General features: G+C 42.1%; 41 protein-coding genes and 1 riboswitch (1 of these 42 cut by a window edge). Of the genes, 21 read left to right on the top strand and 20 right to left on the bottom strand.

Annotated elements, in window-relative coordinates:
- Window positions 1-345: 345 nt before the first annotated feature.
- Window positions 346-918 (top strand): hypothetical protein, encoded by a 573-nt coding sequence (locus PSI23_RS06895; RefSeq protein WP_273554384.1) that lies wholly within the window; start codon window positions 346-348, stop codon window positions 916-918.
- Between the two features lie 194 nt (window positions 919-1,112).
- Here PSI23_RS06895 and PSI23_RS06890 read toward each other — a convergent pair whose 3' ends face one another.
- Entirely contained in the window at window positions 1,113-1,694 is a 582-nt protein-coding gene (locus tag PSI23_RS06890) for a hypothetical protein (protein WP_273554383.1), read from the bottom strand.
- 283 nt (window positions 1,695-1,977) lie between these two features.
- Window positions 1,978-3,246, bottom strand: a complete 1,269-nt coding sequence (gene bioA / locus PSI23_RS06885) for an adenosylmethionine--8-amino-7-oxononanoate transaminase (protein ID WP_273554382.1) — start codon at window positions 3,244-3,246, stop codon at window positions 1,978-1,980.
- 95 nt (window positions 3,247-3,341) lie between these two features.
- Here bioA and bioB point away from each other — a divergent pair, with 95 nt between their 5' ends.
- The 5 genes from bioB to uvrB all read left to right on the top strand — a co-directional run bounded on the left by bioB (window position 3,342) and on the right by uvrB (window position 9,655).
- Window positions 3,342-4,382, top strand: a complete 1,041-nt coding sequence (gene bioB, locus PSI23_RS06880) for a biotin synthase BioB (protein WP_273554381.1) — start codon at window positions 3,342-3,344, stop codon at window positions 4,380-4,382.
- Window positions 4,382-5,533 carry an 8-amino-7-oxononanoate synthase gene (gene bioF, locus PSI23_RS06875; RefSeq protein WP_273554391.1) on the top strand — a complete coding sequence of 384 codons (1,152 nt, stop codon included), beginning with the start codon at window positions 4,382-4,384 and terminating at the stop codon, window positions 5,531-5,533. Before bioB ends, bioF begins: the two co-directional genes overlap by 1 nt.
- Window positions 5,517-6,290 (top strand): malonyl-ACP O-methyltransferase BioC, encoded by a 774-nt coding sequence (bioC, locus tag PSI23_RS06870; RefSeq protein ID WP_273554380.1) that lies wholly within the window; start codon window positions 5,517-5,519, stop codon window positions 6,288-6,290. Before bioF ends, bioC begins: the two co-directional genes overlap by 17 nt.
- On the top strand, window positions 6,280-6,963 hold the full coding sequence (bioD, locus tag PSI23_RS06865; protein ID WP_273554379.1) for a dethiobiotin synthase: 684 nt from the start codon (window positions 6,280-6,282) through the stop codon (window positions 6,961-6,963). Before bioC ends, bioD begins: the two co-directional genes overlap by 11 nt.
- Before the next feature lie 664 nt (window positions 6,964-7,627).
- Window positions 7,628-9,655, top strand: a complete 2,028-nt coding sequence (gene uvrB / locus PSI23_RS06860) for an excinuclease ABC subunit UvrB (RefSeq protein WP_273554378.1) — start codon at window positions 7,628-7,630, stop codon at window positions 9,653-9,655.
- Between the two features lie 11 nt (window positions 9,656-9,666).
- Here uvrB and yvcK read toward each other — a convergent pair whose 3' ends face one another.
- Entirely contained in the window at window positions 9,667-10,575 is a 909-nt protein-coding gene (gene yvcK, locus PSI23_RS06855) for a uridine diphosphate-N-acetylglucosamine-binding protein YvcK (RefSeq protein WP_273554377.1), read from the bottom strand.
- 290 nt (window positions 10,576-10,865) lie between these two features.
- Window positions 10,866-11,022, top strand: a riboswitch (molybdenum cofactor riboswitch).
- Between yvcK and moaA the strand changes: the two genes are divergently transcribed.
- The 5 genes from moaA to PSI23_RS06830 all read left to right on the top strand — a co-directional run bounded on the left by moaA (window position 11,012) and on the right by PSI23_RS06830 (window position 14,148).
- Window positions 11,012-11,992, top strand: coding sequence for a GTP 3',8-cyclase MoaA (gene moaA, locus PSI23_RS06850; RefSeq protein WP_273554376.1), 981 nt, complete (start codon window positions 11,012-11,014; stop codon window positions 11,990-11,992). It overlaps the preceding riboswitch by 11 nt.
- A gap of 48 nt (window positions 11,993-12,040) precedes the next feature.
- Window positions 12,041-12,520, top strand: a complete 480-nt coding sequence (gene moaC / locus PSI23_RS06845; RefSeq protein WP_273554375.1) for a cyclic pyranopterin monophosphate synthase MoaC — start codon at window positions 12,041-12,043, stop codon at window positions 12,518-12,520.
- A complete protein-coding gene (gene moaD / locus PSI23_RS06840; protein WP_273554374.1) occupies window positions 12,517-12,762 on the top strand; it encodes a molybdopterin synthase sulfur carrier subunit in 246 nt (81 codons plus the stop codon). Before moaC ends, moaD begins: the two co-directional genes overlap by 4 nt.
- Before the next feature lies 1 nt (window position 12,763).
- Window positions 12,764-13,216 carry a molybdopterin synthase catalytic subunit MoaE gene (gene moaE, locus PSI23_RS06835; protein ID WP_273554373.1) on the top strand — a complete coding sequence of 151 codons (453 nt, stop codon included), beginning with the start codon at window positions 12,764-12,766 and terminating at the stop codon, window positions 13,214-13,216.
- Window positions 13,217-13,437: 221 nt separating this feature from the next.
- Window positions 13,438-14,148 carry a Bax inhibitor-1/YccA family protein gene (locus PSI23_RS06830; RefSeq protein ID WP_273554372.1) on the top strand — a complete coding sequence of 237 codons (711 nt, stop codon included), beginning with the start codon at window positions 13,438-13,440 and terminating at the stop codon, window positions 14,146-14,148.
- 170 nt (window positions 14,149-14,318) lie between these two features.
- On the opposite strand, the gene PSI23_RS06825 is transcribed toward PSI23_RS06830, so the two are convergent.
- From PSI23_RS06825 to PSI23_RS06805, 5 genes are all read right to left on the bottom strand, one after another.
- Window positions 14,319-15,425: an ABC transporter permease gene (locus tag PSI23_RS06825; RefSeq protein ID WP_273554371.1), complete on the bottom strand. Its 1,107-nt coding sequence runs from the start codon at window positions 15,423-15,425 to the stop codon at window positions 14,319-14,321.
- A 12-nt stretch (window positions 15,426-15,437) separates the two neighbouring features.
- Window positions 15,438-16,613 carry an ABC transporter permease gene (locus tag PSI23_RS06820; protein WP_273554370.1) on the bottom strand — a complete coding sequence of 392 codons (1,176 nt, stop codon included), beginning with the start codon at window positions 16,611-16,613 and terminating at the stop codon, window positions 15,438-15,440.
- On the bottom strand, window positions 16,610-18,346 hold the full coding sequence (locus tag PSI23_RS06815) for an ATP-binding cassette domain-containing protein (RefSeq protein ID WP_273554369.1): 1,737 nt from the start codon (window positions 18,344-18,346) through the stop codon (window positions 16,610-16,612). The genes PSI23_RS06820 and PSI23_RS06815 overlap by 4 nt, the downstream gene beginning before the upstream one ends.
- Window positions 18,347-18,355: 9 nt before the next feature.
- Window positions 18,356-19,396 (bottom strand): secretion protein HlyD, encoded by a 1,041-nt coding sequence (gene hlyD, locus PSI23_RS06810; protein WP_273554368.1) that lies wholly within the window; start codon window positions 19,394-19,396, stop codon window positions 18,356-18,358.
- A gap of 148 nt (window positions 19,397-19,544) precedes the next feature.
- Window positions 19,545-20,237: a transcriptional regulator gene (locus PSI23_RS06805; protein WP_273554367.1), complete on the bottom strand. Its 693-nt coding sequence runs from the start codon at window positions 20,235-20,237 to the stop codon at window positions 19,545-19,547.
- A gap of 383 nt (window positions 20,238-20,620) precedes the next feature.
- On the opposite strand from PSI23_RS06805, the gene rhlE reads away from it, so the two are divergent.
- From rhlE to PSI23_RS06790, 3 genes are all read left to right on the top strand, one after another.
- Window positions 20,621-22,114 (top strand): ATP-dependent RNA helicase RhlE, encoded by a 1,494-nt coding sequence (rhlE, locus tag PSI23_RS06800; protein WP_273554366.1) that lies wholly within the window; start codon window positions 20,621-20,623, stop codon window positions 22,112-22,114.
- A gap of 3 nt (window positions 22,115-22,117) precedes the next feature.
- A complete protein-coding gene (gene dusC, locus PSI23_RS06795; protein ID WP_273554365.1) occupies window positions 22,118-23,101 on the top strand; it encodes a tRNA dihydrouridine(16) synthase DusC in 984 nt (327 codons plus the stop codon).
- Between the two features lie 452 nt (window positions 23,102-23,553).
- Complete coding sequence (locus PSI23_RS06790; RefSeq protein WP_273554364.1) at window positions 23,554-23,805, top strand: GlsB/YeaQ/YmgE family stress response membrane protein; 252 nt, start codon at window positions 23,554-23,556, stop codon at window positions 23,803-23,805.
- A 123-nt stretch (window positions 23,806-23,928) separates the two neighbouring features.
- Here PSI23_RS06790 and sseA read toward each other — a convergent pair whose 3' ends face one another.
- Both sseA and PSI23_RS06780 read right to left on the bottom strand, forming a co-directional pair.
- Complete coding sequence (sseA, locus tag PSI23_RS06785; protein WP_273554363.1) at window positions 23,929-24,768, bottom strand: 3-mercaptopyruvate sulfurtransferase; 840 nt, start codon at window positions 24,766-24,768, stop codon at window positions 23,929-23,931.
- Window positions 24,769-24,807: 39 nt separating this feature from the next.
- Complete coding sequence (locus PSI23_RS06780; RefSeq protein ID WP_273554362.1) at window positions 24,808-24,963, bottom strand: hypothetical protein; 156 nt, start codon at window positions 24,961-24,963, stop codon at window positions 24,808-24,810.
- Window positions 24,964-25,251: 288 nt separating this feature from the next.
- On the opposite strand from PSI23_RS06780, the gene dinG reads away from it, so the two are divergent.
- The gene (gene dinG / locus PSI23_RS06775) at window positions 25,252-27,387 is read left to right on the top strand and encodes an ATP-dependent DNA helicase DinG (RefSeq protein ID WP_273554361.1); all 2,136 of its coding nucleotides are present in this window, start codon (window positions 25,252-25,254) and stop codon (window positions 27,385-27,387) included.
- Window positions 27,388-27,441: 54 nt separating this feature from the next.
- Here dinG and PSI23_RS06770 read toward each other — a convergent pair whose 3' ends face one another.
- The 3 genes from PSI23_RS06770 to rhtA form a co-directional block, all read right to left on the bottom strand.
- Window positions 27,442-27,663 (bottom strand): alkylphosphonate utilization protein, encoded by a 222-nt coding sequence (locus PSI23_RS06770; protein WP_198690487.1) that lies wholly within the window; start codon window positions 27,661-27,663, stop codon window positions 27,442-27,444.
- Between the two features lie 190 nt (window positions 27,664-27,853).
- A complete protein-coding gene (gene dps / locus PSI23_RS06765; protein WP_273554360.1) occupies window positions 27,854-28,360 on the bottom strand; it encodes a DNA starvation/stationary phase protection protein Dps in 507 nt (168 codons plus the stop codon).
- Between the two features lie 210 nt (window positions 28,361-28,570).
- Window positions 28,571-29,461 carry a threonine/homoserine exporter RhtA gene (gene rhtA / locus PSI23_RS06760; RefSeq protein ID WP_273554359.1) on the bottom strand — a complete coding sequence of 297 codons (891 nt, stop codon included), beginning with the start codon at window positions 29,459-29,461 and terminating at the stop codon, window positions 28,571-28,573.
- A 175-nt stretch (window positions 29,462-29,636) separates the two neighbouring features.
- Between rhtA and PSI23_RS06755 the strand changes: the two genes are divergently transcribed.
- Window positions 29,637-30,218, top strand: a complete 582-nt coding sequence (locus tag PSI23_RS06755; protein ID WP_273554390.1) for an LOG family protein — start codon at window positions 29,637-29,639, stop codon at window positions 30,216-30,218.
- Window positions 30,219-30,255: 37 nt separating this feature from the next.
- Window positions 30,256-30,720: a GNAT family N-acetyltransferase gene (locus PSI23_RS06750; protein WP_273554358.1), complete on the top strand. Its 465-nt coding sequence runs from the start codon at window positions 30,256-30,258 to the stop codon at window positions 30,718-30,720.
- Window positions 30,721-30,742: 22 nt separating this feature from the next.
- On the opposite strand, the gene PSI23_RS06745 is transcribed toward PSI23_RS06750, so the two are convergent.
- Window positions 30,743-31,741 (bottom strand): Gfo/Idh/MocA family protein, encoded by a 999-nt coding sequence (locus PSI23_RS06745; RefSeq protein WP_273554357.1) that lies wholly within the window; start codon window positions 31,739-31,741, stop codon window positions 30,743-30,745.
- 176 nt (window positions 31,742-31,917) lie between these two features.
- On the opposite strand from PSI23_RS06745, the gene PSI23_RS06740 reads away from it, so the two are divergent.
- Window positions 31,918-33,513 carry an ABC-F family ATPase gene (locus tag PSI23_RS06740; RefSeq protein WP_273554356.1) on the top strand — a complete coding sequence of 532 codons (1,596 nt, stop codon included), beginning with the start codon at window positions 31,918-31,920 and terminating at the stop codon, window positions 33,511-33,513.
- Window positions 33,514-33,621: 108 nt separating this feature from the next.
- On the opposite strand, the gene moeB is transcribed toward PSI23_RS06740, so the two are convergent.
- Both moeB and moeA read right to left on the bottom strand, forming a co-directional pair.
- Window positions 33,622-34,377, bottom strand: coding sequence for a molybdopterin-synthase adenylyltransferase MoeB (gene moeB / locus PSI23_RS06735; protein ID WP_273554355.1), 756 nt, complete (start codon window positions 34,375-34,377; stop codon window positions 33,622-33,624).
- 11 nt (window positions 34,378-34,388) lie between these two features.
- A complete protein-coding gene (moeA, locus tag PSI23_RS06730; protein ID WP_273554354.1) occupies window positions 34,389-35,645 on the bottom strand; it encodes a molybdopterin molybdotransferase MoeA in 1,257 nt (418 codons plus the stop codon).
- Between the two features lie 231 nt (window positions 35,646-35,876).
- Between moeA and PSI23_RS06725 the strand changes: the two genes are divergently transcribed.
- The 3 genes from PSI23_RS06725 to yeiB all read left to right on the top strand — a co-directional run bounded on the left by PSI23_RS06725 (window position 35,877) and on the right by yeiB (window position 39,158).
- Complete coding sequence (locus PSI23_RS06725; RefSeq protein WP_273554353.1) at window positions 35,877-37,061, top strand: YbfB/YjiJ family MFS transporter; 1,185 nt, start codon at window positions 35,877-35,879, stop codon at window positions 37,059-37,061.
- 213 nt (window positions 37,062-37,274) lie between these two features.
- Window positions 37,275-37,943, top strand: coding sequence for a GTP cyclohydrolase I FolE (folE, locus tag PSI23_RS06720; protein ID WP_273554352.1), 669 nt, complete (start codon window positions 37,275-37,277; stop codon window positions 37,941-37,943).
- A 45-nt stretch (window positions 37,944-37,988) separates the two neighbouring features.
- Window positions 37,989-39,158 (top strand): DUF418 domain-containing protein YeiB, encoded by a 1,170-nt coding sequence (yeiB, locus tag PSI23_RS06715; RefSeq protein ID WP_273554351.1) that lies wholly within the window; start codon window positions 37,989-37,991, stop codon window positions 39,156-39,158.
- A gap of 127 nt (window positions 39,159-39,285) precedes the next feature.
- On the opposite strand, the gene sanA is transcribed toward yeiB, so the two are convergent.
- The 4 genes from sanA to PSI23_RS06695 all read right to left on the bottom strand — a co-directional run.
- Window positions 39,286-40,008 carry an outer membrane permeability protein SanA gene (gene sanA / locus PSI23_RS06710; RefSeq protein WP_273554350.1) on the bottom strand — a complete coding sequence of 241 codons (723 nt, stop codon included), beginning with the start codon at window positions 40,006-40,008 and terminating at the stop codon, window positions 39,286-39,288.
- A 631-nt stretch (window positions 40,009-40,639) separates the two neighbouring features.
- A complete protein-coding gene (locus PSI23_RS06705; RefSeq protein WP_273554349.1) occupies window positions 40,640-42,337 on the bottom strand; it encodes an NAD-dependent malic enzyme in 1,698 nt (565 codons plus the stop codon).
- Window positions 42,338-42,564: 227 nt separating this feature from the next.
- Window positions 42,565-43,449 carry a cytidine deaminase gene (gene cdd / locus PSI23_RS06700; RefSeq protein WP_273554348.1) on the bottom strand — a complete coding sequence of 295 codons (885 nt, stop codon included), beginning with the start codon at window positions 43,447-43,449 and terminating at the stop codon, window positions 42,565-42,567.
- 229 nt (window positions 43,450-43,678) lie between these two features.
- A protein-coding gene (locus PSI23_RS06695; RefSeq protein ID WP_273554347.1) for a CidB/LrgB family autolysis modulator crosses the window boundary here: on the bottom strand, window positions 43,679-43,746 show its end. Its footprint extends 628 nt past the window's final position; the window shows 68 of its 696 coding nt (coding positions 629-696); its start codon lies off the right edge, out of view; it ends in the stop codon at window positions 43,679-43,681.

Here is a 43,746-nt window from a genome sequence, read left to right as displayed (position 1 = left end):
AATCAATAGAATGCAAATGTCAGATTGCGATGCGCCTGTTAGGGCGCGGCTGGTAAGAGAGCCTTATAGGCGCAGATGAAAAACCCCCGGCTATGCCGGGGGATACTTATTTTTAATGGGATATTTATTAAAATATTAAATGAAATATATTTTCTATAAACCTTTTTTCTCTTCTGAAAACGCCATTTGTTATTTTTAATTTTCTAATGAATTTAAAATGATCCACTGATAAGTATTAGTCATCACCTGATAATAAATTTATATTACTGCACTACAGTTTCCGTGATACATTTCACTAATTAATTTGAATATGAATGAGATATAAAAATAAAAGAGGAATTAATTATGAAAAATAAAGAGTTATCTCTTCCCAGTCAGGAGGAAATGCAAAAGGCTTTTGAAAAATCTTATGAATTATATAAAAAGGAAAAATCTCACTATGAAATTGTTTCGAAAGAAAAACCGGAGCTAGCACATTTGTTTGTGAAACATCCAAAAATGATTTCATTATGTGGTTATGGAAATGGTTTTTCTGAATATATCAGCAGTTATTTTAATATTAACACATACCACCAATATGGTAATTATCCTTTTATCCAGATATCCTCTAATTCAACTACAATTGGATACCAACCTAATTATGGGCAACAAGCTATTTTCAATGGATATATACAGGGTGGTTACGATATGCCAGAAGTTCATTTTGAAAACCTTTTCCTTGCTGGTGTATTACAGAATATTCAGTCAGTCATAAATGCACCTCTTAATTTTCAACTATTCATTAACCCAGAGAATGTTATCTTGCGTTTCTTTGAGGGATATATTTATTTAGGGGATTTATCTTCTATCTATCAACATAATTTTCAGGCTCCTATGCCTATTGTATTTTCAGGGGCGGGTTCTTTTAATTACGTATAATCAAATCTGAAATTTTACTTATAAATATAAGTTTGATTTTTTATCATAAAATTAGCACCAAATCAGTAAAAGAGTTCCCGGTCACATAGCTTGCTATGTGACCGGGAACAACGATTTTGCTACAAAATATAACTATAATTTATAATTTGGTTATTATATAAAATAATTACTTGGTTCTAAAATAATAATTTAATTTATTGATATGGGATCAAGTTAAAAGTTCCAATACCAGATAGAACAATAGGATATGTAATTAATATGTGATTTTGTTGTACGGAATATAAATCACCCAAATAAACGTTTCCTTTGAGAAGACGTAAGATGATATTTCTTGGATAAATATAAAGTTGAATGTTTAATGGTGTATTTACAATGGAGTGAGGATATTTTACTATTCCGCCAAGGTGAATGTTATTAAAATTCAAGAGTGGAGTGTTATATCCGCCTTGAATATAGCCATTGAAGTTAGTTTTTCTTCCTACATTGGGTGCATGCCCAATGGTAGTGGAGTGAGATGATATTTGGATAAAGGGAAAGCTGCCATATTGGTGATATGTGTTAATGTTAAAATACCCACTAACGAACTCTGTTTGATTCAAAACAGGGATGGTTAATGAGTCTGGTTTGACATTATCTGAAAACAGATGAGCGAGTTCAGGTTTTTCTTTTACCAGAGCTTCATAATGTGCAATTTCTTGTTCATACCTATTTTGAGATAGTTCAAATACATCTTGAGTTTCTTCATTGGAAGGTGTGAATAAATTTTCTGTATTCATGATGTTTTCCTTGTTGTTGAAATAAATTTAATTGCATAATGAATATATCAGAGAATCTATTTTATAGTGATATAAGAGCCATTTTTTGGGTGATTAATATTTATCAGGGCGTGTTTTTTGAGTATAATTTAATATTCTTTTATTTTTTATTAGAGATATGATTATTAAGTATTGATGAATGCCGTGAAATGTCATGAAATACGATTTTTGCTGGGTTTTTATTCATGTTGCCACATAAATAAATATGTGGCTGGAGATTCATTTTATTAATTTTAAATATTTTTTAATTTATTGCACCAGCAATGGAATTTGTCAGTCTCGATAGCTGTTCGGGTTGAATAATATAAGGAGGCATCAAATAAATTAATCGACCAAATGGCCTGATCCATACACCATGTTTAACGAAATGACATTGCAATGAAGCGACATCAACGGGCCGTTTCATTTCAACAACACCTATAGCCCCCAAGACCCTAACATCTTTGACCGAATTTTGTGGTTTGAGGGGGAGTAATTCAGCTTTTAATTGAGTTTCAATTGATTGAATACGTTGTTGCCACGGGCTATCTGAGAGTAATTTCAGGCTGGCACTAGCAACAGCACAAGCCAGAGGATTTCCCATAAAAGTTGGGCCATGCATAAAACAGCCTGTTTCACCTTGGCTAATAGTTTCAGCAACATGGCGGGTCGTCAGTGTGGCGGATAATGTCATATATCCCCCCGTCAATGCTTTGCCTAAGCACAATATATCCGGTTCAATCTGTGCATGTTCACAAGCAAATAGCTTGCCAGTTCGACCAAATCCGGTAGCAATTTCGTCTGCAATCAACAAGATCTGATATTTATTACAAAGTTGGCGAATTTGGCGTAGATATTCAGAGTGATAAATCCTCATTCCGCCAGCACCCTGAACAATAGGTTCTAAAACGACAGCGGCAATGTCATCATGGTATTGCAACAATAATCGCTTCAAAGAATCGATATCTTCCGGTTGCCACTCATCACCAAACTGACATTGCGGAGCATCGGCAAACAAGTGATTGGGGAAATAGCCTTTATACAAATTATGCATGGAATTATCCGGATCGCAGACAGACATAGCTCCGAAAGTATCACCATGATAACCATGACGCAGCGTCAGAAAGCGATGGCGTTTTTTCCCTTTGGCTTGCCAATATTGCAATGCCATTTTTAGGGCAACTTCTACTGCAACCGATCCTGAATCCGCCAAAAAAACACATTCCAAAGAATCAGGTGTCATTGCGACTAATTGTTTGCACAGTTCAACAGCAGGAAGGTGAGTTATGCCGCCAAACATAACATGAGACATCTTATCGATCTGTGCTTTTGCCGCCTCATTGAGAACCGGATGATTATAACCGTGGATAGTAGCCCACCATGAAGACATGCCATCAATCAATTTGCGCCCATCTGATAAAACCAGCTCCACACCCGTGGCTGATGCGACGGAATAGGTCGGAAGTGGATTCGTCATTGAGGTATATGGATGCCAAATATGGTGCTGGTCAAATTCAAGATCTGAAGGAGTCATAATAACTTTGTTGTAAACCTTTTTGAGTTCATTTTGGTTGACATGATAACGGCGTTATTTAAACTGACAACATTTTTCACATCGGAGATGTTATTGTGAGCGAGCGTCAACAATGGACAATTAATCAGGCACAGGGCTTGTTTGATAAACCTTTTTTTGAATTATTATTTCAGGCACAACAAATACATCGCGAGCATTTTGATCCACAACAAGTACAGATCAGTACACTGCTTTCGATAAAGACGGGGGCTTGCCCAGAAGACTGTAAATATTGCCCACAAAGTTCCCGCTACAAAACTGGTCTGGAAAAAGAGCGGTTGATGGAAGTGGAAAAAGTCATTGAATCAGCGCACAAAGCTAAAAATGCGGGTTCAACCCGTTTCTGCATGGGGGCAGCTTGGAAAAACCCGCATGAACGTGATATGCCGTATTTGGAAAAAATGGTCAAAGACGTCAAAGAGCTGGGAATGGAAACCTGCATGACGTTGGGAATGCTGAATCAATCACAGGCACAACGCTTGGCAGAGGCTGGTCTGGACTATTACAACCATAACTTGGACACCTCGCCAGAATTTTACGGCAATATCATCACCACGCGCAGTTATCAGGACAGACTGAACACTTTGGATAATGTCCGGGATGCGGGTATCAAAGTTTGCTCGGGCGGTATCGTTGGTTTGGGAGAGCAAATTCGTGATCGTGCAGCGTTATTGGTACAGTTGGCGAATTTACCTAAGCCGCCGGAAAGTGTACCGATTAATATGTTGGTGAAAGTAAAAGGAACGCCACTGGAAGACAATGAAGATGTCGATCCTTTTGACTTTATTCGTACCATTGCTGTGGCGCGAATCATGATGCCAAAATCTCATGTCCGTTTATCCGCAGGACGTGAACAGATGAATGAACAAACTCAGGCCATGTGTTTTATGGCAGGAGCCAATTCCATTTTCTATGGCTGCAAATTGCTGACTACACCAAACCCAGAAGAAGATAAAGATCTGCAACTGTTCCGTCGTTTGGGCATCAATCCTCAACAGACAAAAACGGCATTTGGTGACAATCAACAGCAGGAGCACTTGACTGAAGCCATTATTCATAATGCTGATAACGAACAATTCTATAATGCGGCAATATGATGAGCTGGTCAGACTCTCTCTCCCGACGTTTGGCCGAACGTCGGGGCACTTCGCTATGGCGTAATAGACAAGTCCATCAGGGATCTGATGGGCGTTTACTATGTACTTCAGACGGCCAGTACCTTAATTTCTCCAGTAACGATTATCTTGGATTAAGCCGACATCCCCAGATTATTGCTGCCTGGCAGCAAGGTGCCCAACAATATGGTGTGGGCAGTGGAGGCTCAGGACATGTTACAGGTTACACCGTTGCACATAATATTCTGGAACAACAATTGGCTGAGTGGCTGGGATACTCTCGCGCCTTATTGTTCATTTCTGGTTATGCCGCTAATCAAGGCGTGATTGCGGCTTTGATGGAAAAAGAAGATCGCATTATTGCTGATCGCCTGAGCCATGCATCGTTGATGGAAGCCGCAATGCACTCTCCGGCACAATGTCGGCGTTTTCTGCACAATAACATGGGATCTTTACAGCAACACTTGGCAAAAGCGTGTGCTGGTAAAACGCTGGTAGTAACGGAAGGTGTTTTCAGCATGGATGGAGATTGTGCTCCACTTGAATCTATTGCACAGCAAGCAAAATCTACAGCAAGTTGGTTGATGGTGGATGATGCCCATGGCATCGGCATTCATGGTAATGAAGGACGTGGTAGTTGCTGGGTGCAAAATGTTAAACCGGAGATTTTGATCATCACCTTTGGTAAGGCATTTGGATTGAGCGGAGCCGCAGTTTTATGTGATGAGCAAACCGCAGAATACTTGCTCCAATATGCCCGGCACCTGATTTACAGTACCTCAATGCCACCTGCGCAGGCAGTGGCACTTTCCGAAGCAGTACAACAAATCAGAGCAGGAGATGAGTTGCGCCAGCGATTGCAAAACAATATTCGTTACTTTCGTCGTGAAGTGCAGCAGTTACCTTTTGTATTGATGAATTCAGAAACAGCCATCCAGCCATTAATCGTTGGGGACAATGAACGCTGTACCGCACTATCTCATGTGCTCAGGCAAAAAAAAGTATGGGTCAAAGCGATACTTCCACCAACGGTTCCCCCTGATAGCGCACGATTGCGCATTACGCTGACAGCAAATCATACACAGCACGATATTGATAGATTACTGGAGGCGCTGCATGGATCTGGCTGTTAAATCCGTTGACAAACAAGCGATTGCCGGCGCTTTTGGACGCGCGGCTTCCAAGTATGACACTGTGGCTAAACTGCAACAGCAAACAGGTGAGTATTTGATGGAGCTGGCACAAGCGGAAAATATCGGTATGCGGGTATTGGATGCAGGGTGTGGAACAGGTTTTTTTAGTGCTCGCTGGAAACAGCAGGGTAAACAAGTTATTGCACTGGATCTGGCTTCCGGCATGTTGAGTCATGCCAAGGGACAGCAAGTCGCCGATTACTATCTGCAAGGGGATATTGAACATTTGGGACTGGCGGATAACAGCGTAGACCTCTGTTTCAGCAATCTGGCGGTACAATGGTGCAATGATTTGCCATGTGCATTGCGGGAATTTTATCGTGTTACCCGTCCCGGTGGCCTTATCGTATTTTCCACGCTAGCGCAGGGTTCGCTGAATGAATTGGAAGCAGCATGGGAGCACGTGGATGATTATTGGCATATCAATCAATTTCTGCCATTAGGGACAATCACGCAAGCATGCCAACCCTATCGACATAAAGTCATTAAGCAGGAATATCACCAGCATTACCCGCAACTGTTGCCCTTGCTGAATTCTCTAAAAGGGATCGGTGCAACACATCTTCATCACGGTCGCCAGCAGGGATTAATGACGAGAAAACGTCTGAATATTCTTGCTGAAGCATATCCACGGAATAATGGGAATTACCCATTAAGCTATCAAATTGCTTTTGGAGTCATTTATTGTGACAAATAAATATTTTCTTACAGGAACCGATACTGAAGTAGGTAAAACAGTTGTTAGTTGTGCTTTGCTGCAAGCTGCCAATAAAAAAGGATATCAGACTGCGGGTTACAAACCCGTGGCATCAGGGAGTGAGATGACAGCTGAAGGGATGCATAATGGTGATGCACTGGCTCTACAACGTAATAGTACAGTGTCATTAACTTACCAGGAAGTGAATCCTCTGGTATTTATTGAACCTACATCGCCTCACATTGTGAGCGCAGAACTTAATCAACCAATAGATTTTTCTGTTTTATCAAAGGGATTGAGAGCATTGGAAAAGAAATCTGATTGGGTTTTGATTGAGGGGGCTGGGGGATGGTATACACCATTATCGGACAATACGACTTTTGCTGATTGGGTGATTCAGGAAGATTTACCGGTAATTTTGACAGTCGGTGTCAAATTAGGTTGTATTAACCATGCGGCATTAACCGCGAAAGCTATTCAGTATGCTGGATTGAAACTGGTGGGCTGGGTTGCTAATGAAATTGAGCCGGCAGGCAAACATCAGGTGGCATATTTGAAGACACTAAAGCATATGATGCCCGCACCTTTATTGGGGATTATTCCTCATTTGAGTGAATCAGATGATAAAAATAATATAGGTAAATATATAACCATTGATTCATTGGTTAACTAATTATTTACTTTGAGCTAGTTAAAATTGGTGTCGAGAACGGTTGTTCAGTCGATTTTTCTTACATGAAAAGTATTTTATTTCAACAATGATTGAGATGTTTTTGAACAACGAATAGCGAAAATCAATTCTAAAACAGCATAAAATATTTCGTCATTGAAAAAATTTATAAACAAGAATAACCCCGCAATCGCCGATGCTTGATAGGTTTTGCTGGGTTATCCACTATTGTTGTGGATAACTTTGTGTATTAGTTTTAGAAAATCATCCTCATGCAAGGTAATACGCGGTTTGTACAAGATTTGCTGCTATTCTCGACTTTTATTTTTTTTATGAAAAAAATCAAGTAATTAAATAAAATCAATCCTTTTTTGTTCTCCTCTGCCATTCAGAGCTTTACTATTTCTATTGCTAATACAAAAATAAGAAAAAGCAAGCTCATTATTTGGGGATAAAAATAGCCATCATTAATGTTAATTAAAGGTTAATATCATCGTATGAATATCACATTTTATGAATATATCAATAGATAGTGACTTGTCTCTATGGAATCTTTCCCAGATCTTCCTTCAAACAAAAACAATATTATTTTATCAACTTACTTGAAGCTGGTTTTTTATCCAGTATTATAAAAGAGTTTTGTCAGTGTACGGATGGTGCGGGGAAAATGAGCAAAGAAACGAGCAAGGTATTCAAGTTACATTCTGATTTTAAGCCGGGAGGCGATCAGCCATCGGCCATCAGACAATTACAGGAAGGGCTGGAAGATGGATTAGCCCATCAGACGCTTTTGGGGGTTACGGGGTCAGGTAAAACTTTTACGATTGCGAATGTTATCGCAAATTTAAATCGTCCCACCATGATCCTTGCCCCTAATAAAACATTGGCAGCACAGCTTTATAGCGAAATGAAAGCGTTCTTTCCTGAGAATGCTGTGGAATATTTTGTTTCCTATTACGATTATTACCAGCCAGAAGCCTATGTGCCCAGTTCCGATACCTTTATCGAAAAAGACGCTTCAGTAAATGAACATATTGAACAGATGCGCTTGTCTGCAACGAAAGCCTTGCTGGAACGCCGTGATGTTGTTGTGGTGGCTTCTGTCTCTGCAATTTATGGTTTAGGTGATCCTGATAGCTATTTGAAAATGATGCTTCACTTAACTGATGGTATGTTAATTGACCAACGTGCCATCTTACGTCGCTTGGCAGAACTGCAATATACCCGTAATGATCAAGCATTCCAGCGCGGAACATTTCGGGTACGTGGTGAAGTGATTGATATTTTCCCGGCAGAGTCGGATGAACATGCTTTGCGCGTGGAATTATTCGATGATGAAGTTGAGCGCCTTTCCTTGTTTGATCCGCTGACAGGACAGGTACAGTACAATGTCCCGCGTTATACCATCTATCCCAAAACTCACTATGTTACACCGCGTGAACGTATCCTTCAGGCGATGGAAGAGATTAAAACTGAGTTGGTACAACGGCGCAAGGTTCTGTTGACATCAGACAAGTTATTGGAAGAACAGCGTATCACCCAGCGAACACAATTCGATCTCGAAATGATGAATGAATTGGGTTACTGCTCCGGCATTGAAAACTACTCCCGTTATCTATCTGGTCGTTCCGCTGGTGAACCACCTCCAACGTTGTTTGACTATCTTCCGGCAAATGGTTTGCTGGTGGTGGATGAATCTCACGTAACCATTCCACAGATTGGTGGAATGTACCGAGGGGATCGCTCCCGTAAGGAAACATTAGTGGAATATGGTTTCCGTTTGCCGTCAGCGCTGGATAACCGCCCATTACGGTTTGAGGAATTTGAGGCATTGGCACCACAGACCATTTATGTTTCAGCCACTCCTGGTCACTATGAATTAGAAAAATCTGGCAATGAAGTTGTCGAACAAGTTGTACGTCCGACGGGGCTAATTGACCCAGAAGTTGAAGTTCGTCCTGTGGCAACCCAAGTGGATGATTTACTGTCTGAAATCCGTATTCGTGCGGCAAAAAATGAGCGAGTGTTGGTAACGACCTTAACCAAACGGATGGCGGAAGACTTGACAGAATACTTGGAAGAGCATGGTGAGCGAGTACGTTATCTCCATTCCGACATTGATACCGTTGAACGGGTAGAAATTATCCGTGATCTTCGTCTCGGTGAATTTGATGTTTTGGTTGGCATTAACTTATTGCGTGAAGGCTTGGATATGCCGGAAGTTTCCCTTGTGGCAATTTTAGATGCAGATAAAGAGGGCTTCCTTCGTTCAGAGCGATCTCTAATCCAGACTATCGGTCGTGCAGCACGTAACCTGCATGGTAAAGCAATTTTATATGGCGACAAAATCACTAATTCAATGGCGAAGGCTATTGAGGAAACAGAGCGCCGTCGTGCCAAACAACAGGCATTTAACACAGAGCACGGTATTGTACCGCAAGGGTTGAACAAAAAAATCGGTGATATCCTGAAAATTGGTCAACCAGTTAATGGTAAAGGAAGAACCAAAGGAAAAAGTAAAGTTGCCTTGGGCACGGATGATTACCACAATTTATCGGCCAAAGAGCTAGAGAGCAAAATCCGTGAGTTGGAAGAAAAAATGTACCAACATGCCCGGGATCTTGAGTTTGAAAAAGCGGCCAGCATTCGTGATCAGGTTCAGGAATTGCGAGCACAATTTATCGCTAATTCCTGATTGTCGCCGATTTAACCCAATTTTTGCAGGGTGTGCTCAATTGCTTGGCGCAATAATTCACGATCATGGCGGTAAGGGATATCCTGTGCTTCCAAAACTTGTTGTGTCACAATCCGGTCACTGAAAGGGCGAATATCGGTACGTGGGCCGACAATAAGCGCATTAATCATCTTACGGCCAATCTTACTCTCCATGATTTCGATTTTATCTTCTAACGATAACTTAGTCGCGGCATGGCTAAGTTCTTTCCCTAAGTTACCGATATAAATCATATTAGCGTTACTGCGTCGCAGGGATTGCGTTAAATCTTCTAATAACAACAATGGCATCAGACTGGTGAAAAAACTACCGGGGCCGATCAGAATCAAATCTGCTTGCTCAATGGCATCCAATGCTTCTTTAGTGGCGTTGACGCGAGGGTAAAGCGATAGCTCCTGTGGTATACAATTGAGCTGATCGACATTCACTTCGCCATGTACGGTATTGCCTTGATCATCAATTGCCATTAAATCAACCGATTGTTCCGACATGGGAATCAACTGTGCATTGACTTTCAACAGATTACGGATCAAGTTAATCGCTTCAAGAGGGCGGACACTTAAATGATCCAGTGCTTTCAACATCAAATTGCCCAAATTATGCCCGGATAATTCGCCATTGCCACTAAAGCGATATTCAAACATAGTCGAAGCAATAGTGGGTTCCGTGATTAACTGATTGAGGCAATTACGCATATCTCCCCACGCGATTCCGCCTTCTGAGCGTCGTATTCTACCGGTTGAGCCACCGTTATCAGTTGTCGTTACAACTCCTGTCAGGCGGGTTCCGAGGGAAGAAAGGGAAGACATAACGCGTCCAAGTCCATGGCCGCCACCGAGGGCGACAACGCGATCCAAATCAGCTAATGTGCGATTTCGCATAGGATTCCTGTTACTGACTAATTGCTGGCTAAACGTAGAATTTAATAAATCTTATCTAATTTATCATAAAATATAATGCTTTCAGAAACTGATGTAATCTTGTGCCGTTTTTTGCTTGATATTTTCGCGCGACAGCTTGGAAATACCGTAATAATCTGGTGCCATTGTGAATGGTTAACTCGTTGTATAATAAAGTATATATCGGTTTGAGCATTAGCTTTTTGTTATCTTAAGAGTTAAAATCTTTGGTGGGCACATCGTTACTCGCGTAATTATTCATATAAAAATTTAACTGATATTAACTCCTAGCCTCTGTGTCTAAGTCTCTGTTCTATCAAATGGATACCACATTGATATGATGCTCTGGCCGTGGCTCCTGAGTCACCAAGATGCAAGGTAGAAATGCCGGCATCTCCCGTACTTGGAAGGTGTTATTGTGGAACAACTTGTAGATGCATTCTTGCGCAAGTTCTATTACTTGAGATTATCTATTACCGATGTGTGTAACTTTCGTTGCACATATTGTCTACCTGATGGATATCGGCCTCATGGCCATAAATCATTTCTTTCCCTGCCAGAAATTCGTCGCGTTAGCCGGGCATTTGCTGAACTTGGCACAGAAAAAATCCGCCTGACGGGAGGAGAACCCACCATGCGCCGTGATTTTTGCGACATTATTGCAGCGGTTCATGAAAATCCGCAAATTAAAAAAATTGCTGTTACAACTAACGGCTACCGTATGGAGCGGGATATATCCCAATGGAAATCGGCTGGCCTGACAGCCATTAACGTAAGCGTTGATAGTTTGGATCCCCGGCAATTTTACGCCATTACCGGACAGGATAAATTTTTCCAGATTATGCGTGGCATTGACGCGGCTTTTGAGGTGGGATTCAACACAGTGAAAGTTAACGCAGTGCTGATGAAGAATGTAAATGATATCAACCTGTCAGCCTTTCTTGATTGGATTAAATACCGCTCTATCCAGTTGCGTTTTATTGAACTGATGGAAACAGGGGAAGGTAGTGACATTTTTCATCGTCATCATGTTTCTGGGAAAGTGATTCGCCACCAACTGTTGCAACAGGGTTGGCAGCAGCAGCAGCGTGAGCGCAGTGATGGGCCGGCTCAAGTTTTCCATCATCCCGATTATCAGGGGGAAATTGGCCTTATCATGCCGTATGAAAAAGATTTTTGCCAAAGCTGCAATCGCCTGAGAGTATCCGCGATTGGCAATCTTCATTTGTGCTTGTTTGGTGAACAGGGCATTCCATTGCGTGATTTATTGTCTGATGACACATCACTTGATGATTTGAAACTACGTATTCAAGGTGGGTTGCATCATAAGCGTGAGACTCACTTTTTACATCAGGGTGACAGTGGTATCACCCAGAATCTTTCTTTTATTGGTGGTTAACCTAACTGCAAGATTCATTTTCAGGAGCAATTTTTTTAGGAGCAAAGAATGTCTCAATTAACCCATATCAATACTGCGGGTGAAGCCCACATGGTGGATATTTCTGCCAAATTGGAAACTGTGCGTGAGGCACGGGCAGAAGCATTTGTTGAAATGCAGGCTGAAACTTTGGCCATGATTATTGCTGGTGAACACCATAAAGGAGATGTTTTTGCTACTGCCCGTATTGCAGGTATTCAGGCGGCAAAACGGACATGGGAATTGATTCCGCTTTGCCATCCGCTGCTACTGAGTAAAGTAGAGGTTCAACTGGAAGCACAAACAGAACACAACCGTGTCAGAATCGAATCTTGTTGCCGTTTGACCGGAAAAACAGGTGTGGAGATGGAGGCTTTGACAGCGGCATCGGTAGCAGCTTTGACGATTTATGACATGTGTAAAGCCGTGCAAAAAGACATGGTCATCGGGCCTGTACGTTTATTGGAAAAAAGCGGTGGCAAATCAGGGGATTTTAAGGTGAAAGCATGATAAAGGTACTATTTTTCGCTCAAGTCCGTGAACTGGTGGGAACAGATTCCCTTGAATTACCGAATAATTACCCAACTGTAGCGCACCTTCGTCATGCACTGATTGAAAAAGGTGAAAGATGGGCGCTGGCATTAGAAGAAGGCAAATTGCTGTCTGCTGTGAATCAATCTTTTGTTCATGCCGAACATGCCTTAAATGATGGTGATGAAGTGGCGTTTTTCCCCCCTGTGACGGGGGGATGAAATGGGGAATACGCGGATTAGTGTTCAACGGGAGACATTCAACGTTGGTGAAGAATATCAATGGCTCTCGCAGTGTGATGAAGATGGTGCTGTTGTGACCTTTACGGGTAAAGTTCGCAACCATAATTTAGGAAATAACGTTAAAGCGCTAACATTGGAACATTATTCGGGCATGACAGAAAAGATGTTGCAGAAAATTGTTGATGAAGCGCGCCAACGTTGGCCTTTGCAACGTGTCAGTATTATCCACCGCGTTGGTGAACTTTACCCAGGGGCTGAGATTGTATTTGTTGGTGTTACCAGCTCTCACCGCAATATGGCTTTTATGGCGGCTGAATTCATCATGGATTATCTGAAAACCAAGGCGCCATTCTGGAAAAAAGAATCTCTTGCAGAAGGAGAGCGTTGGGTCGAGACGAGGCAGAGTGATCAGGATGCGGCAAATCGCTGGTAAAATAAATTATTGGTAATAATTACTGATAATAAATAAGATGCTGAAATCAGTCTGGTGGCCATATTGTGGGTTATCTCGAAACTGGACAGATAAATAAAATGTCACAGGCCATTAATTGGCGGATGGTTTTGCTAATATACTATGCTAATGTATAGTTTTTGAGTGGGTTGTTTTTTTAAACAGTCTTAATCTTTAAACTTTGTCATGAAAAGGTAATCATCATGGATCGATATCAACGTTCTAATGATTCGATTGTCCAGAAAGCTGGTTCTGGTGTACAAACTTACATGGCGCAAGTCTATGGTTGGATGACTTGTGGCTTGTTGTTAACAGCATTTGTTGCGTGGTATGTGGTAAGTACCCCTGAAATTTTATTTGCCATTATTTCAAACAAAGTTGTTTTCTATGGTTTGGTTATCGCACAGGTTGCACTGGTGTTTGTATTGTCTGGTTTGGTTCATAAAATGAGTGGAGCATTGGCAACCGGGTTGTTCATGCTGTATTCCATGCTGACGGGATTGACACTTTCCTGTGTTTTGATTAGGTATACGGGTAGTTCTATTGCCAGCACGTTCGTCATTTCAGCGGGGATGTTTTGTGCACTGAGCGTTTATGGTTATACCACTAAACGTAGCTTGAGCGGTCTGAGTAGCTTCCTGTTTATGGGGCTAATCGGTATCCTTCTGGCTTCTCTGATAAACATCTGGTTGAAAAGCCCAGCATTGATGTGGGTAATTACTTACATCGGTGTTGTAGTTTTTGCGGGTTTGACTGCATATGATACCCAAAAACTGAAAGAAATGGGTGAACATCTGGATGTGAATGATAAAGAGAATTTGCGTAGATATTCTATTATTGGCGCGCTGACTCTATATCTGGACTTCATTAACTTGTTCTTGATGTTGCTGCGTATTCTGGGTGATCGTCGTTAATCGCTGATATATCAAATTATCTGTTAATATAAAAACCCTGCTTTGGCAGGGTTTTTAGTTGGAGATAAAAACTTCATTTTCTGAAAAAAGAAAAAATTGAGGAAGAGAGCCAATATCTACCAATATTCGCTCTCTTTCCTATTATTGAGGTCTGATATTTTGAACTATTATTACGCAATCTTACTGCGGAATAGCCGATAAGCAATCCCGCCAGTTGTTGCAGTAATCACTAATAAAGGCCATAAATTCGGCCAAATAACGGATAGATCCGCTCCTTTCAAATAAATCTGCTTGGTGATATCAGTAAAATGCCTGATTGGATTAATCCACGTTATGTTCTGTAACCAGACGGGCATATTTTCAACCGGAGAGATATACCCAGAAAGCAAAATAGCGGGCATCATAAACACAAATACACCGATAAATGCCTGTTGCTGAGTGGAACAAACCGCAGAAATCAGCAAGCCGAAGCCAACCAAAGATAACCCATAGATCAACATGCAGCCATAAAATAACAATAATGAGCCAGCGAAAGGAATTTGGTAGAACAGCGTTCCAATCAGCAAAACAATGCTGGCTTGCATAGTTGCGACGACCAGAGCCGGAATGGCTTTGCCAAGAAAAATTTGCCATGTTGCCAGCGGAGAAACCAGCAATTGATCCAGCGTTCCTTGTTCTCGTTCACGTGCGACTGACAAGGCCGTTACGATCAGAACGCCAATAGTGGTAATCATGGCAACCAGCGATGGCACGACAAACCACTTATAATCCAAATTGGCGTTATACCAGTTACGGATGATTAACTCACTGTTATTGACGTTGGGGGGATTTCCCAATAGCTGTTTCTGGTAATCCATCACAATTTGTTGAATATAGTTGGCAGCAATTTGGGCACTGTTTGAATTACGTCCATCCAGCAAAACTTGAATTGAGGTTGGCGTCTGGTTGGCGATATTCGCGCTGAAATTCTGAGGAAAACGCACCAGCAGTAGTGCATTACGGTTATCCAGTGTAGGACGAATTTCTTGCGAGCTGGTTAGCAAGATAACATCAGGAAATGCTTTCGATTTTGCCAGCCGTTGAGTCAATTCAATTGATGCCTGTCCTTTGTCTTCATTATAAATAGCAATGGCGGCGTTTTTGACCTCCAGTGTTGCTGCCCACGGAAACAGGATCATTTGTATAATCACTGTCAGAATCAAAATATTCCGTGTTTGCGGTTCTCTCAGAAGAGACTGCAACTCTTTCATGATAAGTGTATACAGACGATAAAACATGCTCTTTCCTTTTTAATCCAGATGCCGACGGGTTTTCCACGCAGTCAGGCCAATGAAGACGATGGAACTGGCAATCAGCAAAAGCAGATTTGTCATCAACACAGTGCCAATGTTTCCAGCCAGAAAGAGTGTCTGTAGGCTGCTGACAAAGTAACGAGCAGGTATAACATAAGTCGAAGCCTGAATAAGCACAGGCATACTGTCTATTTCGAAAACAAAACCAGACAACATAATAGCAGGCAAAAAAGCCGCATTTAGAGAAATCATCGCCGCATTGAACTGATTACGTGTCAGGGTAGAAATCAGCAAACCCATACCCAAGGCAGTGGCAAGATAAAGGCTGGAGACCAGCGCCAGTACCCAAAGCGAACCACGGTAGGGAACGTCCAGCACAAAAACCGTGAATATCATGCAAAGTACCATGACAAAAGAACCCAGCATTTGATAGGGCAATAATTTGGCGAGCAGTAATTCGGTTCGGGTGACTTGGGTTGAAAGTAGTGCTTCCATCGTTCCGCGTTCCCATTCACGAGCGACCACGAGTGAGGTTAGAATTGCGCCTACCACCGTCATGATAATTGAAACGGCACCGGGAATAAGAAAATGTCGGCTAATGGCAGCAGGGTTAAACCAATAGCGAATTTCTGTATCAATCAAAGGAGCGGTTGATACACCACGATTTTGCCCTCGTTGCTGTAACCAGATTTGCCAGATGCCTTTGGTATAACCCTGAACAAAATTGGCTGTGTTGGGTTCACTGCCATCGGTAATAACCTGAATGGGAGCGTGGCCGTCTGCGCGGGCAAGCTGGGCATCAAAATTGACTGGGATTACGATAATGCCGCGGATTTGGTTTTCCTGCATTTTTTTGATGAGGAGCTGGCGGTTGTCGCTGATAGTGGCATCAATATAGGGCGAACCTGTAAATACATTCACTAATTCACGGGCATCTTCGCTCTGTTGTTCCATTAAAATACCGAGACGAAGTTTGCTGGAATCAAGGTTAATGCCATAACCAAAAATAAACAGCAACATTAAAGGGATAACCACTGCAATCAAAGCACTGCTGGGATCACGGATAATCTGTTTAGTCTCCTTGATGCAGAGTGCTTTCAACCGGCGCCATGAGAAACTCACTGCTTTTTGGGAGGTTGCAAGTTCAGATGTGACATATTCATGATGACTCATTGTGACTCCTTATCGTAATTCACCACGAGATCGATAAAAGCATCTTCCATGGAGGGGTTAGGGAGTTCATCCGTGGCGACCAGCTGTTTCAGCTCATCAGGTGTCCCTGCTGCAATCAACTTGCCGCGGAATACCAGCCCGATACGGTCACAATATTCTGCCTCATCCATAAAATGGGTTGTTACCATCACTGTTACCCCTTTATCCACCATGCCATTGATATGCAGCCAGAATTCACGGCGGGTCAGAGGGTCAACGCCCGAAGTGGGTTCATCCAAAAACAGAATGTCAGGCTCATGCATTAATGCGCAGGAAAGGGCAAGTCGTTGCTTAAATCCAAGCGGAAGGCTATCAGTCTTTTGATATAAGATTGGTTCGAGATTGAAAGCACGGATCATGCCAGACATCTTTTCTTTTTGATGGCGACCTTTCAGGCCGTAAACACCAGAAAAAAACTTAAGATTCTGCTCAACAGTCAGATTGCCATAAAGTGAAAACTTCTGAGCCATATAACCAAGACGTTGGCGAGCTTTGCCTGAACCGGTTTTTAAATCCATATCCAGAACCAGTGCCTTGCCTGACGTGGGGATCATCAAACCACACATCATTTTGAAGGTAGTCGATTTTCCAGCACCATTCGGCCCCAATAAGCCGAAAATTTCTCCCCGCTTCACCTGAAAATCCACATTATCAGTGGCAGAAAAATCGCCAAATTTTTTAGTCAGGCTACACGCTTCTATCACGGTTTCTGTCGGATTTGGCGGGATTTGTGGCATGATTTCAGCCAATTCGGAGCGATGAGAGGGACCGCCTCCCAATAAATCGATAAATGCATCTTCAAAACGTGGTTCGGCATCAAAGATATTGGCTTCAGGTAGCCCTATTTGTTGGAGTAATTCGCTTTTATCTGCCTCTTCTTTTAAGATCAAACGAACATATCTCCCCTGAATTACACCATCAGTAACTTGTGGCAAGGTGAGGGCATGTTGCAGCATCTTGCGTCGGGCACCTTGTTTGACATCAAGCAAAAAAGATCGGCCCGCAATGCCTTGCGTTAAATCTTGTGGTTGACCGCGATAAAGCAATTCACCCCGATTCATGAGCAAGACATCACGACATAATTCGGCTTCATCCAAATAAGAAGTACTCCACAGGATCAGCATACCGTCGGAAGCAAGTTCATGTACCATTTGCCATAACTCACGACGGGCGATGGGGTCAACGCCTACGCCCGGTTCATCCAGTAACAAAATTTTCGGGCTGCCCAATAATGTACAAGCAAGCCCCAGTTTTTGTTTCATGCCACCAGATAGTTTTCCCGCCAACCGCTCGGTAAAGTGAGTTAAGTCCGTGAAGTTCAGTAATTTTTGAAATGTTGTTTTGCGTTTCTCGCCAAGTACACCACGGAGATCGGCATATAAAGTCAGATTTTCCATTACGGTTAAATCTTCATACAAGCCAAATTTCTGTGGCATATAGCCGAGTTCAGCACGTACTTGAACGCTGTCCTTGATGGGATCAAGCCCCATGATTTCAATATTGCCGCTATTAGGTTTCAATAATCCGGCTAACATTCTTATCAGCGTGGTTTTTCCTGCGCCATCAGGACCGACAAGACCCGTCACTGATCCGCCCTGAATTTCAGCCTGGAGATGAGATACAGCAGGAATCTCCAAACCTGGAAAATTTTTCTCTACGCCGTTCAGTTTTATCGTATAAGCTGAACTGGTCATGTTATTGCCTTACTTGTTTGTTTCAGTAAAGTTTTTTGTTTCAGTAGAATTAGCTTCAGTAAAATTTGCATCGGCAAAACGCAATGTGACAGGCATTCCTTGTTTCAGGCTGTTATCGGGATCAAGGACAATGATTCGCAGGCGATAAACTAAGTCTGTTCTTAAATCAGGTGTCTCGACATTTTTAGGGGTAAATTCGGCGGTTGGAGAAACAAAACCGATTTTGCCATGATAAGGCTGATTTTTCCGTCCATCGGTATAAATCAGGATTTCCCGCCCAGCGATGGCCTGATTGAGATTAGGCTCATCAATGTACGCCCTGATCCAAACGGGATTGGTGAGTGACAAAGTAAAAACAGTATTGCCAGCTGCCAGCATTGTGCCCGGTTCAATGGCTCGGGTTAGGATCACTCCTGCTGATGGTGAAGTTAGTTGGGTATCTTTTACATTAAGTTCAGCCTGTGCGACGGTCGCTTCTGCTTGGCTAAGCTGAGCTTTTGCCGCTGTAATTTCTTCTATGCGATAACCCGTTTCGAACTGACGCAATTTATCTTTTGCTGCTTGATAAGTGGCCAGTGCTTGATTGCGCCCGGTTCTGGCATTTTCCAGATCATTGGCTGAGATTGTTTTACTTTGCCACAATCCTTGCTGACGTTTCAGGAAGTTATCAGCAAAACGGAATGCTGACTCTTTTTGAGCAACTTCAGCACGTACTTGGGCAATTTCTTCGCTACGATAACCTGCTTCGGTTTTGGCTAGATTTGCCTTGGCGACATCACGAGCGGCTTTGGCTTGATTCAAGGCATTAATAAAGGGAGCTTTGTCGAGGCGGCCCAGCGTCTGGCCCACAGTAATGGCATCACCTTCATCCACTTGCAGAGCCGACAGCTTACCTGCAACCCGAAAACTAAGGTTGACAGTCCTGACATCAACGTTGCCATACAGGGTCTGCTCCCTGCCGTTTTGTTCCTGATAATAATAAATACCAACAATAGCACCGATAATTACAATGAGCGCCAATAGGGCAAGAGCAAACTTTTTACTGTTCATACTATCCCTTATGCCTTGTTCAATTTATACCCTCTATCTTCCAAATGGTGGCTTCGTTGATTATTCCGCTACTTGAGAGCTATTGGGTATATACGTTTTTAATGCCTGTGTTTTTAATGCTTATGTTTTTAATACCTAAGCACTGAGTTTATTGCTTACTGAATGACTGCTTTCTTAACCCATCAAGTAATAAATTAATGTGTTGGGATAAAACCTGATTGATTAATTCGTATTCTTTGGCACCAATGTTGTCCCATCCTGTTTGGCGCAATAAGGCTTCCCGAGCCAGACGGAAAGAAAGAATCTCACCCAATAAGGCATGGGTGTGGATTTGGGTTGAAATCTGGCGTTCATCAGCGCCGATATAATTGGCGATGAGTTTATTCAGCCGGGAATAAATTGGAGCCAGTCCCTGATCATGTATGACACTGTAGGCCTCTGTTGGAGTCAATTGTTCATGGGACATAATCCGGCTGATATTGATACTACTTTTCTCGAAAATCAGTCGGTTATAGCTAACCATTCCTTGATGAATAAATTCCAATATTTGGTCTTGTGGATAGGGTTTCAGTGTTTCAGAAAAAAAACGATCAATTGTTTCAATAAGGGGGGAAAACTCCGATTTTAGCTTATCGGCAATATGCTGCACGACTGCAAGGTATAATCCTTCTTTGGAACCAAAATAGTATGCGATGGCTGCGATATTTTGTTGTGCGTGTTGGGCAATGTTGCGGGTAGTAGCACCATCCAGGCCTGATTTACCAAAGATTTCTATTGCTGCTTCTAGAAGTTGCTGCCTGGCTTGTTCGCCTCGTAATGTCTGAGCCGTCTTCGCTGCCATGTTAAAATATTTCCTGTTGCAAAGCATTTTCAAAAATGTCGAAAAAATATATCAATCGTATGATTAACTTTAAAACTAAAGTAAGTCGGTGTAAAGTTGATACAAATTGTCTTTTTAATAGACACCAATAAAAAAGCTAAATTCCCGTTACTAACCTGTCACTGAGGAGCTTCAATCAACTTTATCCTCAATTATTCAACTTTATCCTCAATTATTGGCTTCTTTAGGTCTGCGTGGAAAAACATATCTGTTATAATGCCGCGCTACTTATGGTGCATTGCAGTTTGTGTAATTTCTTTGCGTTTAATCGCGTCTGTTTTCTTCCCATAAAACTGCCCCTGAATTGATATCAGGAATGGTGAAGTCTGGAGCATTTCTTATTTATGAATTTTGAGTCACTCGGCTTGAAGGCTGATATTTTGCGTGCCGTTGAAGAACAAGGTTACGCGGAACCTACCCCTATTCAGCAGCAGGCCATCCCTGTTGTGTTATCTGGTAAAGATCTACTGGCCAGTGCCCAGACAGGTACGGGAAAAACAGCAGGGTTTACTTTACCTATCCTGCAACTCTTAAGTGAATCCCCGGTTCAGGCAAAAGGTCGCCGTCCGGTCAGGGCATTGATTTTAACTCCGACTCGAGAACTGGCGGCTCAGGTGGGTGAAAATGTACGTAATTACAGCAAGTATCTTAAATTACGTTCGTTTGTTGTGTTCGGCGGCGTCAGCATTAATCCACAAATGATGAAGTTACGTGGTGGCGTGGATATTTTGGTCGCAACACCAGGGCGTTTGTTGGATTTGGAGCATCAAAATGCCGTGGATCTTTCTCACATTGAAATTTTGATCCTGGATGAAGCGGATCGCATGTTGGACATGGGATTTATTCATGATATTCGTCGTGTGTTGAATAAGCTGCCAGCGAAACGTCAAAACTTACTCTTTTCTGCGACGTTCTCTGATGAAATCAAAAGCCTTGCCAGCAAATTGCTGAAAGAGCCAGTAAGCGTGGAAGTTGCACGGCGTAACTCGGCTTCTGAACAGATTGATCAATCAGTCCATTTTGTAGACAAAAAGCGCAAGGGTGAGCTGCTTTCTCACATGATAGGCAGCCAGAACTGGCAACAGGTGTTGGTATTTACGCGTACCAAACATGGTGCAAACCGGTTGGCAGAACAATTGAATAAGGATGGCGTGACGGCTGCCGCGATCCACGGTAACAAGAGTCAGGGGGCGAGAACCCGTGCATTAGCTGACTTCAAGACAGGGCAAATTCGTGCGTTGGTAGCAACAGATATCGCTGCTCGTGGGCTCGATATTGACCAGTTGCCATATGTCGTCAACTATGAGTTGCCAAACGTTGCCGAAGATTATGTTCATCGAATTGGCCGGACTGGTCGTGCAGATGCTACAGGGCAGGCAATATCGCTGGTGTGTGTCGATGAACATAAGCTCCTGAAAGATATTGAGCGTTTATTGAAGCGGGAAATTCCACGTATTGCTATTCCGGGTTATGAACCTGACCCTTCTATTAAGGCTGAGCCAATCCAAAATGGACGCAGTAGCCGTGGTAATTCTCCTCGTAGTAATGCTTCTCATGGTAATTCTTCTTATGGGAATGCTTCTCGCGGTAATACTTCTCGCGGTAATGCTTCTCGTAAAAATAGTTCTCAGGGTAATGGCTTCCGCGATCATCACCCACATAGCGAACAGCCTAATGGTCAACGTAAAAATGGCAAACAAGGCCATTCCAAACAAAGTCAGGCTAATGCTAATCAAGGAGACGATCGTCCACGTAGTCGCAATCAAGGTGCACCATCGCGTCAACGTCATCAGCGCACAGCAACCAAAGCTCCACGTGCTTCGGTAGCAGGAGAGTAATCCATGCGCGTTTTGCTGGCTCCGATGGAAGGGGTTTTGGATTCTCTGGTTAGGGAATTGTTGAGTGAAGTCAATGATTACGACCTTTGTATCACAGAATTCCTGCGTGTGGTTGACAGCTTACAGCCGGTAAAATCTTTTTACCGGCTGTGCCCTGAACTACATCATCAGAGTCGTACCCCATCGGGAACTCCGGTCAGAATTCAACTTCTGGGGCAATATCCAGAATGGTTGGCAGCAAACGCAGTTAGGGCAGTTGAGTTGGGCTCATGGGGTGTTGATTTAAATTGTGGCTGTCCGTCCAAGGCCGTAAATGGCAGTGGTGGAGGTGCTACGTTACTGAAAGATCCCGAACTCATCTATCAGGGAGCCAAAGCTATGCGTGAAGCCGTTCCTGCACATTTACCCGTGACGGTAAAAGTACGTCTGGGATGGAATACTGATTCACGCCAGTTTGAGATTGCGGATGCAGTCCAGCAAGCAGGAGCAACTGAACTGGTTGTGCATGGACGAACCAAAGAAGATGGTTATAAAGCAGAACGCATTAATTGGGAGGCGATAGGCGAAATTCGGCGTCGCCTTTCCATTCCAGTGATTGCCAACGGTGAAATCTGGGATCGGCAAAGTGCTCAGGAATGTATCAAAATTACAGGATGTGATGCTGTAATGATAGGTCGTGGCGCACTGCATATACCAAACTTGAGTCGAGTGATTAAATATAACGAACCGAGAATGCCTTGGGACGGTGTGCTTAAGTTACTGCAAAAATATACTTATCTGGAAAAGCAGGGAGATACAGGCTTGTATCATGTTGCCCGTATCAAGCAATGGTTGGGATATTTGCGCAAAGAGTATAATGAAGCAGATGAATTATTTATGCAAATCAGGGCATTAAAAAAGTCTGCTGAAATTGCCAATATTATCTCCTACGCAGTGAATAGACGTTTACCGTTATATGAAATCGAGCCAGAGTTTCAGGTTTGTTAAATTGAAAATAGTCATTGAACTGGCAGATGAGTCTGGTTGCCTTTTCTTTAAAAATGATATCCCAAATGTGATGAATGTTAATATCATTCAACTGAGCTATTAAATACAGAATTTGATTACAACAATCCTGCATTATTTAATAGTTATAGGTCGGTAATCAAAAAAGTCAGCAAGTAGAAAATAGTGAGAATAAATAATAAATTATTTTCTTCACTGATGTAGTTATGAATGTAGTTATGAATAATGTAGTTATGAATAATGTAGTTATGAATATAGTTATTATTTGCTGTGCAGTTATGAATAGCCAATCTATTTATATTAATATTGCTAATTATTGATACATGTCTTTTCTTATAATTTGCAATTCTTTTCATTAGTGTCTTAAATTAGGACATAGAAATACAATTAAACATGTATACTAAGAGGCTAATCAATTTTTTGGAGGAGTATATATGGGTATCCTGTCGTGGATCATTTTAGGCCTACTTGCTGGGGTTCTTGCTAAATGGATTATGCCGGGAAATAACAGCAGTGGTATCATTATGACGATGATTCTAGGTATTGTGGGGGCAGTTGTCGGTGGGTATATCAGTACGTTCTTTGGCATGGGAAAAGTAGATGGCTTTAATTTTGGTAGTTTCATCATTGCTGTCGTTGGCGCAATGATTGTCCTATTTGTATACCATAAAATTTCTAACCAATAATTTGACCTGTTTTTCTTAATATTCAGAACTCATATGATAAATAATAAGAAAGGGCATAATATTCTGATGCCCTTTGCTACTATCTATTTTTAATATCTATTTTTAAGCCTATTTTTTCAGTATTTATTTTTCTAGTGGCAGTGAATCATTGGCTCCCCATTCAGCCCAAGAACCATCGTATAATTCTGCTTCTTTGTGACCAATCATATCAAGCCCTAAGACTAAAACAGCGGCGGTCATTCCAGAACCACAGCTGGTAATAATAGGTCGGTTTAAATCAATACCTTGTTTACGGAATATCGCCGCGATTTCTTCTACTGATTTATAGCTTCCATTATCAATCAAGGTTGTCCATGGAACATTTTTAGCACCGGGGAGATGCCCCATTCTCAAACCCGGGCGGGGTTCTGGCACTTTTGCCTGAAAACGATCTTCCGCTCTGGCATCAACAAACTGCACCGACATATTGTTATGGATGACATTCAGGATCTGTGTCTGAGAGCAGATTTTTTCAGGGGTAAACTGGATATTGAAAACCTCGGATGAACGGGTAATTTTTCCCGATTCAGTTCGATAACCTGCCTGCTGCCAGCCTTGTAATCCCCCTTCAAGAATACGGATATGGAGTGCACCAAAGATTTTGAATGTCCACCATGCCCGTGGGGCGGAGAACATATTTCCCTGATCGTAAATTACCACCAGATGATTTTCGCTGATGCCCATTTTGTTAACGGCTTGGCGGAACGTCTCCGGCTCTGGCAGCATGTGCGGTAGGTTGGTCTGTAGATTGGCGACTTTATCAAGATCAAAAAACTGTGCACCCGGGATATGCTTCTCTAACCAGAGTTGGTGATAGTCAATGGATTGATTGGGCATTGGTGCACTGGCATCAACGACAACGACATTCTCATCATGGAGATGCTCGTTTAACCATTGTGGACTGACAAAATATTCATTTTTCATGCGCTTCCTCATCTGGTGTTACGATAAAAGCCAATGTATTTAATGTTGCCCTGTCGGAATATGTTCCTGCTGAGTCTGTTGTGACTCTTCTACTGGTGTTGTTGACCGAGTATACATATTTAACCCCGCCAGAAAGACTCCACCGATTGAGCCGATAGAAAATAATATGATGATAATGAGCAGGATTTTTTTCATTTTTGTATCCAATAAAGTTTTAATAAAAGGTCTTAAGAAAGATGTAACAGCTATAAGAAGCTAAAAGATAGAAAGCCAAAAGTATATCGGCTTCTACACTCCAGACAAGCGATAACCGCTTTTCTTGCATTGACTGTCTCGCACTGGTTTTCTTGCATTAATTTTCGCACTAAATTTTTGCACCAATAACAAAAAGCTGGAAACATCTTCCCAGTAATGACCAGATAAGGCTGCTTTGAGAGCAACTCTATGGGAGAATAGCCCTCTCATTTTTAAGTAATAAATCTCATGGCACTTTCCAGTTCAACAAAAAATCAAATTAGTCAGTGGTATAAGGCATTATCTACCCATATTGATGGTTTCATTCCACGCGCACCCCAACGTCAGATGATTGCAGAGGTTGCAAAAACGCTGGCGGATGAAGAAGGGCGGCATTTAGTAATAGAAGCGCCAACGGGAGTAGGAAAAACGTTGTCATACCTGATTCCGGGAATTGCCGTCAGTCGGGCAGAACAGAAGCCGTTGGTAGTAAGTACAGCTAATGTTGCTCTGCAAGATCAAATTTACAGCAAGGATTTGCCGTTGCTGCGTAAAATTATTCCTGATCTTAAATTCACAGGCGCTTTTGGTCGTGCGCGTTATGTCTGCCCGCGTAATCTGGAGGCAATTTGTGCTGTAGAGGGGGAGCAGATTGACTTGATGTTTTTGGTCGAAGACCAAACAGAAATTGCTAATAGTGAAGAACGGGAACTATGCCGGCGATTACGCAGCGATTATACGACATTTGTATGGGATGGCTTACGTGACCACCATACACTGGCATTATCGGATTCGTTGTGGAGAAAAATCAGTACAGATAAAATGAACTGTTTGGCACGAAACTGCCAGTTTTACCATCGTTGCCCATTTTTTCTTGCCCGTCGAGAAATTGAAGATGCCGATGTTGTCGTCGCCAATCACTCCTTGGTTATGGCTGCACTAGAAAGTGAATCTGTTTTACCGGAGGCAAAAAATCTGCTGCTGGTTTTGGATGAAGGGCATCATATTCCTGAGGTGGCAAGGGATTCACTGGAAGTTGGAGGAGAAATTACGTTATTCCAGCTTAATGGACAGTTAGATTTATTTATCCGTCATGTGGAGCAATACCTGATTCAATTTCGGCCGACGAAACCGCCTGCTTTGGCAAATATCCCCCGATTACAGACTCATTGTGAAACAATTCGTGAATACTTTAAGGAGTTGGCGGAGATGACTCAGGCGCTCTTGCCTGAGCGCGGTGAAGCGGAAGAGTATTTGTTTGAGCTGGGGAAATTACCGGATAGTTTACTATTGTGTTGCCAGCAATTATTTAAGTTCACTGATGGATTACGTGGTTTAGCAGAAGCGATTTTAAATGATTTGAGCGATCAAACTGCCAAACAGGATATTGTCCGATTGCATCGTACTATTTTGCAAGCCAGCCGAACACTGGGCTATTTTGAGAATATGGCAAAATTGTGGCGTTTGGCTTCACAAGAAGAATCTTCCCATGCGCCGATATCAAAATGGTTAACGCGCTGCTATGAGAAAAACCAATCACATCTTTATTTTCACTGTTCGGGAATTCGGGTCAGCGAGCAATTAACCCAGCTATTATGGCGCAGCATTCCCCATGTTGTAGTGACATCGGCTACGTTGCGTTCATTGAATAGTTTCTCTCGCATTCAGGAACTCACCGGATTACACGAAAATCATGATGATCGTTTTGTTACTTTGTCATCGCCTTTTGAACATGTTCGGCAAGGGCGTTTGATTATTCCCCAAATGACACAGGAACCGACCATTCAAAATGAAATGCAGCATCTTGAGGAGATGTCGCGTTATTTTCGTTCTCAGGTGATGGAAGAGAAGCATCGGGGAATGTTGGTGCTTTTTAGCAGCCAACGAGCAATGGAAGGGTTCCTCACTTTTGTCACAGATTTGCGGTTAATGTTATTGGTACAAGGTGATCAGCCCCGCTATCGATTGGTAGAAACACATTGCAAGCGTATTGATGAAGGACAAGCCAGTGTGCTGATTGGATTGCAGTCGTTTGCAGAAGGATTGGATCTAAAAGGTGAATATCTTTCACAAGTCCATATTCATAAAATCGCATTTCCCCCTGTAACCAATCCAGTGATTATTACTGAAAGCGAATGGCTGAAATCTTTGAAACGCTATCCATTTGAAGTGCAGAGTTTACCCAGTGCTTCTTTTAACTTGATCCAACAAGTGGGAAGGCTAATTCGCAGCCATGAGTGCTATGGTGATGTGGTGATTTATGATAATCGATTATTGACCAAACGTTACGGGCCGCGTTTATTGAATTCTTTGCCTGTATTTCCAATTGAACGACCAAATGTGCCATCAGAAAAAGAGTTGGAGATAATGAAAAAAGATAAATAATATAAAATTTAATATTATTTATCTTTTATTCAAAAATGGGTTTGTAACCGTTATTTATCCTATTTTTTTCAGGAAGCAGGTTTTTAGAACTAACCCTTTGATTTTATCAGCATTACATTCAATTTCATCTTCGCGATGGGTCAGGCGGATGTTTTTGATCAGTGTGCCGCGTTTCAGCGTCTTGGATGTGCCTTTGACTTTCAGATCTTTGATAACCTGAACTGAGTCACCATCATCCAGCAACGCGCCGTTAGAATCTTTGACTTCGATATCCATCTTATAGAGCCCTCATATCTATTTTTAAATCAAACAGGGATTATAGAGAGAAAAATGATTTTTTTAAAGGTTAGTGTAGTTTTTAAGGTTATGACTTCTATTTTTTAATGTTTTTTCTCATTAATAATGAGAATTGATGTAAGAAAGGCCACGTTGTGGCCTTAACTTAATGAAAAATAATATTTTTATTTTATTGCTCAATATTTGCTTCTATAAACCATAAAAATTTGTCTAAATCACGGGATGCAGCAGTGAATATATCCGCAGTATCTTCGTCTTCCGCATCAATAATCGCCTGACGGATATCATTGGCAACGACAGAATAGCGATCTGCCAAAGCCTGTAGATGATCCTGTACATTGTGAATATCCGTTGGATAGCTTTCCAGTGTTGTTCGTTTATATACTTCCTGAACAGTACCTAGTGCTGTTCCGCCTAATTGAACTGCACGTTCTGCAAATATATCAAGATGTTCCGTGACGGCGTTGCGAAAATCATCCAGCATTTCATGAATGGCAATAAAATTCCGGCCACGCATGTTCCAATGGGCCTGTTTAGTTAGCATGGATAGATCGATAAATTGGGCCACCATATGATTCAAGGCAGAAATCGTTCTCTGTTTAACACCTTCGTCAATATTGTTTCGGGTATAAATCAGGTCAGAAGGTTGGGTTTTGATTAATTTTGCTGTATTCATAATAATGCCCTCTTAATTCTGATTAATGAATTATTTCATTAGATAGAATAAATTTAGATGATTATCTACCGGAAGTCATATTACTTATCTCTATCGAATTGATAGCTATTATATTGCTCGGTAACACATTGATAATTTATGAAAATAAAAAACCGGAGAATAAAATTTTTCCTCCGGTTTTAACGAATAGCAACAGTATTTTTAAATTAATTATTCTACTCTTTCTATTTTGGTTTTTTGCTTAATGGTCAAGGTAGAGCCTATAGAAGCACAAATAATGCAGAAAAGAGCAACCCATTGAATTACTGCCAAATGTTCATTAAGGAAAATTATACCTGATAATGCTCCCAATGCAGGTTCAAGGCTCATTAATGTCCCGAATGTTTTGGCTGGAAGGCGAGTCAGGGCAATCATTTCCAGAGTGTAGGGAAATGCGGTGGATAAAATGGCGATTCCCAGGGCAATAGGTAGTAATGAAACATTAAACAGTACTTCAGGGCCAGTCTGTATTAACCCGATTGGGAAGAAGATAAAGGCCGCTATCAGTGAACCAATAGAGACAGTCGCAGCACCATAGCCCGCTCCAGCACGTTGCCCGAAGATAATATAAAGCGCCCAAAAAACACCGGCTCCCAGTGCGTATAAAATCCCGATGGGATCGAGGGTATTGACGCTACCTCCAATTGGTAACAGGAAGCCTAATCCGGTAATGACCAAAGCAATCCAGAGAAAATCCAAAGGGCGACGAGAAGAAAACATTGCGACCGCCAAAGGCCCAGTAAACTCAAGTGCAACAGCAATACCGAGAGGAATTCGGGATAATGACATATAAAACAGGTAATTCATTGCCCCGAGTGAAATGCCGTAGGCAAAAAGAGGAATTAATGAAGATCGCTGAAATTTCAGACGCCACGGTTTAAAAATCAGAAATAGAATAATCGTTCCTAATGCAAGTCTCAGGGCTGTGACACCAGGCGCTCCAATGACAGGGAATATTGTTTTAGCCAGTGAGGCTCCAGCTTGAATTGATGTCATTGACAGTAATAATAAAATCACAGGAAGCAATGGAAAAGAAGCGGCCCGATGTTTGGAAAGAGACATTTAGAAAACCTCAGTTACAACATGTTATTTAAAGGGTGTCATCTTCGCAGTGAAACAGATATAACTCAACTGTATTATTAGTTGTATGCTTGTTAGGCTATCGTATAATAAGAAATTAAAACAACAATAATGGAATTTGGCAATGAAAGAGGTTATGGTGAAAAGTTCCTTATAAATAAATGGTTCTGTAAATAGTATTGTAGTTTATTGTGGCTCAAGTTTGGGTGTATCTGAAATTTATAAAGAAAGTACGGTATGTTTTTCGAAAGAGCTAGTTAAACGTGGTATTACTTTAGTTTATGGTGGCGCCAGTGTAGGGATCATGGGGATTGTAGCGGATACTGTTCTGAAAGAAGACGGTAAAGTTATTGGAGTGATCCCAACGTTGCTGGAAGAGCGAGAAATTTCCCATAAGAGCCTATCTGAACTCCATGTTGTGGAAACCATGCATCAGCGCAAAAGCAAAATGATCGAACTGGTAGAGGGTTTTGTGGCTTTGCCGGGGGGATTTGGTACATTGGAAGAATTCAGTGAGGTTTTGACTTGGAGTATGATTGGCTTGAACAGCAAGCCTTGTGGCATCCTCAATATTAATCAATTTTATGACTCCCTGATTTCCATGTTTAATAAAATGGCTGATGAGCAATTCCTGCAAGAAAAATATCGCCATATGACAATTGTTGAACAAGATCCTGCTTTATTACTTGATCGCTTTAATGATTACACAGTTCCTTCAGTAAAAACCTATACTAATTGATTGAGAATTAACTAATTGGAAAACTCGGAAAAATATTATGGTAATAAGAACAGCTTCTATGCAGGACATTGAGACTATTTTATCTCTCTATAATATATTGTTCAGTGAAATGTCTGCGTTGCAGCCAGATAGATTGAAATCCACTGAACAAGACAGAGATTTCATTGTTTCCAGTGTCAATAATGATAAGTTTCACTTGCTCGTTGCGGAAGATGAAAATGGCGATATTAAAGGTTTTTCCATTGCACAGGAGCAAAAGACACTTCCTTTTAACTGTATTGTCCCCAGAATTTATGGCTACGTTATCGATTTAGTTGTCAGTCCAGATGCCAGAAATCTCGGAATCGGTCAGAAGTTACTGGCTGGAATAAAAAGGTGGGCGCAGGAAAACCATTATTCACATCTTGAACTGAGTGTATTATCTAAGAATGTTGATGCAATACGCTTTTATGCAAGAGAAGGGTATCAAGAAGTAAGTAGAACCATGGCGGTTGCTTTGTGAACTAAAAATAATATATTAACTATCAAATTAGCCCTTGGTGGTTAATATATCCTTTTAGTACCTCATCAATAACCCAGTTAGTGCGGGCGGCTGATTCTCCATTGGATGGGCAACTGTCATTACCTTGTATTTCGTTAATAACTGACTGAATTAACGGCATTTGAATATGTTTCGGGTTTTCGAAATGATATTGATGTAGTTGGTTGTTCTCATCATAGTATGAAATAGGAGAATCGCCAAATGTTGCAAAAATTATTTTTCCTTTTGTCCCGATAATTTCGACTTTATCTTCACGAGAGCCGGCGACAAAATTCCAAATTCCAACACCTTGGATATGATTCTCGAACATAAATGACATGGAAACACAATCTTCGGCAGGATAAGCTTTTGCCTGTGAGTTGGCATGGCCTTTTACTGAGATAATTTTACCAAGCAGAAAATCCAATATATCAAGTGTATGGCAAGCTAAATCAACAAATAAGCCACCACCAGATATTTCTGGTTTTACAAACCATGGTAAATTATCAGGATCCTGATAGATAGAAGCCATTTCTCTGAATTGCATACAATTTACAATTCGTGGTGTACCAATTTTTCCAGAGTCAATTAACTCTTTTATTTTGATAAACCTAGGCAACGCTCTGCGATAATAAGCGACGAATAGTGGGACTTTTTGAAATCGGCAGATGGCAATCATTTCGTTGCATTCTTCGAATGTTAATGCCATGGGTTTTTCAACATAAACACTTTTTCCGGCTTGTGCTGCCAAAATAGTATATTTTTTATGGGATGAGGGCGGGGTAGCAATGTAAACAGCATCAATTTCCGGATCATTAATCAGAGATTCGGCATCCGAATACCATTTTCGGACATTGTGCCGTTCAGCAAAATCTTTAGCTAAATCTGCATTGCGGCGCATGACTGCGACTAATTCAGCATTTTCCAATTTATAAAAAGCAGGGCCACTTTTTACTTCAGTGACATTACCACAACCTATAATACCCCATCTTACTTTTTGCATTGTGTTTTTCCGGTATATCAAATTGTTGAGTCTTAACATTCAGTATATTACTTAATGTGTCACTCTGATTTTACAGATAGGTAACGCATTCTGGCGATACTTTTTTCCTGTTGTGGCATAATGTGCGGCTATCGATTTTATAAACTCCCTTTTTACTCACTTTAAGAGCAACAGTTGTGTTAAGTACAAACAACATTACTATGCAGTTTGGCAGCAAGCCACTGTTTGAAAACATTTCTGTCAAATTCGGCAACGGCAACCGTTATGGTTTGATTGGTGCGAATGGGGCAGGTAAATCTACTTTCATGAAAATCTTGGGCGGAGATTTAATCGCAACTTCCGGTAATGTCAGCCTTGATCCTAATGAGCGTCTGGGTAAGTTACGTCAGGATCAGTTTGCTTTCGAAGAATATACCGTGTTGGATACCGTCATCATGGGGCACAAGGAACTGTGGGAAGTCAAACAGGAACGTGACCGCATTTATGCGATGGCAGAAATGAGTGAAGAAGATGGCTATCGTGTGGCTGATCTGGAAGTCGCTTATGGTGAGATGGATGGTTACAGTGCTGAAGCGCGTGCTGGCGAATTGTTGCTGGGTGTCGGTATTCCCGTAGAGCTGCATTATGGCTTGATGAGTGCAGTAGCTCCGGGCTGGAAATTGCGTGTATTGCTGGCGCAGGCACTGTTTTCCAATCCTGATGTTCTGCTGCTCGATGAGCCAACCAACAACTTGGATATCGATACTATCCGCTGGTTGGAGCAAGTGCTCAACGAACGTAACAGCACCATGATCATTATTTCCCATGACCGCCATTTCCTGAATACCGTATGTACTCATATGGCTGATTTGGATTATGGTGAACTGCGTTTGTTCCCTGGCAACTATGATGAGTATATGATCGCGGCAACACAAGCTCGCGAGCGTCTGCAAGCAGATAATGCGAAGAAAAAGGCACAGATTGCTGAATTGCAGTCTTTCGTTAGCCGTTTTAGTGCTAACGCTTCCAAATCTAAACAGGCAACTTCTCGTGCCCGTCAGATTGATAAGATCCAGTTAGTAGAAGTGAAGGCTTCCAGCCGTCAGAATCCTTATATCCGTTTTGATCAGGATAAGAAACTGTTCCGTAATGCACTGGAATTGGAAAGTTTGACCAAGGGTTATAATAATGGCCCACTGTTCAAAAACCTGAATCTGCTGATGGAAGTCGGCGAAAAGATGGCGGTAATCGGTGAAAACGGTATCGGTAAAACGACATTCCTGAAAACGCTGATTGGTGAAGAAAATCCAAACAGCGGTACGATCAAATGGTCTGAAAACAGCACCATTGGCTATTATGCGCAGGATCACGCCAGTGATTTTGACTGTGATATGACGGTCTTTGAATGGATGAGCCAATGGAAGCGCGAAGGCGATGATGAACAGGCAGTGCGGGGTATTCTCGGTCGTTTGCTGTTTGGTCAGGATGATATCAAGAAGAAAGTTGGTGTGCTTTCCGGTGGTGAACAGGGCCGTATGCTGTTCGGCAAGCTGATGATGCACAAGCCTAACATTCTGCTCATGGACGAACCAACCAACCACTTGGATATGGAGTCCATTGAATCTTTGAACCTTGCGCTGGAACTTTACCAAGGAACGTTGGTTTTCGTCTCCCATGACCGCGCATTTGTTAGTTCACTGGCCAGCCGTATTCTGGAAATTAAATCCAATAAGGTTGTTGATTTTAAAGGTACTTACGATGAGTATCTGAGCAGTCAAGGGATTGCTGAATAATTTTACCTGATGTGAAGTTAATAGCCCCGATGATTTTACGGGACTATACCCATCGTCTTTCAAGTTGCAGCTTTGTTGGCTGCATCTTGAAATTCATAAGGGATATGCTCAATGAATCCGACAAATCTCACATTGAGGATCTTTAGGCAATTTTATTTCCCGAAATTGCATTGTCATGGCATCGAATAGTATCACCTTACCATGACAGCTTTTTCCATATTGAGTCAGTAGCTTAATTGTTTCCATCGCCTGTAAGGAACCGATAGTTCCTACTAGCGGTGCCATTACCCCCGCCTCAACGCAAGTCAGACTGTTTTCACCAAATAAACGGCTCAGGCAGCGATAACAAGGTTCTTCCGGTTGGTAAGTAAAGACAGAAAGCTGGCCTTCCATACGAATGGCTGCACCAGAAACCAATGGTATTTTACGTCCATGACACAGATGATTGAGTTGTTCGCGGATGGCAACGTTATCTGTACAATCGAGCACAATTTCGTGTTGGTTGATTAATTCATCTAATACTGGATCATCCAATAGTTCTTCTATGGGATTGATAGTGACGTGTGGATTGATCTCCCGCAGGGTCAGTGCCGCAGAATGCACTTTTGCCATACCAATGCGCTTATCGCGGTGGAGAATTTGCCGTTGTAGATTGGAAAGGGAAACCGTATCAAAATCCAGCAGGGAAATTGTTCCAATGCCAGCCGCAGCAAGATATTGGGAAGCCGAGCAACCGAGGCCTCCCGCACCAACTATCAGCACCTTGGCAGATTTTAGTTTTTCCTGCCTGTCGAAATCAAAACCACGCAAGACAATTTGTCGGTTATAACGCAAGGTTTCTTCATCGGTCAGTTCGGTAGTCATTGTTTATTATCTTATTGATTTTTCAGTAAGTGGTTGAAAAATTCGATTTGTACTGTTTCACCCGCTGCAATGTGTCCACGTTCCCGCTCCAAGACGATAAAACAGTTACCGAGACTATAGGAACTAAAGATATGGGAACCCTGATGTCCTGTGGTTTGTACCTCTAGTTCTCCGTTTTTATTGATGGCAGCGATACCGCGTTGGAAATCCAATCTGCCGGGGGTTTTTTTCAATGGCGTTGTAGTTTTGGCTGTCAGGCGTACAGGCGATTGCCATGTGGTGAAACCCGATAGATGGGCAATCAATGGTTGCACCAATTGATAGAATGTGAGCACGGCAGAAACGGGATTGCCCGGCAAGCCGCAGAACCAAGCATTTTCCAATTTACCAAAGGCAAAAGGTTTACCGGGTTTAATGGCGAGTTTCCAAAAACTGATTTTTCCTATTTTATCTAAAATCTGTTTGGTGTAATCCGCTTCACCAACAGAAACACCACCGCTGCTGATCACTAAATCAGCTTGTTTATCTGCTTCGATAAAAGTTTGGCGCAAGGTATCAGGGGCATCGCGGATCATGCCCAAATCGATAACTTCACAGTCCAGTTTTTCCAGCATTATGCGAACAGCAAATCGGTTGGTATCGTAAATTTGCCCTGCCTGTAAGGGTTCTCCGATGGTTTGTAACTCGTCACCGGTAGAAAAAATGGCAACTTTCAGTTTGCGGACAACATCAACAGTTGTAATGCCTAGTGAAGCAACCAGCGGTAATTGTGCAGTGGAAAGCTTGGTTCCTTGTGGCAGTACTACTGCATTTTGGGTGATATCTTCCCCAATGGTACGAATGTTTTGCCCCTGTTTTACCGGATGCGAGAAGAAAACTCCCGTTTCAGTGACCTCAGTTTGCTCTTGCATTACAACGGCATCAGCGCCAGAAGGAATGGGGGCACCAGTCATAATGCGGATGCAATTGCCTGTTGGCCATTCCCCTTGAAATGGCACACCAGCCAACACTTTTCCTGCCACTGGCAAGATCTGATTTTCATTAAGATCGGCAAGACGGACGGCATAACCATCCATTGCTGAATTATCAAAAGGGGGGACGTTGATTGGGGAAATGATGTCAGTAGCAGTAATTCGACCCGTAGATTCGGTCAGGTTAATAGTTTCTGTAGTTACCAGAGGGATAGCAGTCAGGGGGACAGTTTGTGCCAGTAATTTTTCCAGTGCCTGTTTAAGTGAGATTAAGCCTGAAGTATGACAGTGATCCATAAGAAACTCCCTATATGCCGCACATTGCGGTTATCACAGATTGTGGACAAGCATTTATTTTTGAAACAATTATTTCTGCATTGAATGCATTATGGCAAAGATTGCGTTGATGGGAAATGTTGCTGGCTGTAAAGAAAAAGGGAGTTAAGAAAAGATGTATATTATATTTATGATTTGTTATAAACGCATAAAGCCTGCTAACACAACTAGTTCCATTACTATTTAATCACTATGAGAAATCAAATTGTTGCACCTCAGAGTCGTAACTATCAAGCTTTTCAGATTGCATTAAGCGGTTTTCTCGCTTTGGTTGTAGCAATGGGGATAGGACGTTTCACTTTTACCCCACAAGTTCCATTGATGATCGCAGAATCCCAACTCACATTAACAGGGGCGGGAATCGTTGCAGCATTCAATTACCTCGGTTATCTGGCAGGTTCTTATGATGCAATGCGGGCGCAGCGTTGTGTGGAATACCGCTTGTGGAGCGGATTATGGGGAGCTGTAGTTATCACTTTGCTTTCTGCATTGTTGAATGGGCCGATATTGCACAGTATTGCCCGTTTTTTTATTGGCTGGGCAAGTGGTTGGTCGTTGGTACTGGTAGCTGCATGGGCAAATGAGGAATTGGGAAGGTTGAACCGCCCGGGATTGAGTGCGGCTGTTTTTTCGGGGCCAGGAATCGGGATCTTTATCAGTGGCATACTGGCAATTGGCATCCAATCTTGGCAGATGAGCGCAGCCAGTGCATGGCTGCTATATGGCATTTTGGCGCTGTTGTTCAGTATTTACGTCAGCTGCCATCTGCCCCGCAATGGTGAATTGCATCGTCCGCAAACTGCGATCCAAGCCCTGAGCCTAACACCGGAAATCAAGCGATTGGTGTGGAGCTATAGTCTGGCTGGGTTTGGTTATATTTTGCCTGCGACATTTCTTTCTCAAATGGCGACAGAGCGTTTTCCTGATAGCTTGTTTGCTCAATTTGTCTGGCCAATATTTGGTGGCGCATCGGTCATTGGCATTATGCTGGGAATTTTTCTGCGCAATGTATCTACACCTCAAATCCGTTTGGCGTTTATGTTATGGCTTCAGGCGTTGGGCATTCTGATTGCGGAAATATTGCCAGGTATTAGTGGATTGATGATTGGTGCATTGCTGGTAGGCGGCGGATTTATGTGTGTGGTACAGCTGGCTTTGCAGTATGGTTGTGAATTGGCTCCCAATCATGCCCGTTATATGGCGGGACTGTTGACCACGGGCTATGCGCTGGGGCAATTGGTAGGGCCAATGTTATCAGCTGCTTCGACATGGTTGACAGGTAAATTGGAACCTGCTTTGTATATTGCATTTATTGGATTGCTTATTGCCGGGTTATTGGTATTTTATCGCACCAATACTCGTCGTGAATCACTCTGATCTGGGTGATTGATGATGTACAGGTATAATCGGTATAGTTGTGCGCGCATACGGTATATGCATAGAACAGGATGCGTAAAACAGTATACGTAGAACAAAATAAACAGATATTGTGTGGTGTTACATTCACTATATGTTCGTAAAATAAACTTCCCAATTGCCTGTCAATTAATAGAAAGTCAATTAACGGAAAGTATTACCTTGGAGAAACTGATGTCATCCCTAAGTACAGAAGCTGAGCTGGTGCATTCGGCACTGATTGCCCGTGGTCTTGAAACCCCATTGCGTGAACAAACTTTGGAGCCAGAGGTGCGTAAAGTGCGCATTGAGGAACACATGACAGAAATTATGAAGCTGTTAAATCTCGATCTGAGTGATGACAGTTTGGCGGATACGCCGAGCCGTATCGCAAAAATGTATGTGGATGAAATATTCTCAGGGTTGGACTATAACAATTTCCCCAAAATTACGCTGATAGAAAATAAAATGAAAGTGGATGAAATGGTAACAGTGCGTGATATTACGATGACCAGCACTTGTGAACACCATTTTGTCACTATTGATGGCAAAGCCACAGTTGCTTATATCCCTAAGGATAAAGTGATTGGTTTATCAAAAATTAATCGTATCGTCCAGTTTTTTGCGCAGCGCCCACAAGTGCAGGAGCGTTTGACACAGCAAATCCTGATTGCACTACAAACACTGCTTGGCACGAATAATGTTGCCGTTTCCATTGATGCTGTCCATTACTGTGTGAAAGCGCGCGGTATTCGCGATGCAACCAGTACCACGACAACGACTTCGCTGGGAGGGTTATTTAAAACCAGTCAGAATACACGGCAGGAATTCCTGCGAGCCGTGCGTCATCTGCATTTATCATGATGAATTTCTATTTTTATTTTTATGGAGCGTAGCTTGAATGAGGTAATGAGTAAGAGAATTGAGGCAATTGATAGTTTACGTGGTTTTGCCATTTTGGGGATATTGTTGCTGAATATTTTCTCTTTTGCCTTATTCTCTGAAGCTGGTATGAAGCCGTTTTATAAAGATTCAGTTCCATTTTCTGATGTGGCGATATGGTCTGTTTTGAACATCTTTGCTGAGGGAAAATTTCGGTTCATCTTGGCGTTGTTGTTTGGGGCATCACTTGAATTGCTTCGGCAGCATGGGCGTGATGGAAATATTTCCAGATTACTGGTTTTGGCTGTTATTGGTTTATTGCACGGAGTTTTGCTGTGGGAAGGCGATATTTTGCTGTCATATGGCATTGCTGGCTTGCTGGCATGGTATTTTATCAACACCCGTCAAAAGTTATTTGGTAAAGCGGTTATTCTCTATTTGTTCGGCGTGGTGATGCTTTACCTTTTGCTTCTGTCGCTTTTTCTGATAGGAGAAGGTAATGCAATGTTTCAGGCTCAGACTGCACCCGAAGAAATTTTTTATGAAAGCTACTGGAAAACGTATGGTGGATTATGGGCCATAGAACACCGCATTAATGAAATAGGTGGTGTGATGGTTATGGTAATTGTGCAATACGGCTGGCAAATAGCGGGTACTATGCTTTGTGGTGCAATGTTAATGCGTAACGGCTGGTTGAAAGGGGAATTTAGTCGTAGGCATTACCGCCGATTGGCATTATGCCTAATTCCTGCTGGTATGGCGATTCAATGTATTGCGTTGTCAATACGATATTTAGATCACGACAATTATTCTGTATTACCAACTATCTTCAATACCATTCCTGAATTGGCAATACCGTTGTTTGGACTGGGTTATATCGCGTTGATTTATGGATTTTGGTCTGCCATTTCGTGCTGGAGAATCACCTTTTGGCTCCGGCAGGTCGGGAGAATGGCACTGAGTAGCTATTTGTTGCAAACATTGATTTGTACCACGATTTTTTATCGCTTTGGGTTATTTGAGCAGTTTAGCCGTTTAGAGTTGATGGTATTTATTCCCTTTATTTGGGCATTGAGTATCTGGTTTGCTTGCTGGTGGTTGAAACGTTATTCTCAAGGGCCAATGGAAAAGCTCTGGCGCAGTTTAACAGCAAAATTAGCGGGTTTGGCAGGTAAGGTTATAGGTAGTAAGTCTTAAGGGAAATACTTTGCCAATAGTTCTGAATCTACTAGATTTCAAGTTGCAGTTTGGCAGGCGAACTGCAACTTGAAAGATTTAGGGCATAAAACTGATTAAACAGATCGTATTGATTTGTTATCCATTTTTATTTTTTGTGTGGCTTTCTTTCTAATTCCTGTAATTCTTCCGGTGATACCGCAGGATACCCTTGTATTCCTGTTGGTACACTATGTTGGGTAGGAATGGACTCTGGTTTGCCCAAATAGCGAGGCTCGCGTTTTAAAATATAAAGATCAGTCAAAGCACCGAGACGTGCCAATACTTCTCTGAAACGAATCATCATCATATTTTTAGGAGAGGGAACTGCATAACACTGTGCTTCTATGCCTGAATACATAGCAATAAACACAGCTCGTTCACAATGGAAACGTTGAGTAATGATAGTAAAATCGTCGGTATTGAACACTTTTTGGGTTCTGACAATCGAGTCTAATGTCCTGAAACCAGCAAAATCCATGACAATTCTGCTGGCTGGAACTCCTGCCTTGATTAAATCTGTCTTCATAGTCAGTGGCTCATTATAACTTTGTTGAGAGTTATCTCCACTCAATAGCAAATATTTAACTTTTCCACTGTTATAAGCGTTAACAGCGCCTTGGATCCGGTAGAAATAATATTGATTATATCTGCCGCCTTTATAATATTTGGATGTGCCAAGTACTATACCGACTTTTCGCTCAGGAAGTTGCCTGAGATCATCAAAAATGTAAGGAGAGGTTTTCCAGCCAATCCAACGATCAAGCATAATAGCTGTCAGAATAAGGACAGCAATGATAAAAATGAGGCCAGTAATCAAGCGCTTCAACATGATTTTTGTTTGCCTTATATGTGCTGATGAGCTAATGCCCTAAAGGCTACTTTACTTGAAATACCGAAGCAAGTTTTGAATGAATGATATCAGAACTAACTTGATTCGATTTTGGTCGCTTTCATTAATATAAATCGAATAGCTTACTGTAAAATAAATGACCAGAAATATGAATGTTATATTAATATCTGTTCAATCTTCTACAGGTCATGATTATATTAATAGTTTGATAAAGGAGAGGGTTTTAACTTTTGAAAATAAGAAATCTAAAGAAATTAAATTAAAGTTAATGACAAAAAAGGTCTTTAGAAAAATAATTTATCGCTTTACCTCACTCTTTTATTATGAAGGCTTTAAGTGAAAATACCACCGCCAATATCTGAAAATTTTTGTTAAGCATGATTGTTTATCTATTTTTTGGTACAAGCGTTAGTGTGTTATACCCAATGGATTTCAAGATACATCGCGGCGGCAAGGGAGCGAATCCCCGGGAGCATAGATAACTATGTGACCGGGGTGAGTGAGCGCAGCCAACAAAAAGGCAACTTGAAAGACGAAGGGTATATATGCGTTATTTCATTTGGGAAACTAAAGCCTGCCAAGGTTACAGGCAGGCTTATTAAGAATATTATCAGAATGAAGTGCGTTTATAGACGCGATACTCTGGTTTCCAGAAATTGCGCTCAATGGCTTCATCCAATGCATCTTCCGATGTAACAATCGCTACACCTTGAATCTGGGCTTTTTTTGCCACTTCTTTGGCTATTTTACGGGAAACATCTTGGATATCATCAATCAGCGGCAATAATGGCCCAGAGCCTGTTTGCGCCAGCGGTGAACGATCCGCCAATGCACGGCTGGCAGCCATCAACATATCATCTGTAACACGTTTAGCACCGGAAGCGATAACACCTAACCCGATCCCCGGGAAGATATAGGAGTTGTTGCATTGTGCAATGGGGTATTCCTGACCGTTATATTTTACTGGTACAAATGGGCTTCCTGTAGCAACCAGCGCTTTGCCATCCGTCCATTTGATGATGTCTTCCGGACGAGCTTCCACACGTGATGTCGGATTGGATAGAGGCATCACGACTGGACGTTCACAATGTTTATGCATTTCACGGATGATCTCTTCAGTGAACAGACCTGACTGACCAGAAACACCAATCAAAACAGTAGGCTTGGCGTTGCGAACTACGTCCATCAATGAGAGGGAATCATTGGCGACATCCCATGATTGCAGGGCAGAGCTTTTTTGTACCAACGCATTTTGGAAATCCAGTAAGTTTGGCAGCTTGTCTGTCAGGAGACCAAAGCGATCAACCATGAACACACGGGTACGAGCCTGCTCATCACTCAATCCTTCCGATTTCATTTGGGCAATGATCTGCTCTGCAATACCACAGCCAGCAGAGCCGGCACCAAGGAATGCCACGGTTTGATCCTTCAACTGACGGCCTGCGGCCCGGCTGGCTGCAATCAGGCTACCCAAGGCAACGGATGCGGTGCCTTGGATGTCATCATTGAAGCAACAAAGTTCATTGCGATAGCGGGTCAACAGCGGCATGGCGTTGTTCTGGGCAAAATCTTCAAATTGCAGCAGTACGTTAGGCCAGCGACGCTTTACGGCCTGAATAAATTCATCCACAAATTCATCGTACTCTTTGCCAGTAATGCGTGGATGGCGCCAGCCCATGTACAGTGGATCATTTAGGCGTTGTGGGTTGTTTGTCCCTACATCCAGAACCACGGGCAGGGTGTAAGCAGGGCTTATTCCGCCACAGGAGGTATACAGTGACAGTTTACCGATAGGAATACCCATGCCACCGATTCCCTGATCCCCCAGACCAAGAATGCGCTCACCATCGGTAACAACGATAACTTTGACATTCTGCTTGGTTGCATTTTGCAGCATGTCATCAATGTACGCTTTGTTTGGGTAAGAGATAAACAGACCACGGGCGCGGCGGTAAATATCAGAAAAATGTTCACACGCTTCACCAACGGTTGGCGTGTAAATAATAGGCATCATTTCGCTGAGGTGGGCGTCAAGGAGTCGGTAGAACAGTGTTTCGTTGGTGTCCTGAATATTCCTTAAATAAATGTGTTTATCAGCGTCATTTTTGAAATCGCGATATTGACGGTAGGCGCGTTCGGCCTGCTCTTCTATTGTTTCAACGGCCTGCGGCAATAAGCCATGTAAGTTGAAATTACTGCGTTCTTCTTCTGTAAAGGCACTGCCTTTATTCAACAGAGGAAATTCCAACAAGATAGGACCAGCGTAGGGAATATAGAGAGGACGTTTACTTTCGTGTTCTAGTTCCATGATGCTTACTCTTTGAACTTATCAATAACAAAATCGGCTACAGATCCTAAGAAGATAAAAAAAATAAGTACAGTAAATGTTACTTAAATATGATTATCATGAGTAAAAATGAGAGATAACATACAGAATTGGCTAATTAAATGTTATTTAGTTTTTTCATTTTATCCCTCTTGGACGATATCGAGGGAGGGATTGCCATTTTGTTAAGTCACTACTCTTTTCTTATTTTAAAATGTGTACCGTTGTATTTTTGTACAACCAAGAGCGGTTAATGTGGACTCTGTAGCATTCCATTGTGATAAATGGTTATTTTCGCCTTCCACCAAGACGGCCCGTTTGATGGATTGACAATTACCGCCAGCCATATTCATAAATATCAGCGCTGCCTGTAATGGTGGCAAGCTTGGGTTGAATGCGGCATTTTCCGCATAACGGCCAGTATAAATTTTCCCTTGTTCATCCTGTAGGGCAATCCCTGAGTGGGATTGGCTATAAGGTGCATGGCTACGGTTTGCCGCAGCCAATCCAGCTTGTACCAATTCGTCACTGATAGCCAGTTGATAGCCATGATTAACTGTATCCAGTAGCAATGGTGTATCGGTTAGATCTCCTGGGCCAAAGGCTTCTGGCAGGTAATCGGCCAGAGTTAATCGTGGACGGTTGGGGAGGTAAACTTCCAATTGTGTTCCACTATTCAGTTCATTCATAAATTGCCGGCAATGACCGCAAGGTGAATAGTTGATAGTGATGGAAACCAACTTCTTCTCACCATGTAACCAAGCATGTGTTATGGCTGATTGTTCTGCATGGACGGTTTGCTGTAATGGCACTCCAGTGAATTCCATATTGGCACCGAAATAAAGATTGCCACTTTCTCCCCGTGCAATTGCACCGACATAAAAATGGGAGATAGGAGCAAGGGAGCAGGCCGCAGAAAGTGGCAATAAGGCCAATGCCAGTGCCTGATCATCAAATTCGCTGCTCTGTTTGATTGACTCCACTTGCTCTGCTGTCAGCATAGCTGGAAAATCGTCGTTGCCAATATAAGGTAATAGGGCCTTTTGCAGTTTAGGCGTGATTTCTGACCAAATAGCGTGAAAACGAGCTTGCATAGAATGATCTCCAAATTGGTTGAAGGTCATTCTAGGACGTCTATTCAGATTTGTAATGTGATAAAGGCCATATAATTAATGAAATTTGTGTAATTAAGATATTATTTTAGTGATTTATATCAAATTTTCACTATCCTGATAAATACGCTTACCTTTTTGTTACAGTTTTACAACGAATAAAATCATCTCAAACCATTACTGTTGATCGCAATAGTCATTAATAGAATGATTAACCAAACATATGCAGCAATATCGGAAATAGAAAAGGCGCGATCAGTGAGGTAATAATGCCGCAGG

The organism is Xenorhabdus yunnanensis (genome assembly GCF_028598805.1).
GTDB classification, from domain to species: Bacteria; Pseudomonadota; Gammaproteobacteria; order Enterobacterales; family Enterobacteriaceae; genus Xenorhabdus; species Xenorhabdus yunnanensis.
This window is presented reverse-complemented; position numbering and strand designations above follow the sequence as displayed.

Excerpts from the sequence above, each read along its gene's own strand:
- PSI23_RS06895 (WP_273554384.1), top strand. The coding sequence starts at position 346 with ATGAAAAATAAAGAGTTATCTCTTCCCAGTCAGGAGGAAATGCAAAAG.
- PSI23_RS06890 (WP_273554383.1), bottom strand. The coding sequence starts at position 1,694 with ATGAATACAGAAAATTTATTCACACCTTCCAATGAAGAAACTCAAGAT.
- bioA (WP_273554382.1), bottom strand. The coding sequence starts at position 3,246 with ATGACTCCTTCAGATCTTGAATTTGACCAGCACCATATTTGGCATCCA.
- bioF (WP_273554391.1), top strand. The coding sequence starts at position 4,382 with ATGAGCTGGTCAGACTCTCTCTCCCGACGTTTGGCCGAACGTCGGGGC.
- bioC (WP_273554380.1), top strand. The coding sequence starts at position 5,517 with ATGGATCTGGCTGTTAAATCCGTTGACAAACAAGCGATTGCCGGCGCT.
- uvrB (WP_273554378.1), top strand. The coding sequence starts at position 7,628 with ATGAGCAAAGAAACGAGCAAGGTATTCAAGTTACATTCTGATTTTAAG.
- yvcK (WP_273554377.1), bottom strand. The coding sequence starts at position 10,575 with ATGCGAAATCGCACATTAGCTGATTTGGATCGCGTTGTCGCCCTCGGT.
- moaC (WP_273554375.1), top strand. The coding sequence starts at position 12,041 with ATGTCTCAATTAACCCATATCAATACTGCGGGTGAAGCCCACATGGTG.
- moaD (WP_273554374.1), top strand. The coding sequence starts at position 12,517 with ATGATAAAGGTACTATTTTTCGCTCAAGTCCGTGAACTGGTGGGAACA.
- moaE (WP_273554373.1), top strand. The coding sequence starts at position 12,764 with ATGGGGAATACGCGGATTAGTGTTCAACGGGAGACATTCAACGTTGGT.
- PSI23_RS06830 (WP_273554372.1), top strand. The coding sequence starts at position 13,438 with ATGGATCGATATCAACGTTCTAATGATTCGATTGTCCAGAAAGCTGGT.
- PSI23_RS06825 (WP_273554371.1), bottom strand. The coding sequence starts at position 15,425 with ATGTTTTATCGTCTGTATACACTTATCATGAAAGAGTTGCAGTCTCTT.
- PSI23_RS06820 (WP_273554370.1), bottom strand. The coding sequence starts at position 16,613 with ATGAGTCATCATGAATATGTCACATCTGAACTTGCAACCTCCCAAAAA.
- PSI23_RS06815 (WP_273554369.1), bottom strand. The coding sequence starts at position 18,346 with ATGACCAGTTCAGCTTATACGATAAAACTGAACGGCGTAGAGAAAAAT.
- hlyD (WP_273554368.1), bottom strand. The coding sequence starts at position 19,396 with ATGAACAGTAAAAAGTTTGCTCTTGCCCTATTGGCGCTCATTGTAATT.
- PSI23_RS06805 (WP_273554367.1), bottom strand. The coding sequence starts at position 20,237 with ATGGCAGCGAAGACGGCTCAGACATTACGAGGCGAACAAGCCAGGCAG.
- rhlE (WP_273554366.1), top strand. The coding sequence starts at position 20,621 with ATGAATTTTGAGTCACTCGGCTTGAAGGCTGATATTTTGCGTGCCGTT.
- dusC (WP_273554365.1), top strand. The coding sequence starts at position 22,118 with ATGCGCGTTTTGCTGGCTCCGATGGAAGGGGTTTTGGATTCTCTGGTT.
- PSI23_RS06790 (WP_273554364.1), top strand. The coding sequence starts at position 23,554 with ATGGGTATCCTGTCGTGGATCATTTTAGGCCTACTTGCTGGGGTTCTT.
- sseA (WP_273554363.1), bottom strand. The coding sequence starts at position 24,768 with ATGAAAAATGAATATTTTGTCAGTCCACAATGGTTAAACGAGCATCTC.
- PSI23_RS06780 (WP_273554362.1), bottom strand. The coding sequence starts at position 24,963 with ATGAAAAAAATCCTGCTCATTATCATCATATTATTTTCTATCGGCTCA.
- dinG (WP_273554361.1), top strand. The coding sequence starts at position 25,252 with ATGGCACTTTCCAGTTCAACAAAAAATCAAATTAGTCAGTGGTATAAG.
- PSI23_RS06770 (WP_198690487.1), bottom strand. The coding sequence starts at position 27,663 with ATGGATATCGAAGTCAAAGATTCTAACGGCGCGTTGCTGGATGATGGT.
- dps (WP_273554360.1), bottom strand. The coding sequence starts at position 28,360 with ATGAATACAGCAAAATTAATCAAAACCCAACCTTCTGACCTGATTTAT.
- rhtA (WP_273554359.1), bottom strand. The coding sequence starts at position 29,461 with ATGTCTCTTTCCAAACATCGGGCCGCTTCTTTTCCATTGCTTCCTGTG.
- PSI23_RS06750 (WP_273554358.1), top strand. The coding sequence starts at position 30,256 with ATGGTAATAAGAACAGCTTCTATGCAGGACATTGAGACTATTTTATCT.
- PSI23_RS06745 (WP_273554357.1), bottom strand. The coding sequence starts at position 31,741 with ATGCAAAAAGTAAGATGGGGTATTATAGGTTGTGGTAATGTCACTGAA.
- moeB (WP_273554355.1), bottom strand. The coding sequence starts at position 34,377 with ATGACTACCGAACTGACCGATGAAGAAACCTTGCGTTATAACCGACAA.
- moeA (WP_273554354.1), bottom strand. The coding sequence starts at position 35,645 with ATGGATCACTGTCATACTTCAGGCTTAATCTCACTTAAACAGGCACTG.
- PSI23_RS06725 (WP_273554353.1), top strand. The coding sequence starts at position 35,877 with ATGAGAAATCAAATTGTTGCACCTCAGAGTCGTAACTATCAAGCTTTT.
- folE (WP_273554352.1), top strand. The coding sequence starts at position 37,275 with ATGTCATCCCTAAGTACAGAAGCTGAGCTGGTGCATTCGGCACTGATT.
- yeiB (WP_273554351.1), top strand. The coding sequence starts at position 37,989 with ATGAGTAAGAGAATTGAGGCAATTGATAGTTTACGTGGTTTTGCCATT.
- sanA (WP_273554350.1), bottom strand. The coding sequence starts at position 40,008 with ATGTTGAAGCGCTTGATTACTGGCCTCATTTTTATCATTGCTGTCCTT.
- PSI23_RS06705 (WP_273554349.1), bottom strand. The coding sequence starts at position 42,337 with ATGGAACTAGAACACGAAAGTAAACGTCCTCTCTATATTCCCTACGCT.
- cdd (WP_273554348.1), bottom strand. The coding sequence starts at position 43,449 with ATGCAAGCTCGTTTTCACGCTATTTGGTCAGAAATCACGCCTAAACTG.